Below are 57,671 nucleotides of genomic sequence, written 5' to 3' on the forward strand. Positions count from 1 at the left end.
CTTAAAAACTGCGGATAGTAAATAGCATCCATTTTAGCGTAAGCTTCTTTAATAAAAGTGGAGTGCTCAACCAGCACTTTCCCGGCAGTGTCGGTGGCGAGTGTGTAATAACCCACAGCTAGCTCGTTGGCTTTAAGTACTCCATACATTTGATCATACGTATTAATATAGGCTTGTTTTACTGAGCTTACCGACCAAGTTTGTTTTTGCCATGACCATGCACTTGAATCAACTGTGCCAATCCAATCTGGCGGATAAGGAAATTGAAAGTTAGCATTGATTTCACCTTTTCTGCCTATCGCACTTTTTGTCCAAGTGCCATCTCCCGACATAAATGCCTCAGGACTTGTCGCCATGCTGCCATAAAGGCCACCTTGAACTAGACGCGGTAAAAAACAGCCAGAGAATATTGACGCTGAAGCGATGTTATTTCTAACCTTCGACTGCTCACCGGCAATTGCGAGCATGACTAGTGCAGAGTCGCCCCCTTGAGAATGCCCTGCTAAGACGATCTTATTTAAGTCGACTTTCAGCGGATCACGGTCAAATTCAACTGAGGCCAAACTATCTATACTATCAAGCGCATTGAGCATGTCGATTGCATAAAATAAAGGGCTGATGTAACTGGCGTTATCCCAACGTTGCATGAATTCTATCCCTTGGGCCGCAATACCATTTACTGTGCCATGGCCACGCCAGCCTGGCGTAACGACTACGTAACCCTGCCTGGCTAGATTATCGATGTACTTGGCTTGACTGCCTTTTTGCTCAAGGAAGAAATTAAATGACGGTGCATTATCAATTCCGACCCAACCATGACTATAAATCAAAACAGGATAGCCGCTTGTAGGCGCAGGTTTTTGCGGAATATCGATACGTGCATAGTTGGTTAATCCGTCGCTTTGATAGCTGGACATGAAAGACGAATAGCCGCTACTATTGTTGTTTACGGCTATAAGTTTTACAAACTTACTGCCATATTGTCTTTTGCGCAAATGCGGTATGGATAAAACAGACAATTCTGGAATGTCTGGCGTTGTCCAATTCATGAGTGGTTTATTTTGATGGTTTAAATGGTCACTTGAACAAGCAATTGATGAGCTTGATAGTAAAACAACTAGCATCGTTTTCATAAACCACACAATCTTACTCATAGCTTGCTTGCCTCATTATTGCGATTGCTTAGCTTGCTCGAATTTGGTTTGCAATTGTTTAGCGCCCGCCAGCATAAAACTGTGATCTGAGCCTAATAAAAAAAGTGAGACCCGCTGTTTAAGCCAATGATCCAACTCGTCTAAATTAGCAATAAACATACCGGTAGCAAGCTCATATTTATTAGCAACTTCAACAATCTTAGCGACTGTTTTTAGGACATTAGGCGCGTTCGGATCGGTTTCTCCTAGCGCAACTGTTAAATCCATTCTGCCAATAAATAAACAGTCAACGCCCTTTACTTGGCAAATAGCCTCTAGTTGGTCAAGCGCATCTATATCTTCTATTTGCGCGATTACCGCAGTATTTTTGGCGTTATGCGCAAGGTTCTGTTGCATGTTATTAGTCGTGTAACCGGCCATCCTTGTAGACCCTGCATAACCTCTGCCGTTATGACCGTAGTAACATTGTTTAACAATATGTTCTAACTGCTGAGCGCTTTTTACATGCGGTATAACAATGCCATCGGCACCTAAGTCTAAGGTGTTTAAAATAGTTTCGTGATGATCATTTGGGATGCGCACTAATACATGCTGCCCATTGGCCTTTGCTGCCAAAATGCAGGTGTCTAAATCGCGCCTGTCAAAAGGGGCATGTTCTGCATCAAGGCACAATGTTGCAAAGCCCAGCTTTGATAGTACTTCGGTATTATGAAAGTGGGGCGTTTTTATAAATGTCCCCAATAATGGCTGTTTGGTAGCTAACGCTTGTTTAAACTCATGCATAGTATTTGTTTACCCACTGGTTAATTAAATGTGCAATGCATGTAGGTGCTTGTAAAAGCGCAAAATGGCCGCAATCTGGCAATATATGCAATTCAGATTGTCTGGCTATTCTGGCCATTACTTGTTGATGCTCGGGCGGACAAGATTGGTCGTTTTGCGCACCTACTATTAATAATGGTTTACTGAAATTTGTTAATATACTCAATGAATCAGGACGTTCAGCCAATACTTTCAACTGTGATTTAAGAGTGTCAGCGCCTAGCTGTGCAGCCATTTTTACAACTACTTCGCTTTCAGGACCGTTCGAATTGGAAAAGTAAAGGGGTAAATATTCTTGCTTGATAAGTGTTTCGATACCTTGGGTTTTAGCGATTTCTAAATGAGCATCGCGACCTGCTTTGCGCCCCGGCAAATCTGCGTGGCAATTGCTATTAAGAAGTACTATTCCAGCAAGTTGTTTAACATTCATGCGAATCAATTCCAACGCCACCATGCCTCCCATGGAAAATCCAATTGCAATAAATGAACGTTCTCCCACAGCGTGCATAACTTCAGCGGCCATGTCGTTTAAGTTATCGTGGTCATTAAACTCGATGGTTTTAGTTTCATAGGGTAATTTTTTTAGCAGTTGCGTAAAGACCTCACTGGTGCATAAAGTGCCAGGTATAAATACCATCAAAGGCTTACTTTTCATTCCTTGCCGGCCCTACCGTATTTCCCTCAATTAAAGCGCCAGACCATACACGAAGTTGCGGAGGGTTTTCAGGAGATGCTATTTGTTCAAGTAAAATATCAACCGCAGATTTAGTCATTTGCTCTACAGGCTGCTTAATCGTTGTGAGCTGGTAACTGTGCCAAAATACAGCATTTACGCCATCAAAACCGACTACCGATAAATCTTCTGGGACTCTTAAACCAAAGTTTTTCCTGGCTTCATCTATTACGCCTATTGCCATAGTGTCATTGCCGCAAATCACGGCGGTAGGTGGTGGATGTGATGCCATATACTCTGAAAATGCGTGACGTCCTGATTTATAGGTAAAATCGCCATATTGCACAGGTACATTTTTGTATCCTTTATTGGCAAGTGCTCTTATTGCCAGTTCACAGCGCTCTAGAGCAACATCAGATTCAGTAGGTCCAGAAATAACCAAGTAATTTTTGTGATCAAAGTTATCTAAAATATCAACTAATTCAAAAATACCTTGTTCATGGTTGCAACAAACAGAACTTGCCGAATGGCCAGCCACACGGCGGTTATAGAGTACAACTGGGATTTGATGTTTTTTAAATTTATTAATACTTTCATTGTCAAAATGGGCTGCGATTGCTATTACGCCATCCAATTGAAAAGTCCATATGTGCTCTAAAATATCATCTAAGCCTGCAGCGTCATCTAAGTTGAACAGTAGCACCCTTTCGTCTTTTTCAGATAAACGTTTGTTCAACAACGACAACACTTCCGGATAAATAAGGTTAACGCGGGAAGATAAAATTACCGCAACCATACCTGAACGCTTGGTAATAAGCATTCGGGCTATCGCATTAGGCTGATAACCGAGATCATTTGCCGTTGCTAAGACCTTTTCTCTGGTTTTTTTAGAAACACTTCGGCCCTTCTGAAATACTCTAGAAACGGCCGATTGAGAAACGCCAGCTATTTTAGCGACATCGTAGGATGTGACACGTTTAGTTTTTGTCAATATTATTTCTCGTATCGTCTGAGCCTTATGTCAGCTTGTTCCTTATGTCCAGCGAACCCTTCTAGCGCGCATAATCTTGAACAATAATTACCAACCACTACCGAGGCTTCTTCTGTAATATATTGGAAAGTGCATGTTTTGATGAACTTTCCAACCCATAGACCACCAGTATAGCGTGCTGCCTTTTTAGTTGGTAGTGTATGATTTGTTCCTATGCACTTATCGCCATAGGATACATTGGTTTCGGGTCCTAGAAACAAAGCACCAAAGTTTTGCATATTATCTTTGAAATAACCTACATTTTTGGTCATTACCTGAACATGTTCAGATGCAAGGTTGTTTGCAACGCTCAGCATTTCTTCGTAAGTATCGCACACAATTACCTCACCAAAGTCTCGCCAAGCTTGCCCGGCAACCTCACCAGTAGATAGTATTTTTAATTGCCGTTCAACTTCTTTCATCGTTTCTTTCGCGAGGGTTTCACTATTCGTTAGCAGTACTACCGGCGAAGTTGGACCATGCTCTGCTTGGCCTAATAAGTCTGCAGCACACAGCTCTCCATCTACACTGTCGTCAGCTATGATGAGTGTTTCAGTGGGCCCGGCAAATAAATCAATGCCAACACGCCCGAATAATTGACGCTTAGCTTCAGCGACAAAAGCATTACCTGGACCAACAATCATGTCGACAGGTGCAATTGTTTGGGTACCAATAGCCATTGCTGCAACTGCTTGTACTCCGCCAAAACAATAAATTTCATCAGCTCCAGCCATGTCCATAGCAACAACTATCGCTGCTGACGGTTTACCGTCAAAAGGAGGGGCACAGGCAATGACGCGTTTTACGCCCGCTACTTTTGCTGTTACTACACTCATATGCGCAGATGCAACCAGGGGATATTTGCCGCCGGGCACATAGCAACCAACCGACTCCATTGGAATATGTCTGTGTCCTAGGGTCACTCCTGGCAGCGTTTCTACTTCAACGTCTTTCATCGAGTCACGTTGGATTTGTGCAAAGTTTCTCACCTGCGTTTGAGCCCAGCGAATATCAGAAATAACTTGTTCATCAAGTTGAGCATAACAATCTGCTATTTCTTCTTTAGAAAGCCTAAATGACTTCGGAGTCCATTTATCGAACTTTTCTGAATACTCTCTTACCGCTTCGTCGCCATTATTTTCAATATTGCTAATAATATCTTCAACAATAGTCTGCACTTTTTTGTTCGACGCTACTTTCTCTTCTTGAGTAGGTCCTTTCTTTAAATACTTAATCATTTACGAGCTCCAAGGTATAATTTATAATGGATAAATCAAACAAATTCATTGCTATTAACATTATCTTACTTAATAATGACTTCGAATGCAAAATATACTTTAAGGTGAATTGATGTCTGGATTTAGCGCTGACTTATTAGTGGGGAAATCGATTTTAGTTACCGGCGCAGGAAAGGGCATAGGTCGAGCTTGCGCTATTTTGGCCGCTCAATGTGGGGCACGTGTAATTGCGGTTGCTAGAACGCGTGCAGACCTTGTTAGTCTGCGGCAATTAGCTGGTCAAAATATTGAAGTATGGGAAGAAGATGTTACTAACGAGTCATTTGTGCAACGCGTACGAGCATTGAAAGAATTACACGGTTTAATCAATAATGTAGGTACTAACCGCGTAGCGCCTATGCTTGAGCAAGCAGACCAAGACCTCGATGACGTGGTTGATATAAATATCAAGAGTATGTATCGAACAGCAAAAGCGGCCGCTGCTAAAATGACTGAGTCGGGTGGCGCCATTGTTAATATGTCGTCGCAAATGGGCTTTGTTGGCTCACCTAATCGCACACTATATTGTATGTCGAAGCATGCCGTTGAAGGGCTAAGCAAAGCGATGGCGGTTGAGTTGGCAGAAAAACACATTCGTGTGAATACCGTGGCACCCACATTTGTCCTCACTGAGCTGACTGAGCCCATGTTTAAAAATCCAGATTTTAAGAAATTTGTGTACGATATGATCCCGATGAAATCACTGGCCACCACAGATGATGTTGCGAATGCTTGTGTTTTTTTACTAAGCGACCTATCTGCAATGATTACTGGAACATGTATCAAAGTAGACGGTGGCTGGACCGCACGTTAGCCAATACTAAAAGGAAAAATAATGTCGTTACAAGAAAGAATGGTTCGTTATGATGACCTAAAGGCATGCATGACTGCCTTTATAGATACTCGTAGCCCAGGCTCAGATAAAAAAGAAAATTTTACGATAATCGGTCCTGGCGTGGCTGAAAACGCTGAACAACACGTTCATATTGGTATTCCCCATGGGTTTAACATTGGTGGGGCACGCCAACCTGCTGGATGCTTAAACTCGCAACATAGCCATCTAACCGAAGAAGTATTTCTTGTGCATACGGGCAGTTGGGACTTTATGTCTGGCGTAGAGGGAAAAGATGGACGCATTACATTGTTTGCTGGCGACGTCATTTCTATTCCAACAGGTATATTTAGAGGTTTTGAATGCCGTGAAGGTTTACTAAAAGGTGAGCATAAAGGCTTGGGATATCTGCATGCCGTATTAGGTAGCGATGACCCTGGGCGAGTGTTATGGGCTCCTGCAGTATTCGATTTAGCCAAAGTATATGGACTCGTATTGTTAGAAAATGGTTCTTTGATTGATACAAACAAAGGCGAAACAGTCCCCGATAATATTTCTCCCATGCCAGTCACATCGCAACAGCAGATTGCCGAACATCGCATAGTGAATAGTAAAGATTTGGTTGATATTGTTCTGCATAAAGAAGATTTCTTCTGGCAGGATGACACCTTATTGTCGCAATTTGACGGTGTTCAAGAAGCATCACTTGTTGGTCCTGCATCATCTAAAGAAGGGGTCAAGGCATCTAAACTCAGCTGGACCCATGGTTTTGTGATGCGCGCAGTAAAACTTAAATCTGACGCCATTATTGAAGCGCATACACGAGCAGAAGAAGAGGTTATTTTTGTACATAATGGCTGCTTGACTATAAAGATTGATGGTGAGGTTATTGTGCTAAACGAAGGCGATAACTTCAGTACACCAATGGGCTGTACTCGTTATTTTGAAAATAAAGGTAAAGACGATTGTATTGTTTACATAACGAGGCGAGGGGATGTGCCACAGGCTCCTACTTTTGTTTGAATATAGGATTGAAGTAACGCCGGCAGTTCTTAAGCTCTGCGAACATTTTTATGTTTTATAGAGCTTACTACTTCATGGGCGGTATGATGTAATCCGCCCATAGCGATTGCAGAAATTGCTAATGTGCACTTTGATATGGCTCTATGCGAGCTTTGACAGCAGCGCCGGATCGTTACTAAAGACTGCATCTACCCCCATTTCTTTAAGTTTAATGAAAGCTGTCTCAACATTAACGGTGTAACTCCACACTTTAATATTGTGTAAATGTGCGTGCTCTACAAACTCAAGGTTAATCAAGTTAGCATCTATTGCTGCTATATCTACTTGCATATCAACCGCATACTGAGCCATTGTCGCCGGTAAATGCCCGATTAAAGCGCCAAACTTTATATACTGTTTAAGTTCTGTCCCTTTAATTAATGCCTGTAGTTGCGCTAGCAGTGGGTGATTAAAAGAGGATAAAACAACATCACCCTCATACTGTGTAACATAATGCGCTATTTGTTTGAGCAAGATATTTGGATCGCATATGTGCTTAAGCTCTAGGTTTAGCATGCATGTGCCTTTTACTAATTCAAAAAGCTCGGTAAGGATGGGTATTTTATGTTTGTTCTCTAGGCGTATCTGTGAAATGTCTCGAAGTGACAAGTCGGCAATATCTGCAGGTGTTTGCGCGAGTCTATCTAGCTGAAAATCGTGGAAAATAACAAATTGATCTTCTATTTGATGCAAATCCACTTCTATACCATACACCTCTATTTCTAAGGCTTTCTCAAATGCTAACATGGTATTTTCATGGTAGTGAGCACTGATACCTCTATGAGCGATGATGTCCATGTTTTCTCCAGTAGTCTATGTTTAAAATATTGATTTGATATTTTGGATGATAATGGCCTTAAGGCACAATGAACTTGACGCTAAGACCTGTAATTAAATTAAAAGCAAGCTGGCACGAAAGCTGCGCCAAATCATTTTATAGCGATAACCATGAATAGACAAAAACTATCTGCTAGTAGTCATGCTAGACATTAATCTTGCGTTTACACAACAGGTATATTCTAGCACTAAAACATGGTTGGGTTTGTGAGGCTAATTCATGCATAATACCCGCTTTTATTCTTTGCCGAAGCGCAATGAAGACTGTCTTTTAATTGCTTTAAACAATTGTTAGTTAGGGCACCCAACTATGTAAATTATCATAGCAATTGCGGCTATAATTGTAAGCTTTTGCTTACAATTTACGAAAAGTTTCTCAAATCAATAAAAGCTCAGCCCAACGAAAGCATTGTATAAAAAACACATAAATCATTTTATAAAACAGTTATAGTGCTGCGTAAATAAGGACTCACATAAATTGGCGGTATCATTGTCTTCTACATTACTAAAAAACTTTATTCATGGCCGCTATGTCGACAACAGCGATAATGCGTGTTTTGATATTATTAATCCGGCCACCGGAAACGTAATCTACGCCGCACAAACGGCCTGTGAAGCACTCCTAGAAGAGGCGCTTAAAAGTGCGCAGGAAGGCTTTAATACGTGGTCTAAAACCCCGCCTATTGAGCGCGCTCGAATTTTGCAACGCGCTAGCGTCATGCTCAGAGAGCGCAACGACGAACTCGCCAAAATTGAAGTGCTAGATACAGGAAAGCCTTGGCAAGAAGCAGTAGAGGTTGACGTGCAAACCGGTGCCGATGCCATTGAATATTTTGCTAATTTATGTCCCTCGATGATGGGCGAACAACAAAGCGTCGGCAATGACTTTTTTTATACCCGACACGAGCCATTAGGCGTGTGCTTGGGCATAGGTGCCTGGAATTATCCTTTGCAAATCGCTTGCTGGAAAGCGGCTGCAGCTTTGGCCGCTGGTAACAGCATGATATTTAAACCGTCTGAAGAAACCCCACGTACTGCCAGCCTATTGGCCGAAATATTCATAAAAGCCGGCGTACCTCCGGGTGTGTTTAATGTGGTCCAAGGAGACGGCGCAGTTGGCAGTTATTTGGTTAAGCATCCAAAAATTGCCAAAGTATCCTTAACTGGCGAAGTCAGCACCGGTAAAAAAGTGATGGCCGCTGCGGCAGGCACGCTGAAAAATGTGACGATGGAGCTGGGTGGTAAATCGCCGTTAATTGTGTTTGAAGATGCCAATATTGACGAGGCTGTCACCGGCGCCATGCTGGCGAATTTTTATACCCAAGGTGAAGTGTGCACTCATGGCACTCGTGTGTTTGTGCACAAAAATTGCTATGAAGCGTTTATGACAAGTCTATTGGCGAGAACTCGCGACAATATTATTGTGGGGGACCCACTCAACCCAGCCACTAATATGGGTGCATTGATTAGTGAAAGTCACATGCAAAAAGTGCTGTCATATATTCAGTTAGGCAAAGATGAGGGCGCAACTCTCGCCTTTGGTGGTGAACGTGTGAAACCAGCGGGCTGTGAAAAGGGTTACTTTGTTGGACCCACCATTTTCACCGATTGCAGCGACGACATGAGCATTACCCGCGAAGAAATTTTTGGACCCGTCATGGCGGTGCTAAGCTTTGACTCTGAAGAAGACGTTATTCGGCGTGCCAACGATACCATTTACGGTCTTGCCGCAGGTATTTTCTGCAATGATATACGCCGCGCCCACCGCGTAATTGCGCAACTGCAAGCGGGTATTTGTTGGATCAATGCCTATGGCAACTCACCGGTGGAAATGCCGGTTGGGGGCTACAAACAGTCTGGCATTGGTCGTGAAAATGGGGTTGAAGCATTCAAATCATATACGCAGACCAAATCAGTTTACGTGGGTATGGAAAAGCTTGAGGGGCCATTTTAATGGCAACAACTGACACTTTTGACTATATCATTGTGGGTGCCGGGTCGGCTGGATGTGTGCTGGCGAATCGCTTGACCGAAGACCCTAATACCACGGTGTTGTTATTGGAAACTGGCGGCTCAGACCGCAGTATATTTATTCAAATGCCAACCGCGCTGTCTATTCCTATGAACAGCAAAAAATATGCGTGGCAATTTCACAGTCAACCAGAGCCTTTTTTAAATAACCGGGAAATGCACTGCCCGCGGGGAAAAGTCTTAGGCGGTTCTTCATCTATTAACGGTATGGTGTACGTGCGCGGGCATGCTCGCGACTTTGATGAATGGCAGGCCCATGGCGCAGATAACTGGGATTATCAGCATTGTTTACCGTACTTTAAAAAAGCCGAGGACTGGGCCTTTGACAGTGATGATTACCGCGGTAAAGGCGGATTGCTAGCAGTTAATAATGGTAACAACATGCAAAACCCTTTATACCAAGCTTTTGTTGATGCTGGAGTGGATGCTGGTTACCTTGCAACCGATGATTACAATGGTCATCAGCAAGAAGGCTTCGGTGCCATGCATATGACGGTGAAAAACGGGGTGCGCTGGTCAACGGCTAACGCCTATTTACGCCCAGCGATGCAGCGCGCTAATCTAACGGTTAGCACCGGGGTTCAAGTTAGTAAAGTCATGTTAAAAGACAAGCGAGCAGTAGGTGTTGAGTTCTTTAAAGGCAACAAAATAAGCCAAGCTTTAGCAAACAAAGAGGTTATATTGAGTGCGGGCCCAATTGGCTCTCCGCATATTTTACAATTATCGGGCATTGGTAATACTGATACACTCGTGGCTGCAGGCATTAGCCCGGAGCACGAACTGCCCGGCGTGGGAGAAAACCTTCAGGATCACCTAGAATTTTACTTCCAATACAAGTGCAAGCAGCCCATAACGCTAAACGGCAAGTTAGGGCCCTTCAGTAAACTCGCCATTGGAGTACGCTGGATATTATTTAAAACGGGCTTAGGCGCCACTAATCACTTTGAATCTTGTGGTTTTATTCGTTCGAAAAAAGGGCTTGAATGGCCAGACTTGCAATATCATTTTTTGCCTGCCGCCATGCGTTACGATGGAAAATCAGCTTTTGAGGGGCATGGTTTCCAGCTTCATATTGGCCACAATAAGCCCAAAAGCAGAGGTTCGATAAAAGTCCAAAATGCAGATCCGCATTGTCCTCCTCACATTCAATTTAATTATTTGCAACACCCCGACGACGTCGAAGCATTTCGCGCTTGCGTTAAGTTGTCGCGCGAAATAATCGCCCAACCCAGTATGGACCAGTATCGTGGAGACGAAATTCAACCCGGCGATAAAGTAATAAGCGATGCACAAATAGATGCCTTTGTGCGTGCAACCGTAGAAAGTGCTTATCACCCTTGCGGCACCTGCCGAATGGGCGCGGCCAACGACAACTTAGCGGTAGTGGATCCACAAATGCGTGTTAGGGGTTTACAAGGGCTTCGTGTTGTCGATTCGTCGGTATTTCCAACGGTACCTAACGGTAATCTCAATGCACCTACCATAATGGTTGCCGAACGTGCCGCTGATATTATTAAGCGACAAGTATTGCCTGCCAGTAATGCTACTGTTTATAGAGACCAGGAGTGGCAATCACGCCAGCGCAGCAGCCAAATGAAGCGGGGCCCGTCAGTATAACGGGCTCACTTATATGTGTTACCGATTAAGACTTTACCGAAACTGTTTACTTCGCTAAATTCACCAAGTAGCGCAATCGCCAGGCGGCAAAAGCACCGATAAAGCCCATCACGGCAATGCTGCCAAAATAAATACTATAACCGGCTTTACCGGGGTAAGCTTCAAATAAGTAGCCGCTGGCTAGTGGTAGGTAAATATCAGGCGAATATCCAACCAATGAAATAACGCCAATGGCCAAGCCCTTGATATTATTAGACACTTTACAACTTTCTAATGTTGACCAAAAGATCCCTCGAACCGCATATGTCAAAAAGCCGATAATTAATACAGTGCCTAATAACGCAACTGTGCCAACCCCAGCGGGCATAAACACTAAACCCCCAAGTGCTAATGAGGCTAAAATTAACAGACCCGCTAATACATGTTCTCGGTCAAAAAAATCACCAGCAAAGCCAGCAGCAGCAGCGCCAATAGGACGCATCCAAAGTTTAGCGACGGTAATAGAAGCAACAGTAACGGCGGTTAAACCATAAAAATTCTGCATATAAGCAGAAAAAGAATAAGTAGCCCAAAACAATTGATAACCCGTTAAAATACACAGTCCGCACAACCAAATTTTTTCTTGTTTAGCGATACTTTTTAAGTCGCTAATCCAATTGCGGGGTGCCTCGTCATTACTGGCCTCGTTGTTGAGTTCATGGTCATCTAACATAAAGTAGGAGATTGGCGCAAATAACAACATGGTTCCCACATACAGCCAAATGACTTTACGTAATGCTTCGGTGGTGTCTTGTCCAACATCGCTGGTATAATAAACGAAAATACCAACGGCAATTGAGGCTAAGGCAGCCTCAATTAAACCTCTGCCGCCATCCAAAATCCCAAAAAAACGCCCTTGCTCCTCTGGTTTAGCAAGTAAGGTGGTGGCTTTGATCAATGCCGACCAAAATGTTAAACCGGCGGCAATGCCCCAACCAGCAAAGATAAGCATTAAGGCATTGGCGCTGGGCATTGAGGCAAACCAAACACCCAAACCTCCTGCCAAAAATAAAGAAAAAGACATTAAAATACGAGGCGATACCCTATCTGCTAGCCAACCACTGGGTATATAGCTAATTAGGTAGATAAATCCCAGCATTGCGTAGTTTTGGCCAAGTTGTTTGGAGGTAATATCAAAAGCTTCTAAAATACTGACTTCAAAGTTTTGGCGTAAATAAATTAAAGGATAGATAATTCCTGCAACAATAACTAAAACAGCCAGTTTCAAATATCTTTTTTTGAGATCGTCTGATACGACTTTTGGCATTACATTTTCTGTTTGCGGCATATTTTTTTATAATTTTGATTTACTTATATACGCTATACTCTAACAGAAATACGATTGCTACATAGCAAATACCTTTCGACTCTGATATTGGCGACCTCAAAGGGATAGCCGAACATTCCACACTATTAGGCTTTATATATTGTAGTGAGACATAGCAAAGACTGATCACCAACGTGTTGGTCCCAAATAGCGTGTCAAACTGCCGTTTTATCTATATATTCGGTAATGTTTCAAATACTGTAGTATCCTATATACGGAAGATTTCCGTAAAATTAAAGAATGGACCTACACAAAAGGTAATTATGAGGCCACTGTTGTATCAGAATCATTCTTTATAACGATTTGTCGTTAAGGGGCTAGAGATATTGCTGTTGATAAAGGCCTTTCACGGAAACTCGGAACATTTATATGCCTAGCATTAGTGTAAATTGATTAATTCGAAGAAAATAATAAATGAGGGTACACATGTATCAAACAAACCGACCTGTTAAAACTGTATTAACCGTGGCAATCGCGCTTGCCTTAAGCAATGGCGTGGTACAAGCTCAGGAAACGAGCCAAAACGAAGAAAAAGCAGCTGAGAGCCAACGCCAACTAGAAACAATAATAGTAACGTCAACTCGCCGTTCAGAAAGCCAGCAATCTGTGCCGCTCGCTGTACAAGCAATTAGTGGTTCAAAACTTCAGCAACTCGGCATTGACAGCTTTGAAGATTACGTAGCAATGCTACCAGGTGTTAGCTCTGACGGGCAAGGCCCAGGTAAACAGGAAACATATATCCGTGGAGTATCCGCAGGTCGCGCTGATGTGAGACTCGCAGGCATTGGAGGGGAACCAAGTGTTGCCTTTTATCTTGACGAAACACCCATTACCACGCCTGGTCGTAATATTGATTTATTTGCAGTTGACCTACAACGAATTGAAGTGTTAAAAGGCCCTCAAGGTACATTATTTGGGGCCAGTTCCCAAGCAGGTACCGTGCGTCTTATCACCAACAAGCCAGATTTGAGCGACTTCAGAGCAGGTGGTGAAATAGGTATATCATCCACGAAGAGCGGTGGTATCAGCAATAAAACAGAGGGATTTGTCAATATTCCCATTGTTGAAGATACATTTGCGGTACGTATTGCCGGTTATAATTCTACTGATGCAGGCTTTATTGATAATCCCCTTGCCACGACTACTTTACCGCTAACAAACCCAGGATTAGGTGGCGATGTTCCCTCATCTCGCCAAGTAGTCAGTAATTCCACGCTTGCAAAAGATGATTATAATGAAGCGACACATCGTGGAATGAGACTAAGTGCATTTTGGGAAATAAATGACGACTGGGATGTATTGGTTCAGCACACAAGTCAACAACTTGATACAGAAGGCTCGTTTGAATATGACCCGTCAATTAGTAGCGACGACGACTTGAACGACACAACCTTTTCGCCAAGTGTAGGTGATGATGAGGTAAACCTCACCCAGTGGACCGTCAATGGCATGCTTAGCGGTCTTGAAGTGATCTATAACGGCTCATTCACAGATCGCACGTTCCAAGGTCAGACTGACTACACCGCTTACATAGAAGTCGGCCCTTTCGTGCCTTACTACATATGCACGTACCCAGGCTATGATGAATGCTTTAGTCCGGTGATGACCACAACTGAAAAGTTTGAGACCCAACGTACGGTTCACGAAATTCGTGTAGCAACCAGTGCTGAAAATCGTTTTAGAGCGATTGGTGGTGTGTTCTTTGATGACCAGAAACTCAACACTTTAACTGACTTCACCTATGCCGGTTCTATTGCAGCGGGTTTTTCACCGAACTTTCCAATACCAGGCGTTTTCACTAATACAGATGGCAGCGCTCGCCCTGCAGGCGTGACCTTCTTCAATGACTTCCAAACAGATCGTGAAGAGTTATCGATATTTGGTGAGTTAGCTTACGATGTTATAGATGATGTTACCCTTACCGTTGGGGCGCGTCGCTACGAAATTGATATAGGCTTGATGGGACAGTCGTCTAACGGTCAAAGAGCGTCTGGGCCCGAAGCAGCCAATGGCACAAATGTAGATGCAAGACTAGCGGGTTTGACTCCGGCAACCTTATCAGGCACCATTTTTAAAGGAAATGTACGTTGGCAAGTGAATGCTGATGCAATGTTCTATGGGACCTATTCTGAAGGCTTCAGAGGCGGCGGTTTCAACCGTGCAGCGGGGACTGGTGGCATTCCTGCTACCTTTGACACCGATGATGTTGTGAGTCTTGAATTTGGCTGGAAAACAAGTTGGTTAGATAATTCTTTGCGTTTTAACGGTGCTATATACAACGTTGACTTTAGTGATCTTCAGCAAGGCGTTCTCGATCTTTCTATCGCCAATACTTCATTCTTTGATAATGTTGGAACCGCCGAAATCAATGGTGCTGAATTTGAAATTGAGTGGGCCGCGAATGATTACCTAGATGTTTTTGGCTCATTTAGTTATATAGACTCTGAATTGACCGATATTCCCGATACGCTTGTGAATATTACACCTGTAGGGTCAAATTTGCCCTATGCACCAGAAAATGAAGGCCTTATTGGGGCACGTTTCTACCAAGAACTAGGCGATTTTTCGGTTGTCTACCAAGGTGTATTTAAGTGGACAGATTCACGCTTTAATAGCCTAGTGTCTGCTGATCGTGTCGAGTTGCCGTCTTATAATCAGCTTAACTTGTCAGCCACGTTTGGGAAAGAAGACTACAAAGCAACCTTCTTTATTGACAATGCCACCGATACCCTAGGGCAAGTTGCCGCGGGTTCGGCCGACAATGTGTTTAGGGTGTCGCCAACACGACCTCGCACTGTTGGTGTCAGATTGAGCTATGCTTATTAGTATTTTCAATGATTTTGAATCATTTTAAAGCATAAGCGGGTCGGCGATTAATAACGCCGACCCTTTTTATTTCTGGGCTTATCTATACAATAGTTACTGTATCCTGATATTTACCGAGACATTATTTTGCCAGACCAATTGAATAACGCCCTACCTGAACAGATTATTAAACAGTGTCAATTATTGATTAATAAAGGTCGCTTGAGCGAAGCGTCTAAAAATATTGATGATATGCTTACCAAAAACCCGGGACATATTGAAGGTATTTATTGTCTTTCCGTTTGCCAGCGTAAACAAGGTAAACATGCCCAAGCCATGGATAATCTTGCGCATATACTGTCAAAGATGCCCGAGCATGCTAGGGCGCATCAAGAGCAAGGTTTTATTCACAAGGCCTTGGGGGAAACCACTAAAGCCATAGTGGCGTTCGAAAAAGCGCTTGTCTTAAACCCGACATTATTCGGAAGTTGGCGCGTACTGGCCGATGAACCAAATTATTCAAAGCGCCAAGAAGCTAAGCAACATGTTGATTGGCTTGCCAGTTTGCCCCCGGCATTAGTGTCCGTATCGAGCCTCATATATCAAAAAAAATTACATCGTGCAGAAAAGCTCTGTCGTCACTTTCTCAAAGACAATCCCCATCAACCAGAAGCGATGCGCCTGCTAGCTGAGTTAGCCTCTAAGTTTCAAATTCTTGACGATGCTGAATTCTTATTAGCAAGCTGTCTGCAATTTGAGCCGACCTATAAAAGAGCCCGTTTGGACTATGTCCATGTTTTGCAAAAGCGGCAAAAATTTCATAAAGCATTAGAGCAAGCAAAAATTCTGCTAGATTCTGACCCTAATAACTCGAATTTAAAAATTAGCCTTGGAAATGCCCAGCAGGCAACGGGAGACTTTTCATCGGCTGTTGGCACCTTCGAAAGTGTACTGCATGACAATCAGGACAACTATTCAGTACTCCTGACGCTGGGCCATGCCTTAAAAACGATGGGACGTGTTGAAGACGCTATTAAAGCGTATCGCAAGAGCTATAGCATCAAACCCGATTTTGGAGATGCGTTTTGGAGTTTGGCAAATCTCAAAACGTATCGATTTTCTGCGGATGAACGCCTGCAAATGCGGGAGTATGAGGCAAGTTCAACAACCGCAATAAACGACAAAATCCACTTCTGCTTTGCCCTTGGCAAAGACCTCGAGGACAGCGAACACTTTGACGAAGCCTTCTCTTTTTACCATCGCGGCAACAAGCTGAAAAACGAGCAGGACCGATACGATAGTAAACCGATAGATATATCGCTTGATACCCAGAAAAATGATTTTGATGCGGCGTTTTTTGAACGTCATAAACAATCGGGTTGCTCCGCTCCCGACCCTATATTTATTGTAGGACTACCACGGGCGGGCTCTACACTTCTAGAGCAAATTTTGTCTTCACACTCACAGGTTGACGGAACCATGGAATTGGCCAATATCATCGGCTTGGCGCATCGCTTAAATGGTCGACAAGTAGCCCAAGATACTCCTCGTTATCCTGGCATTTTAAATAATATATCGGCCGACAATTTAACTAAAATGGGCGAGCTTTATATTGAAGAGACCCAGCATCATCGCCAAGGAGCCATATTTTTCATCGACAAGATGCCTAACAATTTCCGACATATTGCCCTTATACAGCTAATTCTGCCCAACGCCAAAATTATCGATGCAAGACGCAACGCTTTATCGTGTTGTTTTAGCGGTTTTAAACAGCTATTCGGCGAGGGTCAGCAGTTCTCTTATGATCTTGGTGATATTGGACATTATTATCGCAAATATGTTGAGATTATGGATCATTGGGACAAGGCATTACCGGGCAAAATTTTACGCGTGCAGTATGAAGATGTAGTAGCTGACTTGGAGACGCAAGTTAGGCGTATATTGGACTATTGCGGCCTTCCTTTTGAGCAGGCTTGTATTGATTTTCACAGCAACAAACGGGCGGTTCGCACACCAAGCTCAGAACAGGTTCGCCAACCCATTTATCAAAGTGGCCTTGAACAATGGCGCAATTATGAGTCACATCTAGAGCCGCTGAAAAAAGCACTGAGCGAGTCTGGGTAAGCCCGCTAGGACTCTATCATCAAGCATATCGACTAAGTTGGGGGGCAGCTTACAAGCCTTTGGCAAACTATGTCGCCGTGCTAGTGTTGTTAAAATTTCCGCGCATTTCCTCTTCCAAGCTCCAAAGCACTGTTAAGCAAATTTGTTCGGTTTAATATACATGTTGACGAAAATCATCAGGTTGACCTGAAAACAGTTCGATGCTTATTAAATCAAGCTGATAGGCTGATGTACCTACTATATCTTCGTACAAGCCATGTTTTAGGACCCCCGTAACTGTATAAGCAATGTTAATATCGGGTATTTTCATGTGGCTGTCTACTCGCACGTAAATCAACTGATTAGGCGGCGGTGGCGGATAGTGAATGCATGCACCAAAATAAGGTACTAAAAAGAAACTCGTTAGCTGTTGTTCACTGCCAAGTTCAAGCGGCACGATAAAGCCTGATATGGCACTTGGCTGCCCTAGCAATTCTTCTACCACATTTGTTGAAAACATGGCGTCGCGATATGCCTCATCGGTGCTAGCACCTATTGATAGTAAAATCTGTTCGGCTATGTTCATTGCACTTCGTTGTTGGTATTTTCTTATGATTTCTCGTTCTGTCAGTGGCATTAGTTGCTCCCAAGAAATGAGGCTTGCGTTTTTTTGCTTGTGTTTAACCAGTAACGATTCATCAGAAGTAAGGTACACGTAGTTAAGAGAAGGAAATATAGCAGATAGTTTATCGAAAAGGGGTACTCTGAAATGCCAAGTTAGCAAGACTACAAACCATATTAGGCAACATGCGATTATGAATTTGACCAGTTTTATAAGCATGCTGTTACCATACCGACAAAGACAATTGAACTCATTGATTATGCATTAACCTACGTATAAGTGATTGTTTAATCGTCATAAGGACTGATCCCTTCGAGTCGCAAACTATAGGCCGCCTTACCTAATAGATTGTTTGTTATTTCAATTTTGATCTGCCCCTCAAACCAAAATGCATCTTGTAAATTATTTAAGCGTACTTTTTTATCTGTTTTGACATGCAGTATTTGATTAGGTGGAGGCGGCGGAAAGTGCAGGCAGGCACCAAAATAAGGAACAATGAAGAACTCACTTATGTTCTGTTTTTCGTCAGACACCAAAGGGACAATAAAACCTGGAATACGTATGCGCTGATTATTAAAGTCTTCTATTATGCGCGTTGAACTTAGTGCTTGACGATATCTGGCTGAGCGTGGATCGTCGGTATCACCCGTAAGCATCATGTCTAATGAGTCAAGGCGTGATCCTTCCTCTATTTCATCAAAATAAGAGGGTGGATTTAATAAGGCCTCTAAATCATCACTGGGCATTAATGCAATCCATTCTATTTCAGCGTATTTTATTTCATCTTCTTTAGTTTCAACGCCGTGGAGTGTCTTTGACCATAATGAAGCAAAGATAAGCATAAGCATTGTTGCACGGACAAGATAAAAAACTTGAGTCATGTGGTTATTTCGAGTCTGTATAGCAATATGTTTAAACATGTTATAACATAACGTAAATTGAATGTGAAAAGATATCCGTCTGTTTATGGATTCAACAAGCGATATAAAAAGCAAGCAGCAAGTTGAACTTGCCATTAAATTAGAAAACATGAGTTACAAGTATGATAAAACTCGGATTAAACCCGATTTATTTGTTGCTGATTGGCAAGTTCAAGCTCGCCAGCATGTTTTTTTAAAAGGTGAGTCGGGCTCAGGTAAAACCACACTTCTGAATCTACTGGCGGGTGTATTAGTACCTAACAGCGGCGAAATCACCTTACTTGGAGAACCGTTCTCACAGTTAAGTCCACAAAAAATAGATGCCTTCAGAGCCAAGCATATTGGCGTTGTATACCAACAATTTAATCTTATTCCTTTTGTATCAGTGCTTAAAAATGTGCAGCTTGCTGCTCATTTTGGCGGTACTTGTGCCGACCAAGTGGAGCAAACACTTGCTGACTTGCTGCCTAAGCTAGCGTTGTCGACTGACTGCCTCAGGCAAGCGGCGGGTGAGTTAAGTGTAGGTCAGCAGCAGCGAGTAGCGATTGCCAGAGCATTGATTAATCATCCCGACATACTCTTAGTCGATGAGCCTACTTCTGCCCTAGATTCTGCTGCCCGCGACGCGTTTATGGAGGTGTTGCTGGCCTTATGCAATAAATTTAACACAACGCTATTGTTCGTAAGCCACGATCCGCAATTACAGGAATACTTCAAATCTAGAATAAATATTGCGGAATTAAATACCGCTCAAGGAGACGCTATATGATGTTTTCCTTTGCTTGGGACAGTATCAAAAATAGACGTAAATCGGTTTTCTTAACCTTTATTTCCTTGGTCATCAGTATCAGTGTACTGATGAGTGTTGAACACATTAGAGCGCAAGCGAAAGAGAGTTTTAATCGAACTGTTTCTGATGTCGACTTAATTGTGGGCGCCCCTAGTGGACAACTCAACCTTCTTTTATATTCTGTTTTTCGCATGGGCAGCCCAACCAGTAATATTAGTTGGCAAAGCTTTACAACCTTGAACGAACTTGAGCAAGTCAAATGGGCGATTCCGATTTCGCTGGGCGATTCACATCAAGGATATCGAGTGTTAGGAACCTCAGGCGCGTATTTTGAGCATTTTAAATATGGTAATCAGCAGCCGTTGACACTGTCTTCAGGGCAAGCATTTACCACTACCTTTGAAGCCGTTATTGGTGCTGAAGTGGCAAAGCGCCTAAATTATGTGGTAGGCAGTGAAATAATAATTGCACACGGCATTGGTGCAGTGAGCTTTAAAAACCATGACCAAAGTCCTTTTGTCGTAAGCGGCATTTTAGCAGCAACGGGCACACCGGTTGATAAGACCGTGCATGTCACCCTTGCAGGTATAGAGGCTATTCACTTGCCACCCGCGCAACTTAGGGCATTTATAAACCAACAGTCATCTACCCAGATGCCTGAGGCGCTAACGCCCTCGTCAATTTCTGCTGTGATGCTGGGCTTAGAATCCAAGATGAGTGTTTTTACACTGCAGCGCAGTATCAATAACTACCAAGGGGATCGTCTTATGGCGATTATGCCCGGCATTGCTTTAGCCGAACTGTGGCAGCTAATGAGTATGGTAGAAAATATCTTGATTATCATCAGTATTTTGATTTTAGTATCTTCGTTGATTGGACTAGCAGTAATGCTGCTGTCATCGATGCGAGAGCGGCGCAGAGAAATTGCTATTTTGAGAGTTATTGGCGCACGCCCTCGTGTTTTGTTTTCACTCATTATGACCGAGGCTTTATTGTTAGTGGGTGCGTCTATAGTCAGCGCCTTGGTTTTGCTCAATCTAGGTTTCTTCCTACTCGGTGGATGGTTGGCAGCAAGTTATGGCTTGTTCATAGATGCAAACATATACACGCTTAATTCACTTATACTGTCCATAGTGGTGTTAGCATGTGCGGGGCTAATTACCTTATTCCCCGCTATTGATGCATATAAAACTGCATTGCATAGCAGTTTGTCATCAACTGGATAGCCCCAAATGGTTTGCACATAGTGCTTGCATACCGGTGTATTGTTTAGGGGGTACAAAGTGAAGTACTTTTTTACCCTTCTTTAAAAAACTGAGTAAAACAATAATATAATCCCCTAAATGGCGGCATAATGTAAAAAATTGCATGCTCATGGATAGCAATGCGGTAAGTACAATTTAAAAGACAGAATTAAAATAAGTATGACCACGTTGTCTCTTGTTAGCGCTAGCGCAGTAACTGATAAAGCTGATTATTACAAGTCTGGGCAAGGTACTGTGCTCACATGGATGATTAGTATTGTTCGATATCGTGCATTAGACATGTTACGCCATAAAAAAATACGGCAGACCCATTCAGATGAAGAGTTTAATCCAATGATGAATGACGGAGATTCTTTAAGTAGTGCTACTGGTGAATTACCTCCCAATAAAATACATTCATGCATGGATGAATTAAACATTCAACAGCGCCAAGCTATCCACTTAGCCTATTTTAATGGTTTTACGCATTCGGAAGTAGTCTCGCATTTAGGTTCGCCTTTGGGCACGGTTTCAGTTTACTGGATATTTGAAAGGCTTTTCACATGAATTCCTATTGTCTGTTAAGCGGTTACACAGGATAGTAATGTGTCGGTTCATGAAAACTTTCGATTTTAATAAATAACGACAGCAAATGAGTAAAAATTATGTAGCGTGTTCTCGTTTCCATCGTCATGTAGTTTAGGTATGATTAAAATACTGAAAGGTCAAATATAATAGATATAATACCCCGCTTTTTCTTGATATGCTCGTGACACATAGCGCCAGTATTGTGTAAATTTCTTATGAGGTTTGTTAAGTCACGATTCGGCTGACCGTTATTCGCGTTACTAATATGGCAATACATAGCGCAATTAAATAGCGCAATCAAATAGCGTAATCAAATAGCGCAAAACACAGCGCAATACATCGCGTAGACAAAGACGCAATTATCAACGCAATTTATAACGAACCATATGACACAAACCCACACCACGAATATTTTAGCTAAACGCACACTCTTGCTTGCGGCCGCCGCTATAGGGTTTGCACAAACCGTATTGTTTGCAATTTTGGCGCCCCTTGGAAGAGAAGTGGGCTTGGTGGAAGTGCAAATTGGTGCGATTATTTCTTCTTCGTCTTTAACCTTATTTCTGGTAAGCCCTTTGTGGGGACGTGCAAGCGACGTTTGGGGCAGAAGAAAAATCCTCTTAATAGGGCTGTTTGGTTATTCTGCTGGCACCATAATGTTTGCTGGCGTTTTCCAAATGGCGCTTCTGGGCTACCTTATTCCTATTACCGCGCTGGTGCTTTTAATAGTGACTCGTGTTGCTAATGCAACGGTAATGGCGGCTGTATCGCCATCAGCGAGTGCCTACATGGCCGACATCACAACCGTAGAGGACCGTGTTAAAGGCATGGGTGCCATTGGGGCTGCAGGTAATATAGGAGCAATATTAGGCCCGGCGATTGGCGGATTGCTTGCCAGTATCAGTTTACTCGCGCCGCTATATTTTTCGGTGTTTATCACCTTAGTGGTGGCGGTTTTAACACTTTATACCTTGCCTGAATTGCCAAAAAAAACGGTGATAAAAAAACAACCAAGACTCAAATATACTGACCCAAGAATATTTCCGCTTATTGTGGCCGGGGTGCTTTTGTTTATGGGCTTTGCCATTGTGCAGCAAACTATTGCGTTTCGTTTTCAAGATGAACTGCAGCTAAGTGGTGTGCAAACGGCTAAAATTGTGGGGATTAGCTTGATGTTTTCAGCCGCAGCGGCTCTATTCGTGCAGTTATTAGTGATACCTCGCCTGTCGGTAAGACCATTTGTGCTGCTTAGAATATCAATGCCCATAATGATGATCGCTTTCGCCATTATGGCCTTGGGCCATACTCAGAATATGTACATATTGTCTATGTGTATTCTTGGTATTGGTATGGGCCTTGCTGGGCCTGGGTTTATGGCCGGCGCTTCCTTGGCTGTTTCATCGACAGAGCAGGGAGCAGTGGCAGGCATAGCTGGTTCCTGTCCGCCTTTAGGTTTCGCGATAGGCCCCTTACTAGGTACTTACCTATACTCAATTGATGGCGCGCTACCCTACTGGTTTGCTTTTGGAAGTTACTTCATATTATTTTTCTTTACGCTTAAATTTAAAGACAAAAGATAACTTCCAGCGTTTATCTTTGCCTACGTTATCAAAATAAGCAGTATAATCGTGACCGTCACTGTATAGGCACCCGCTGCGCGTAATTTTAGTATGTGAAATATCGTGAGCCATTATGCGTTGCAGGTGGGACTGCCGTATTAATGAAGATTAATATTCTTAGCAATTGGCGCTGCCGAGCTAAGGTAATGGAGAAAAATAAATGTTACGAATACTATTTTTTGGCAGCATACGAGAACAACTTCAGACATCTTCAATTGATGTAGAATACGCAGGCGAAGAAACCGTAAGCGATTTGATGGCTAAACTAATTAAAAAGGGAGAACGTTGGCTTATACTCGAAGAACAAGATGTTTTAGTCGCCGTGAATATGACCTTATGTGGCAAAGATGCCGTCATAAATAGTGGCGATGAGCTTGCCTTTTTTCCACCTGTAACAGGAGGTTAATGATGATTACCGTGCAGCAAGAAGATTTTGATCATGGCCGCGAATATGAGGCCCTGCGCGAGCTCGCCAATCGCGACGGCGCAATCGTCACATTCACCGGTCTGGTGAGGGATTTTAATAGCCAATGCTCAGTATCAAATGTTGTTATTGAGCACTATTCTGGCATGACCGAAAAGTATTTAATGCAAATTTGTAGCGACGCCAAAAAACGCTGGAACTTGGGTCAAGTGCGCATTATCCATCGAATTGGTACTATTGAAGCGTTTGAACAAATTGTGTTTGTGGGTGTGAGTTCTAAACATCGACAAAATGCATTTGAAGCCGCTCAGTTTATTATGGATACTTTAAAAACCACCGCGCCTTTTTGGAAACAAGAAACCACTGCTAAGGGAACGCAGTGGGTAAAGCGCAAAGACAGCGACGAAGCAGCGGCAGCGAAATGGTCCGGCGCTTAGCGTCGTTACTAACAAGAAATTTTACGCAAATACCCAAGCTATCAATGGTGCACTGGCGATAATATCTATTCGCTAATAATATGGTTGAATGGCTGTACCTGGACAGGTTCTCCCTTTAACACGTCTCCTGTGTCGCTTTCAAATACCGCGTAGCAGTTGCTTTTGCGAAAACACGACAGTACACCAGAGCTTTGTGAGCCACTAGGTTCAACGCTCACTATGCCAGCATCGTTAACGAAGTAGTGTGCTCGTTGATAATCGGTTCTCCCGGGACGCTTTTTAAAATCCCTTATGGCCACGCCTTGAAGTGTTACCGCAGTGAAACTCCGACTGCCCGCAAGATAAGCCAACGCAGGAGCCACTATTTTGTCAAAAGTTACGGCTGCCGAGACAGGATTGCCGGGTAAGCCAAAGAAAATACTGTTTGAAAGCCTGCCAAATGCCAATGGTTTACCCGGTTTAATAGCGAGTTTCCAAAAATCTATACTGCCGTATTGCGCTAAAACTTCACGCGTGTAATCGGCTTCCCCTACCGACACGCCGCCGGTGGTAATTACGCAGTCAGCATATTGGTTAGCATGTTCAAACGCTGCTTGGATTTTGACTTTATTGTCGGCAATAATACCTAAATCTATTACCCTGGCCCCTAGTCTAGACAGCATTGCAATGAGCATTGGGCGGTTCGAATCAAATATTCTATCGTTTCGCTGAGCTTGCCCTGCTGCAAGCAGTTCGTCGCCGGTGGTAAAAACAGCTACACATAGCTGCCTATAAACATCCACCTCGTTAATGCCTAACGATGCTAGTAGTCCAATATCTACCGGATTTATGCGTGTTCCCGCCTGCAGTACAGTCGCGCCTTGTTTTATATCGTAACCAGCACGGCGTATTGCATCATCTTTTGTTACCGAGTGAAAGGTAATTTGCTTGCCGTCTACGCGTGCATTTTCTTGCATTACAACGGTGTCGGCTCCCTTGGGGATTTCAGCACCGGTCATTATGCGAACACATTCGCCTGCCTTTAGCTGCCCTTCAAATTTAGCACCCGCGAAGCTTTTGCCTACTTGACGTAAGGTTTCACAGGCTATAAAACTGTCATACTTCAGGGCATAACCGTCCATAGCCGAATTATCATAAGCGGGTACGTTTATAGGAGACACTATATCGTGTGCAATTATGCGGTCTAAGCACGCGTTAAGATCACATAGAACCACTTCACTGATAGGCGAAATGGCTTTTTGCATTAATTGTTTGGCGTAATGTATTGGCATTAAACCTGATGTATCACCGGTAGAATTCATTTTGTACACTCCATTACTGTAATGTACATTATACATTACCTTGGAAGCCTGTTGCATAGTCTAATAATGTGTTTTATTCTCTGCGTCTTATTTATATAGCACACCTATTGCACACCTATAGCAAGCTTATTGCGCCGCATATTACACGCTAGCATTTTACGTTAAGGAACAGATTTGCGTCATCTTTCAGACTATTTTAAAGGTATGGCAATGGGTGCAGCCGACGTTGTTCCCGGCGTTTCGGGCGGCACGATTGCCTTCATAACCGGCATACTTAATCCTCTTTTAGATGGTATTCGCGCAATTAAGCCTTCTTTGTTTGGCGTGATTAGGCGAGAAGGTTTTAAAGCCGCTTTTATGCATATAAACGGCCGGTTTTTATGCACCGTTCTTGCGGGGATTTTAACCAGTATTTTTACGTTTGCTAAGCTTATTTCTTGGCTGTTGACCAACCATCCTATCCCGCTGTGGTCATTCTTTTTCGGTCTCATCTTATTCTCAGTCATTCACATGCTAAAGCAGGTAAGCGCCTATAACTTGTCAAGAGTAGTGCTGTTTATCGCCGGCGTTATCTTTGCATGGTTCATCACCGTGCTAAACCCTGTTGAATTAGAAGTGAGTTATTTGAACTTCTTTATCGCTGGCTGCATAGCTATTTGCGCAATGATTCTGCCGGGTATTTCGGGTAGCTTTATTCTGCTGTTGTTAGGGCTTTACCCTGCGGTACTAGCTGCGGTAAAAGGGTTTGATGTATTGATGCTGGCTTGTTTTGCCATGGGCTGTGTTGTAGGGCTGTTGAGTTTTAGTCACGTGCTGTCGGCATTACTGCGTCGTTTTCACGATGAAACGCTGCTGTTTCTGACTGGCTTAATGCTGGGTACTTTGGGTATAATATGGCCTTGGAAAGAAGTACTGAGCTGGCGTGAGAACTCTCAAGGGGAGACGGTTCCTTTCGCCATGCAAAATCTTTCACCCATGCAGTTTGAGCAAGTAACAGGCCAGCCTTCTGAAATAGTGCCTGCGATTATGTGCCTGCTGGTTGGCATTGGACTAGTGTGGAGCTTGGAGAAGTTCGGCCAAAAGTCTCGGACTTAATAAACAAAAAATACGCGTAAGAGATGGGTTAATTTTGTAAAGGCTGTTGGAGCATAAAGGTGCCTTGTAGAAAGTCTTGTTAGACCTTAAATAATTGAGATACAGTATTAAAATAACATTCACAATTATGAAAAGGCCTTGCCATGACAGCATCATCTACCCTGCTTGACAGACTCTATTTTGGTGAAAGTCCACGCTGGCGAAAAGGCTAGGCTTTCACAATAAATCATGGCTGTTACAGGGCCAGTAGCTAAGCATTCATGAACTCAATCAATATTCACAGCGTAAAAGCGAAAACGAATATAAAATAAAGGTAAAATATGAAAGCTATTATTTTTGGAGGCATAGGGACGATAGCAAACACTTCTTATCTTCAACGAAAATCGTTTAATGCCGCATTTGAAAAACTGTCTATCAACTGGCATTGGGGTGAATTAGAGTATAAAGAATTGCTAGTACAATCTGGTGGTCAAGATCGTATCGAGCAATACAACAAAGTGCATAAGGGTTTGCCTAAAGATGTGACGTCAGTTGACATACACGCTTTAAAAACAAGCCTGTTTCATGAATTTATGAACAGTACTACGTTGCCTCTTCGCCCCGGCGTTCGATGGGTAATAGAGCAAGCAAAGCTAAACAATATGAAAATTGCTTTTGCCACGACCACCAGCGCCGAGAATATACGCAATTTGTTGAACAGCGCTGAATTAGATCCCGCTACATTTGACCTTATTTGTAATTCTACAGTGGTTGACAGGTATAAGCCTGATCCTGAGGTTTATGAATATTGTTTGAATACCCTGAAGCTGTTGGCCAGCAACTGTATGGCAATTGAAGACGCTAGTGCAGGCCTCGATGCGGCGGTAGCTGCCGGTATCAATTGTGTTGCTTTTCCAAACGAGTACACTGCCAGACATGACTACAGCAAAGCGATAGAAAAAGTGGAAAACTTAGAAAGAGCCGTGCACTTAAGGTCTTTTTTCACTACTTAAGAGCTGAGTTAGTGAATCAATAACAATACTCAATTAAATAGGTCAATACTTCAAGCTAAGATCAAGACGGCAGAGCCGCCATGTTGTCACGTTTATCCTTTTACAAAACCATCCCAAGCCTTCATATATTTTACGAAGGGCTCACTTAAGCCTTCTTTCGTTAAATAAGCTTCGCTTACCGGCAGCTTTATAGGTTCAAAAAGAGGGTTGTCCATAACAAGTTTAGGAAAGTCGTGATGTAAAATGGCTGAGCGGCCAATAGTCACAAAATCAACACCCGCGTCTAAAACAGCCTGCACGTCTTTGCCGGTGTTAATTTGGCCTGCGACCGTTAATTTTACATCCTTATAATCAATTTCAGTAAAGTGATTCAGCAGATCCTTATGCTGATGTTCTTTTTCTGCGGCTTGCTTAAAGGTATCCCACAGTGATAGGTCTAGAAAATCGATGTCGTGTTCATTTATGAGCAGCTTGCACACGGTTTTGACTTCGCTTAACTGCATGCCAAATCGTTCTGGTGATAAACGCACACCCAGCAAAAACTGACTCCCGCAGCTTGCGCGAATGCCGTGTACAATTTCAAAGAGTAGCCGTGCACGATTTCGCAAGCAGCCGCCGTACTCGTCGTCACGCGTATTTATTTCAGCGCTTAAAAACTGCGTTAAAATATAGCCGTGAGCGCCATGTACTTCCACGCCATCGTAGCCACTTTGCTGTGCGCGCTGGGCTGCGATAATGAAATCATCGCGTAGCTGATGCACTTCAGCTAATGACAGGGCGCGAGCATTATATTTTTCAATAGATGACGGGCACACAGGCTGTTGCTTAGTTGACGCTTCATTTGCACGCATACCGGCATGATGAAGCTGAATAATGGCCAAACTGTTATTGGCTTTAATGCTCATGGTTAAACGCCGATGACCTGCAATGTGTGCATCACTATATATACCTAACTGTCCCTCAAAGCCCTTGCCCACAAACTGCACGTGCGAGGCACAGGTCATGGTTAAGCCAAAGCCACCTTGTGCACGCATAGTTAACCAGCGGTACTCTTCCTGGGAAAGCGTTCCGTCGTCATTGCTTTGGGTGTTTGTTAGCGGCGCTAACATAAACCTATTAGACATAATAAGGCCGTTTTTGAAGGTCAGTGGAGCTGAAGATTGAGACATATAGTTCTTTTTTTGTTTAACACGTAGCGTGTTTATTAATAAGTTTCAATGTTAACGCTTAAGGCTGTAAATCACAAAGATAATAGTTTACTTTTAAAGCCCTGTTGTTAACCGAAGCGCAAATACGACGCATGTCGCATAATCGTAAATTGTTAATACTAAGCTAATTTAAAAAACTAAACTGCTAAAACTGAAAGATTATTAATTGTGGCTTAGAATTTGCGCTTTCAACCGACTATCCCAGTGGCGATAACAACATTTCTTATGAGCACTCTCGACAAAAGCCATATCAAGACATTTTGACAGTAAGTCAAGAGCATGAAAAAAGCGATGCAAAATCCTCAGACTCAATTACCTAATAGAAGAGGTATGCAAGCCCACCTGCACTGAGAGTATGAACGAAGCAAGCGCGCTAAGCAGCCGTTTATATTGCCGATAAACACTTATATGAAACTAAGAAAGCGGCAAAAACCAAGTCGTTCCCTGTGTCTATCAGCAACATATTGCTTATCAAAATAGGCTATCACAAAACAGAAGAGGGTTTGATTGCTTTTTTCTTTCATTTAGCCATCTAAACGTCTATACTTCTATTTATCAATATTTACCTACGGACGTATCGTGGCCAAACCGCAACAATTTCCTTCTAGCTTACTTGAGCAACAGCTAGCAAAACGTATTTTACTGCTAGACGGTGCTATGGGAACCATGATCCAGGCATATGATTTTTCAGAAGAAGACTACAGAGGCGAGCGTTTTGCCAACTGGTCATGCGATGTCAAAGGCAACAACGACCTGTTGGTGCTAAGTCAGCCTCACATTATTAGCACAATCCACCGCGAATATTTGGCAGCAGGCGCGGATATTTTAGAAACCAATACCTTTAACGCCACCCGTATTGCCATGGCTGACTACGAGATGGAAAATTTAAGCCGTGAAATTAATGTTCAAGCGGCCAAAATAGCGCGCAAAGTCGCAGATGAATACACCGCGTTAAACCCCGACAAGCCACGTTTTGTTGCCGGCGTATTGGGTCCAACGAATAGAACCTGCTCAATTTCACCCGATGTAAACGACCCTGCTTTTAGAAACGTGACCTTTGACGAGCTAAAAGACGCTTACATTGAATCTATCTTAGCGCTGCTTGAGGGCGGCGCCGACATTATAATGATAGAAACTATTTTCGACACGCTAAACGCTAAAGCCGCAGTATTTGCTGTTGAACAAGTGTTTTCAGACTTAGGCAAACGCTACCCCGTGATGATTTCAGGCACCATTACCGACGCCTCAGGCAGAACTCTTTCAGGCCAAACCACCGAAGCCTTTTATAATTCACTGGCACATGCGAAGCCTATTTCATTTGGCCTTAACTGCGCGCTTGGGCCTAAAGAGCTGCGTCAATACGTTGAAGAGCTAAGCCGCATAAGCAGCTGCGCGGTGTCGGCTCACCCTAATGCTGGCCTGCCTAACGCGTTTGGCGGATACGATCTTGACGCCCAAGAAATGAATGAACATATTAAAGAGTGGGCGCAGTCTGGACTGCTAAACATTGTAGGCGGCTGTTGCGGTACCACACCAGAGCATATTCGCGTGATGGCTGAGGTACTCGCCAATATTCCCCCACGGATAATCAAAGACATCAAAGTAGCCTGTCGTTTATCAGGACTGGAAGCCTTAACTATAGACGCTAAGAGTTTATTTGTTAACGTAGGTGAGCGTACAAACGTGACAGGTTCAGCTTTGTTCAAAAAGCTCATTGTTGAAGAATTGTATGACGACGCCCTGTCGGTGGCTTTACAGCAGGTAGAAAACGGCGCGCAAATTATCGATATCAACATGGATGAAGGCATGTTGGACTCAAAAACCGCCATGCAGCGCTTTTTGAACATGATAGCGGGTGAGCCTGATATTGCCAAAGTCCCCATTATGATTGATTCGTCCAAATGGGACATATTGGAGGCGGGCCTAAAGTGTGTGCAGGGTAAAGGTATTGTCAACTCCATCAGCCTAAAAGAAGGCGAAGACAACTTCCGTGAGCAAGCCGAGCTTATTCGCCGCTATGGCGCTGCGGTGATCGTTATGGCGTTTGACGAAGTGGGTCAAGCCGATACCCGGGTGCGCAAATTTCAAATTTGCCAGCGCGCCTATAATATTCTCGTAGATGAACTTAACTTTCCGCCCCAGGATATTATATTCGACCCGAATATTTTTGCCGTGGCCACCGGCATTGAAGAACACAACAATTACGCGGTCGATTTTATTGAAGCGGTTGCCGATATTAAAAAGAACTTACCCCACGCCATGATCTCCGGCGGCGTGTCAAACGTGTCGTTTTCGTTTCGCGGTAACAACGCCGTGCGCGAGGCCATTCACGCCGTATTTCTGTACTACGCTATTAAAAACGGCATGGACATGGGCATTGTTAACGCCGGCCAGCTAGCTATATTAAAAGATGTGCCCGCCGATTTACGAAAAGCAGTAGAGCACGTGGTGCAAAATAGCGATGACGGCGCAACCGAAAGACTGCTAGACGTAGCGGCAAAATACAGCAGCACCGGCGGCGCAAAAAGCAGCGTTTTAGACTTAAGCTGGCGTGAATTAAGCACCCATAAACGTCTAGAGCATGCTTTAGTAAAAGGCATTAACGCCTTCATTATTGAAGACACCGAAGCTGCCAGACTCGAAGCCAAGATCCCCCTTCACGTTATTGAAGGCCCTTTAATGGACGGTATGAACATAGTGGGCGACCTATTTGGTGAAGGCCAGATGTTCTTGCCTCAGGTAGTTAAATCGGCGCGGGTAATGAAGCAGGCCGTGGCCCATTTGCAGCCATTTATTGAAGAGGGAAAAACCGAAATTACCGACAATGGCAAAGTGCTAATGGCCACTGTTAAAGGTGACGTACACGACATTGGTAAGAATATTGTAGGCGTGGTGCTGCAGTGCAATAACTTCGCCATTACCGATTTAGGCGTAATGGTTGCGTGTGAAAAAATACTCACTACCGCTCGCGAGCTTAAAGTAGACGTAATTGGTCTTTCGGGCTTAATCACGCCGTCTTTAGATGAAATGGTGCACATTGCCAAAGAAATGCAGCGTCAAGGCTTCACCATTCCCTTGTTAATTGGCGGCGCGACGACTTCAAAAGCGCATACCGCAGTAAAAATTCAGCCGCATTATAAGCATGGAGTGGTATATGTGCCCAACGCATCGCGCTCGGTGTCGGTGGTGCAAACCTTGCTAAATAGTGGCAAAGCTGAATTTTTAGCTAACATAGACAAAGAGTACGAAAAAGTGCGCGCCCGCCATTATGCGAAGGGTCCTCGTTCTACCCTAGTGAGTTTAGAAAAAGCACGCGCTAATGCCGTGCCGCTTAGCTTCGATAAATACGTGCCGGTAAAACCACAGAAACTTGGCGTGACTGTGCTTAACGATGTACCTTTAGACATTGTGCGTGAATATATAGACTGGACGCCGTTTTTCATGACTTGGCAGCTAAGCGGAAAGTATCCACGCATACTAGAACATGAGCTTATAGGCGAAGTTGCCACCGATTTGTTTAACGATGCCAACAAGATGCTAGACGAGATCATTGGCAATAAAAGCATTTGTGGGAAAGCTGTATTTGGTTTGTTCCCCGCCAATAGAGTGGGGGATGACATTGAAGTGTACCTTGATGAAAGCCGCACCAAAGTGAATAAAAAGCTGTGCCAGTTACGCCAGCAAAGTAAAAAACCCACGGGCCAGTTCAACCGTTGTTTAAGTGACTATATAGCGCATAAAAATGACGGTATCGAAGATTATATAGGCGCGTTTGCGGTATCTGCTGGCTTTGGTGGGGATGCACTCGTTGCCCAATATGACAAAGAAAACGATACCTACAACAGTATTTTATGTAAAGCGGTGACGGATCGTTTAGCCGAAGCGCTAGCAGAATACTTACATCAGCAAATTCGCATGGTGTATTGGGGTCACACTAAAGATGAAAAGCTTGATAACACCGCCCTCATTCGCGAATCTTACCAAGGTATTCGCCCCGCGCCTGGCTACCCGGCCTGTCCTGAACACACTGAAAAAGGCGTGCTGTGGGAACTACTAGACGTTGAAAATAACATTGGCATGACGCTCACTAGTAGCTTCGCCATGTGGCCCGGCGCAGCGGTAAGCGGCTGGTATTTCGCCCACCCTGAATCTAAATATTTTGCAGTGGCAAAGCTTACGCAAGATCAGGTGCACGACTATGCCAAGCGCAAAAACATGCATGTAAAAGAAGCTGAGCGTTGGCTGGCGGCGAATTTAGACTATGAGCCTGAGCAGGCTGAAACCGTCGTTCAGGCTGAACTGGCTGTTGTATAAGCTTTGATGAGACAACTAAGGCTTAAGCCGTTTTCAAACACACACGATAATTTTCATAATTTAACACAGAGAAAGTAGCCATGAAAGTAATAGAACACATAGACAAAGCGACCAACCCGCTGTTCAGTTTTGAAATTGTACCGCCGCCGCGCGGCAGCTCTATTCAAGATATTGTTGATGTGGTTGACATGCTAGCACCCTATAACCCGCCATGGATTGACGTTACCTCACATCCCTCAGGTGCATTTTACAACGAACAGGAAGACGGCTCAGTTACCCGCCGTATTTATAAGAAGCGCCCTGGTACTATTGGCATCTGCGGCGTTATTCAAAACCGCTTTAAAATTGATACCGTTACGCATCTTCTATGCAGAGGCTTTAGCAAAGAAGAAACCGAAGACGCGCTAATAGAGCTTAACTTTTTAGGCATTCACAATGTATTTGCGTTAAAGGGTGACGGGCCTAACTACAATAAAAAGATATCCGCCGGACGCACCACTAACCAATATGCCAGTGATCTGGTAAGTCAAATAGAGGATTTAAAGCAAGGGCGGTTTTTAGATAATATTAACGCTTGTTCACCACTTGACTTCAGCGTTGGCGTGGCCGGCTATCCTGAAAAGCATTTTGAAGCGCCCAATCTTAACAATGATATAGTGCACTTGAAAAACAAGATAAAAGCAGGCGCGGACTATATCACCACGCAAATGTTCTATGAAAACCAGCATTTTTTCAACTTTGTCGAAAAATGCCGTGCGGTGGACATTACTGTGCCTATTATTCCGGGTTTAAAAATAATTAGAACGGTTAAGCAACTGCAGTCAGTGCCGCGCCACTTTTACGTCAACTTTCCTGATGATTTTGTGAATGAGGTACTTGAAAACCCTGAGCATGTGGTTGAACTTGGGATTGCGCACGCGGTAAAGCAAACGCAAGAGTTACTGGATGCTGGACTGCCTGGGGTACACTTTTATGTGATGAATGATGCTAAGTCAGTGGCGAAGGTGATTGAGAAAGTGGGGTGGGGTAGGGTAGGCGCTTTTTAACCATGAAATTGGCGTTGCGTTCGAAAGTTCTATTCGTGAATACCATTAAGTTTATACTGCTATTTCAGAATATTTGTCGGTTTGTGGTGCCAATAAATCTGACCTCTTGGCCCCACGAAAAATGGCGGCTGGAAACAAGATAGTTTGTTAGTATTTATTCGTTACGACGGCACAAAAAGGAATAAAGGAGAACACATGCACTTGCATCATTATTACGCTAAGCAGTTAGCTGATTTATGCAGTCCAGTTAAGCCATCCCCCATGCTGGGTCCTCGCGTCGTACTAATAAATACTGCATTAGCGTCTGATATGGGAATAGACATAAATGCGCTACACTCAGACAATTTGATTAACCAGCTGTTTGACCCTCAGCACCCGATGGCATTTAACAGCGTCGCGCAAAAATACGGAGGGCATCAATTTGGTCAATGGAATCCGCAGTTAGGGGACGGCAGAGGCTTGCTGCTCGGTGAAATAAAAACACCGCGCGGCAAATTGTTGGACCTGCATCTAAAAGGCGCAGGCCTCACGCCTTATAGTCGACATGCCGACGGCAGAGCTGTTTTGCGCTCAACCATTCGTGAGTATTTAGCCAGTGAGGCACTTAACGCCTTGTCTATTCCGAGTTCCAGAGCATTGTGCTTAATTGCGACACAAGAGCGTGTTAAGCGCGATGGACTTGAGCTAGGCGCTATGATGATCCGCACTTGTAGCAGTCACATACGCTTTGGTCACTTTGAATATTTTCATCGTCATGGCGAAAAAAATCAGCTTGATAGACTCTTCGCGTTCTGTTTTGAACATCACTTTAGCGCATGTTTGAACGCCAACAATCCGCACCTAGCGATGTTAACTGAAATAATCGCTAGCACTGCCAACCTAGTGGCTAAATGGCAGGCCTATGGTTTCAATCATGGCGTCATGAATACCGACAACATGTCGATACACAGCATTACTTTTGACTATGGGCCGTACGCATTTTTAGACGACTTTATTCCCAACTATATTTGTAATCGCTCTGACCACAGTGGGCGCTATGCATTTGATCAGCAGCCGGTCATTGCGCTTTGGAACCTAAACGCTCTTGCTCATGCATTTTCTAAACATGTCGAGGTTGATGCTTTAAAAAACGCGCTTTCACAATTTGAACCAGTTTTTATTGCCTCATACCAAGGACTTATGCATCAACGCTTTGGCTTTTTTGTGGAGCAAACTGCTCAAACCCAAGCCTGTATCGATGAATTTATGCAAATATTGAAAGACGAGTTTGCAGACTTACACGTTTCATTTAGACAATTAAGTGAGCAACTAGCGCACATTATGCAAAGCGATGGCTCACTTTTTGCCAACGGTTTTAAACAAGTGCCGCGTCTACTGCAGTGGTGTAAGCAGTATCAAGGCACAATGAAGCATCAATTAGAGATCGCTAAACAGCATGAAGCGATTTATTTGAGTGAGATTAGTGATATTCAAAACCGCATGGTGAACATTAATCCGCTCACCGTGCTGCGCACTCATCATTTACAAAGCGCTATTGCAGCGGCAGAAAACGACGATTTTTCGGTGTGTGAATCTTTACTTGCCGCAGTAACGCACCCATTTGAGAAGCGCAGCGAGTGGTCTGTATTTGCCCAGCCGCCAAGCAAAAAGCAAAAGGGCATCGCGCTATCGTGCAGCAGCTAAACATGATGCAAGTAAACCTTAATGCGCGTCTTTATAAGCGCAAGCAGCATAATGCTTTCGACAATCACAACAGGGGTGGCAGAGCGCCATCCCTACTACAATATATCTGAATGCTTAGAAAAAGCCCATTGGATTGATATCGTAACTAACCAATAAGTTTTTCGTCTGCTGATAATGGTCTAGCATCATCTTGTGGTTTTCGCGGCCAATACCGGATTTTTTGTAGCCACCAAATGCAGCATGTGCCGGATATAAATGATAGCAGTTTGTCCATACGCGACCCGCTTGGATTTTACGGCCAACTCTATAAGAGCGATTCATGTCACGTGTCCATAAGCCGGCGCCTAAACCAAACTGACTATCGTTAGCAATTGCCAATGCTTCTTCTTCGGTTTTAAACGTAGTAACTGCTATAACCGGTCCAAAAATCTCTTCTTGGAAAACACGCATTGAGTTTTCGCCCTTAAGGATCGTAGGCTGAATGTAATACCCTGAGTCTAGGTCATCATTGATTAAGTGCTTTTCACCTCCAATAACCACTTCGGCTCCCTCTTTTTTACCAATATCAATGTATGACAAAACTTTTTCATATTGTTGACTAGATGCCTGTGCGCCAACCATGGTTTCAATATCAAGTGGATTACCACGCACAATCGCTTTAGTTTTGGCTATCACGCGTTCCATAAACGCATCATAAATGCTTTCTTGAACGAGGGCGCGTGACGGACAGGTACACACTTCACCTTGGTTAAAATACCCTAGAACAAAGCCTTCAGCACATTTATCAATAAAGGCATCTTCTTGACTCATAATGTCTTCAAAGAAAATATTCGGTGATTTACCGCCAAGCTCAACCGTTGAGGGGATTAAGTTTTCTGCTGCACATTTTAGAATATGCTCACCGACAGGGGTTGATCCTGTAAAGGCAATTTTGGCAATACGTGTAGAGGTTGCTAGTGCTTCACCGGCTTCTTTGCCAAAGCCATTAACGACGTTAAGCACACCTGGCGGCAACAAATCTTCGATTAGCTCAAGCATTATCAAAATGCTGACTGGCGTTTGCTCAGCGGGCTTCAATACCACACAGTTACCTGCAGCCAGTGCCGGCGCTAATTTCCAAGCCGCCATTAATAATGGGAAGTTCCAAGGAATAATTTGACCCACTACTCCCAGTGGCTCCTGAAAGTGATAAGCAACGGTAAGCGCATCTATTTCAGACATGGAGCCTTCTTGCGCACGGATACAGCCCGCAAAATAACGAAAGTGATCAACGAACAATGGTACGTCGGCATTTAAGGTTTCGCGCACGGCTTTACCATTATCCCAAGTTTCTGCAACGGCAAGCATTTCAAGATTGGCTTCAACCCGATCGGCAATCTTCAGCAGCATATTTGAACGCTCGGTCACTGATGTTCTGCCCCAGCTGTCGCAAGCAGCATGGGCGGCATCTAGTGCTAATTCTATGTCATGTGCGGTCGAGCGGGGAATTTCGCAAATATCACTGCCATTAACGGGCGATGTGTTGGTGAAATACTGGCCTTTAACAGGGGCGACCCATTTTCCGCCAATAAAATTAGCATACTTGGCTTTAAACGTTAATAAAGAGCCTTCACTCCCTGGATTTGCATATATCATAATTACCACGCTTGTATGATTGAGTATAAGTCTGTAATAGTGTGTAAGCTAACAATAAGTGTTTATTTGAATACATCTTTTGGCGCTAGGTTTGAATGAACCTGTGCCTTTGGTAGGGGTTGAATTCGGATAAGCAGCACAAGGCACAATAAAGCAAATATACCCGCTATTGCAAATCCAACTTGCATCGCCGTAGGCAAAGTAATCAAATAGACCAAGCCAACAAGGCTTATATTTTTCGCTGCTTCTAATAAGGTACAGTAGGCTTTTCCGTCTAAGAATGCGCCTAGGCTGTAACTACTAAATACAATAAAACTAATTATAGTAAGCTGTTCCCAAAATACCAAAGCGTCGCCAGACAGCAATACAATTAAGCCAAGACCGACAATTATCGTGTACTGTAATATTGCGTAAAGTTTGGCCCTTAAACTTAGTGCAAAGTCATACTTTTTGAATTTGCTAAGATCTGTTTTTGCTAAGGGGTATTTGGCGTCTACATCGGCCGGTCTCCAGCCTGTTTTACGAAACCAGATGCTAATTTTATCTTGCCAGCGCTGCGCTCTGTAAGCGTCTCGGGTAAGCTGGGTATATACTTGCATATTTACCCACAGGGGGTTGAAGCTCTGTAGCGCTTTTCTAACGCCATAAATGGGCTTTTCATCATCAAGCTCTGCTTGGAAAGTGTTAAAAATGCGATCCCAAATAATGAAAACGCCGCCGTAGTTACGATCTAAGTAAATCTCATTTTGAGCGTGATGTACTCGATGGTTACTGGGCGTTACAAAGTAATTTTCGTACCAGCCGAGCTTGGGGATGTGGCGCGTATGCACCCAAAATTGGTAGATTAAGTTTAGTGAGCCCACACTTATTAATATTACCGGGTCTACACCAATGACGGCTAAGGGTAAATAAAATACCCAGCTTAAAATACTGCCGCTGGTTTGGCGCAGGGCCGTGGTTAAATTATATTCTTCGCTAGAATGGTGAACAACATGGGCAGCCCACAGCACATTAACTTCATGGCCTAAACGATGATTCCAATAATACAAAAAGTCGTAAGCGATAAATGCGAATACCCACACCCACCAATGATTTGGGAGCGTAAATACTTGAATATACTCAAACACCATGAGGTAAAGCGTGAAGGGAATAAATGCTTTAAGCAGGCCCGTCATTTGACTTAAAACACCAGAGCTTAAGCTATTGATCGCGTCGTTAACGCGGTAATAATCTGTTTTTAGCCATTTTTCAGCGACTAACTCAATGGTGATGAGTAAGAAGAAAATAGGAATAGCATATAGTATAAAATTCATGGGTTTCGCAAACTACTTACTTATTTACGTGAAATTAACCTTAGATTAACAAACATAATCCGTTTGGTCTAAGTATTAAATTAGCTAAATATTATTATCTTCGCCCGCTGCATCTAATCTTGGTAAATAGTTAAGCACACATAGTCGGCTTAAGGTAGCCAAACAAAGGCCAAATAAAAGATCAAACAAAAGACTAGACTATGAAGGCTTAGTAATGTCTTAAGCTGAAATGTAACATGGTCCAATGAAACGCAGCTATAATACTTCGTCTCCTTGCTCCAGCCCAAGAAAAATATCGAGAGGCAGTAGCGTGTTGCCTTGATGAAAATAGTGGTCTATTCTTTAACGGTCGAAAATTAATAGAAGTTTAAGGTATTGCAAGCTTATGTCGAAAATGAAGCGTAGTTTCTGGCTGATAATTACAGGATCTTTACTGGGTGTATTAGCTGGCTGTACGCACAGTGACCCAACGTTGGCCGCCACACCAAAAAGCACCTTTGAAACGAAAGCCGCACCGCCCTTATTGCTTATTTCAATTGACGGCCTTCGCCATGACTATTTAGAAAAAACCGAACTGCCAAACCTTACACGGCTAGCCAATGGCGGTTTACGTGCTGACTCTTTACAGCACGTTTTCCCCACCAAAACCTTCGTAACACACTATTCATTGGTCACAGGCCTTCACGCCGATGGCACCGGTGTAGTGTCTAACAACATGTGGGATCCTGAGCGTAAAACACGATTTTCGCTGCGCAACGCAGACGCCGTAAGCGATGGTCGTTGGTATGACGGCGAGCCAATTTGGAACACGCTGGAAAAGACAGGCAAGCAGGCGGCTACCTATTTTTGGCCCGGTTCTGAGGCTGACATAGGCGGTATGCGGCCAACAATTTGGATGCCTTATGACGGTGATGCTTCGTATAATGAAAGAGTTGAGCAGGTATTGGCATGGCTCGATTTACCCGGTGAAGAACGACCAGAGTTTATTACCCTCTATTTTTCTGCGGTTGACAGTGCGGGCCATGAACACGGTCCCGATCATCCCGAAGTAATTTCTGCTTTAAAGGAAGTAGACACAGCGCTGGGCCTGCTAATTGAAGGCATCGAACAGCGCAGCTTGCTCAATAGCATGCATATACTAATAACGTCTGACCATGGCATGGAGACCGTTAATAAGAACCGTTACGTGCTGCTAGACGAATTAATTGACGTGCGTAAAATTAATATTTCTGATTGGAGTCCGGTGGCACAAATTTGGGCTACCGACGATGGTCTAACGGTAGATGAAATTTATACGGCGTTAAACAACGCGCATCCCAATCTGCAGGTTTATAAAAAAGCTGATGTGCCAGCACGCTACCACTTTAATAAGCATAAACGCATTGCTGATGTTATTGCAGAAGTCGATCTTGGCTGGATGATGTCGAGTAAAGCTCGATTCGACCTGATGAAGCCTGATTCATTGGGCGGTATGCACGGCTGGGACCCTGCATGGCACAGCATGCAAGGTATTTTTATCGCCCACGGGCCAGCCTTTGCGCCTGGGGCTCGCATGCCGGCGGTTCGCAGTATTGACCTGTATTCCTTAATGAGCGAACTAATGGACCTTGTGCCTGCCGTTAATGACGGTAGCCTTAGCGCGTTTGCGCCCGTTATTTATAATGCAGAACCCGCGGCAATTCGCAGCAGCAACTGGCGCTGTGACAATACCCGCCTAGTGCTGCGCGAAGGCCAAAGCCTTGCTAGTCTTGAGCACAATGGGCGAGTGTTTTCGCTACCCCTTACGCCGAGTGCTTCAGGTGTGCGCTATGAAGACACCAGCGTACTTTTTTGGTCTAAAGGCGACGAAACTCAAGTAGAAATTGACGGTGAAATACTCAGCAACTGCCATAATGTAAGTTAGTTAGGGCAAGGGTAAGTTACCTGCGCTTACTCTAAACGCGCCTTTATATTTAATATCGAATTTATTCATCTGACGAAAGGAATCTTTGCTTTTAAAACGTTTCTTTTAATAAATTCAGCATATCATCTACCGACAGTTTGGTAAGCGCTTCATTGCCCGACAGCAACTTATCCGCTAGGTCACGCTTGTGCTGGTGCAGTGCCACAATTTTTTCCTCAATCGTATTTTGAGTGATGAGCCTGTAAATAGTAACAGGACGTTTTTGCCCCATGCGGTGAGCCCTATCTGAAGCTTGGTCTTCTACCGCCGGGTTCCACCACGGATCCATATGGATAACATAGTCCGCAGCGGTTAAATTTAAACCTGAACCGCCCGCTTTTAAACTGATTAAAAACACATCACCTTCGCCATTTTGAAAAGCGTTTACATGCTTTTGCCGGTCTTTTTGTGGGGTAGAACCGTCTAAATACTGGTAGCTCAATCCTTTAGATTCAATATGCTGCTTTATCAGTTTTAAGTGCCCTACAAATTGGCTAAATATAAGCGCCTTGTGATTATTAAGTTTAAGCTCTGTGAGTAGTTCATCAAGTGCAGCTAGTTTTGCGCTGGGTATGTCGGTTTCAGCCATAACTAGTTTGGGATTACAGCAGGCCTGGCGAAGTTTGACTAACTCGGCCAGCATTCTTATTCGTTGTTCGCCGGGCTTGCTTGTTTGGCCACCTTGGCTAATATTGTCTATGGCATTCAGGCGCAGCGCTTCGTAAAAAGCCTGCTCTTTATCACTCATTTTAACGGGAATGTTAATTTCGGTGCGAGAAGGCAATTCTGTCAGTACCTGATTTTTCATACGGCGCAGCATAAATGGCTGAATAAGCGCCTTTAAACCTTGGCTAGCCTTGCGTGCTTCAAGCGGTTTTTCTTTTGCGTTTTCAATTGGCAGTGAAAACCGCGTGCCAAAGCGCTTAACATTGCCCAGTAAGCCGGGGTTGATAAAGCGAAAGAGGCTCCATAACTCGGTTAAATCATTCTCAATGGGCGTGCCGGTGGTAATCATTTTGAAGTCGCCTTTTAAGGCATATGCGGCTTTTGTGCGTTTGGCTAAGGGATTCTTAATGGCTTGGGCTTCATCAGCTATTATGGTGTGCCACTGCACTTCTTTGAGTATGTCACTTTCTCGCTGCAGCAGTCCGTAGCTTATTATCACGCAGTCAAATGGGCCAAGCTGGCTGAGTAATTCTTCACGTTGAAGCGTGGTGTTTGAATCAGCAAATAATCGGATATTTAAGGTGGGCGTAAACTTACACACCTCTTGCTGCCAGTTAAAGCAAACAGAGGTGGGCGCAATCACTAAACTTGGCCCTTTGTTGGCGCGCGCTAGCAGAACCGCCAGCGCTTGAAGAGTTTTTCCTAAGCCCATGTCGTCGGCTAGACACGCACCTGCACCCCAATGCGCCAAGCGCGAGGCCCAGTCAAAGCCAACTAGCTGATAGTCGCGCAGCTGCGCTTGAAAAGTAGACGGGATTTTGGGCTTAATGGTGTTAGCTTCATGCATTTTTTTGCTTTGCTGATCCCATGCGTGAATGGTTTTCATGCGCATGCCGGCGGTTGCTTCCTCCATCTGCAGGCTGGCTAAAGGGTGAAATTTCCCGTTATCGGTAAGCTGGTTAATCTGTTCAAGCTTTTGGCGTAAATCGCTCGACAATGCAAGTACCTGCTGCGAATCAAGTTCAATAAAGCGCCCGTTACTGGTTTTTACCAGTTCAAGCAGTTTACGCAGGTCAATAACCATCTCATTGCTTACCTGCAGATCGCCGCTTATATCAAACCATTCGCTTTTTTTAGCCATTGAAAGCTGCAGATGAGAGCTGTCTAGCTTTTTTGAGAGGCTTATTTTTTTGCCTTTTGGCCAGCGCAACTGCAGCTCAAAGGTCTTGCCTAGGCTGGCCGCTTCTAATTCTTCTAAAGCACCTAGCGAGCTTTGTAGGTCATCTAGTAATAAAACGTTATCGGGCATATTTAAGAAGGCGGGGCAGGCCTGATCAAGCGCGTCCATTAGGCTTTCTTCGCGCAGCAGGTCGCGCTGGGTAGCAATGCGTTTGCCGTTTAATTCGGTGCTTAAGCTGGCACTGCCTGTCGCAGGTTTGAACGCCGGCCCGTCTTCGCCAAAGGGCATGACCACACAGGTAAACGCAAGGCCGCTTTGATTGGGTTGAATATTAACCACTAAATGTGGATCGCATGGGTGGGTTTCTAAGCCGGTGTCAAGCTCGCTAATATCTGATTGAATATTCAAAAATGGCGCAATAGCCGAAATACCGTCAAGTGCTTTTTGTTTAGCACTCATGGGTATAAGCAAGCCGCCTTCACCAATGATGTTTGCCACCTTAATGTGGTCGTTTGAAAACACCGTTAGTTGATATTGCGTGTCTGTAATTTGCTTAAAGTTATACGCAGGCTTGCCTTGGTAATTTTCATAGTCATCGATATCGTGCGACAAATCGGCAATGCTTAAGCAAAGCTGGTCGCCCTGCTGGCTAACCAAAAGCTCGGGTTCTTTTTGAATAATTTCAATGGGCAGGCTTAAATCGTCACTGGCATATAGGTTGTCTATACCCACCGCGGCCTTTAGCGCATATAAGCCTTGTAGTGAATATTCGGTTTTTGAATAATAGCCCCAGCCCTGATGTACGCTTATGGCTCTGCAAATTACTTTGTCGCTGTCGCTGAAGTAGTCAAATAAATCGACTTCTTTTTTCAAACGCTTTAATGAAATTATGCGGCCCTTACTCCAGCCATTTTTATTCAATTTCTGTTCGCGCGCCTGCAGGCCATTGCCGTAGCCTTTGGTCAGTTCCCAGATTAGGCGTACCGGTTTAGCTGGCGCCTCCTTTACTCTTGTCGAGCTGTTTTCTGCTTTTGGATTAAGCGCAATTAATGCATCTAAGGCTAAATCCCACTTTGATTTACTTTCAATGAGCGTTGTGAAGTCTACTAATCGCCCTATGCCAACAACTTTACTGTCGCTAAAACGTGCCCAAAGCTGCTCGCATATGTGCGCAAATAAAGGGTAATTAAGCTGCTCAAAATTATGCTTATACTGCAGTGCCATTTTTTTATGCTGAGCGTCTTTACTTTGATTACACCAAACCTGCGCGAGTAAATGATTAAGATAGCTAAGCTGATGAGAAAAGTAATCAGCGCTTTGCTCGATACACGCATATTTAATCGGTAGGTCGTATTCCCGCCCATTCATTAAGCACGCTATAGGTTTACCGATGCTCATGCCTAGGTGAGAGAAATCGCTGTTGACATTGCGATCGTTTTCCTCAAAATCAATTTGCGAAAGCGCCTTTGAAAAAAGGCTCGGATCGGTTCTATTTGCCTGCGTCATTAACGCTAGTTTGTAAAAATAACCAAGCAGTTCGTTCAGATATGGGTTTTTTCGTTTAGCCAGTTTGTTTTTAGCCGCTATTGCCTTTTCAAAATAATCCAGTGCCTGCTGGTTCTCTCCCTTCAAAAAGCAGTAAGCACCCTGTAGCTGAAAGCCATAGCTGCTTGCATCATCAAGGAGCGCAATGCGCTCAAAGTCTGCAAAGCGTAGTTGATACAAATATTGCTCGGCTAATAAATGATGGCAATCGGCGTTAAATGAGTCGCTAGTTTTATCAGGATGAGTGGCGCAAACCTGCTCTAATAACGATACAGGGTAGTCAAGGCGCTGGCCTTGTATTTGAAAGGTTCTGATAAGTGTGGCAAAGCTTTGATACTGCATTGTTTTAGGCAGTTGCAAAAAGCTGTCTAGCACAAAGGGCACAAACAACAGCTCTACTAGAATGAGATTGGTAGCGTGATCAATCTGCTGCGGGTTTTTATTAAACGCTAGGGCCGCGTTAAGCGCGTCGTTTTGTTTTAGAAAAAAAAGGTCGCGAATGTAGCGCTGTTCATTAGCTGTTTGATTGTGATGAATGTGGGCGTTTATCACTGGCGTAACATGCTCGCCCGCGTGTAAAACCTCTAACATTTTATCCGCTCCATTTAATTCAAGTAAACAGGGGAGTCTGTCAATTTCACTCATTAAGCGGTTGGTGAGTGTTCTATTTAGCTGTAAGCCCTCGTAGTCAGCGATTAATAGGCCAGTTTCACTCAAGCGGTCTTTGTCTGCTGCGGTTAGAATATAGTCTTTTTTTGACCCGGGTAAAAAGCCGGTATACACCAAGAAATCGGTGAGCTGGCGAAGCTTTGAAATACCAATATGCTTGTATATCACAGACAAAATGATCAAGAGACTCTGGTCTCGTTGATTCTGCTTTAAAAATATTTGGTACAAAGCCTCAATTTCTTGGCTAAGGTCTGGCTTTATTAAAGCAGCAAGCTTCATATAAGGGTTCTTTGTTCGTATTTTTTTCAATGAGCCGAAATTACCAAATATTGTGTGTGTTAACAATCATTGTGGCTCTTAATTAAAAAGATCTACATCTAAGATGCCCTTATTCTTGTTCCCTCGCTTTCTTTGAAAACACCTTTTCGACAAACACATAAAACATGGGAATAAAAAATATAGCGATGAAGGTGGCTGCAAACATGCCGCCCATTACCGTTATTCCTATCGCATTTTGGGATGCCGCGCCCGCTCCGCTTGAAATAGCCAGCGGTGTTACGCCTAAAATAAAGGCCATCGAGGTCATTAGAATAGGCCTAAAGCGCTGTTTAGCCGCAATAGATACTGACTCAATCAGCGGCGCACCTTGTTCGTAACGTTCTTTAGCAAACTCCACTATTAAAATAGAGTTTTTGGCAGCAAGCCCCACCGTAGTTAAAAACGCGACTTGTAAATATACGTCGTTGGGCAGCTTGAATACAAAAGCGGCTAGCACCGCGCCTAATATACCTAATGGCACCACCAATATTACCGCAAAGGGCACTGACCAGCTTTCATACAAAGCCGCTAGGCATAAAAATATGATTAAAATTGAAATAGCATAAAGCATAGGCGCTTGTGCACCTGCCTCTTTTTCTTCATAAGACAGCCCTGACCACTCTACCGCAAACCCGCCCTGCAGCTGACTAATGATGCTTTCGATTTCTGCAATCGCTTCCCCAGAAGAAACGCCTGGGGCTGGGTTACCCTGTATGTTTATGGAAGCAATACCATTAAAACGCTCAAGCTTGGGCGAGCCGAAAGACCACTGTGTGCTAGAAAAGGCGTTAAAGGCAACCATGTCGCCTTGCTTATTGCGCACATACCACTTGTCGAGGTCATCTGGGTTCATTCTATGCTGGGCATCGGCCTGCATGTAAACGCGTTTAATGCGCCCGTTATCTACAAAATCGTTTACGTAGCTAGAGCCCCATGCAATTTGCAATGCGCTATTAATCTCGCTTAAGGATACCCCGAGCGCTGAGGCTTTTTCGCTGTCTATATTTATTTTAAACTGCGGTACATCTGACAGTCCATTAGGACGCACACCTACAAGCTTTGGACTTTGTGCGGCCAATTCCAGCACTTGGTTACGCGCATTCATAAGAGCTTCATGGCCTAATCCCGATCTGTCGAGCAACTGCATGTCAAAGCCATTGGCGTTGCCTAACTCTCTTATTGGCGGGGGTAATATTGGAAACGCTTGGGCGTCTTGTATTTGTGAAAACGCACCATAGGCTTGGTCTCTTATGGCAAACGCGCTGGATGAATCGTCGCGTTCACTCCAGTCTTTTAACTGTACAAAACCTACTGCGGTATTTTGGGCTTGGCCTGCAAAACTAAAGCCTACCACGGAGAACATCCCCTCGGTGGCGTCGCTGTGGGTATCTAAAAAGAAGTCTTCTGCCTGCTCAACCGACCCTAGGGTGCGCTGCACGGTAGAACCAGGTGGCGTGGTGAGCAGCATTAACAGGCTGCCTTGGTCTTCGTTGGGCAAAAAAGCGTTGGGCAAACGCATAAATATAATGACCATTACCGCTACCAGCACACCGTAAATAGCCATATAGCGTTTAACTCTTTGACTGATATGAGTAGCGGCTTTTTGATAGCCGTCGCGGCCTTTATTGAAATTACGATTAAACCAGCCAAAGAAGCCTTTGGTCTTGTCTTTTTCAGGGTCGTGCTTTTGTAGCAAGGTGGCGCACAAGGTAGGTGAAAGTATAATCGCCACTAATACTGAAAACACCATGGCCGACACAATCGTAATAGAAAACTGCCGATAAATAGCGCCTGCCGATCCGCTGAAAAATGCCATAGGGATAAATACGGTAGACAACACCACGGTTATTCCCACTAAAGCACTGGTAATTTGTTTCATCGATTTTATGGTCGCATCTTTGGGAGATAAACCTTCCTCTTCCATGATCCGCTCGACGTTTTCAACTACCACTATGGCATCGTCTACCAATAAGCCTATGGCCAGCACCATGGCAAACATAGTGAGTACGTTTATGCTAAAACCAAAAGCGAATAGCACCGCGAATGTGCCTAATAATACCACCGGCACCGCGATGGTTGGAATAAGCGTGGCGCGCCAGTTTTGCAAAAACAGCAGCATGACTAAAAACACTAGCACCACGGCTTCTATTAAAGTTTGCACGACCGACTTAATCGACAGCTCTATAAAGGGTGAGGAGTCTAGCGGGTAAACCACTTCTACACCGTCGGGAAGAGTGCTTCGCAGCTCATCTACTCGCGCTTTTACACGTTTTATTGTGTCTAGCGCGTTGGCCCCTGAGGCTAAACTCACCGCCATGCCTGAAGCAGGATTACGTTTATATCTTACCAGTACGTCGTACGATTCAGCGCCTAGCTCTACTCGCGCCACGTCACGCACACGCACCTGCGAACCGTCTGTATTCACTCGTAGCACGATGCTTTCAAAATCTTGCACCGTTTTTAAGCGCGACTGGGCCTGAATAGTGGCGTTAATTTGCTGACCTTGCACCGCCGGCATCCCGCCAAGCTGACCTGCCGAGACATCAGTATTTTGCACTTTAACCGCGTTTTGTACATCTACCGGGGTAAGATTAAAGCTGTATAATTTTGCAGGTTCAAGCCATATGCGCATAGAGCGCTGTGCGCCAAATACCCTGACGTTACCCACGCCGTCTACCCGTGAGACGGAGTCTTTGAACTGAGATACTAGCAAATCACTTATATCATATTGGGTCACGTCTTCGTTGGTGGAGTACAAACCCACCACAAGTGCAAAGGCATCGTTTGATTTATTGACGCTAATACCTTGCTGCTGAACCTCTTGGGGCAGCAAAGAAATTATGCCCTGCACTTTGTTTTGTGTTTGCACCTGCGCAATGTCTATGTCGGTTCCTGGCGCAAATGTGAGGGTAATTGACATTGAGTTGTTGGCGCTGCTAGCCGAAAAGTAGCGTAAATTATCAATACCCGTTAAGCTTTGCTCTACCACCTGCGTGACCGAGTTTTGCACGGTCTCGGCCGAAGCACCCGGATAAAACGCGTTAATACTGACCGTAGGAGGCGCTACCTGCGGGTACTGCTCAATAGGCAAAGCGGTAATTGCTAAGATACCTGCAAGCATGGTAATGATTGCTAAAACCCATGCAAACACCGGACGTTGGATAAAAAAGTTAGCCATACAATATACTTCCTATTACTGATTAACGAGACGCGTTAGACGATTGCGCATTTATCCACGGCACTGTGTTCACCACCGCGCCGGGTTTTACTTTTTGATAACCCACCACAATAAGGGTTTGCCCTGCTTCAACGCCGTCATTTACCACGTAATTGCTATCAATAGTGCGAAGCGGCTCAATTTTGCGCATCTCAACAACTTGTTTATCATTCACAATATATACCGTGATGGAGCCGTCGGGCTGGCGAATAGTTGCGCGCTGGGGTACTAAAATGCCGTCAACTGTGCCGGTACTAATGCGGCCTTTAACAAACAGGCCCGGTAATAAAATACTGTCAGGATTTGGCACTATAGCGCGCAGCGTAATTGATCCGGTGCTTTCATCTACCATTACTTCTGAAAATTTCACTTCGCCTACATGTTTGTAAATACTACCTTTGGTTTCATCAACCACCACCGTTACTGGCAAAGAGGAATGTTTGCGCATTTCTTCGCGTAACTCTAATACTGCTCGGCCCGACTCCTGCATGTCAAGATACACCGGGTTTAGCTGGGTAATGGTGGCTAAAGGTTGGCTTTGGTTGGTGGTAACAAGGGCGCCCTCAGTTACGTAAGAGCGGCTAATTTGACCGTCGATAGGGGCATACACCTTGGTGTAGTCTACGTTTACTTTGGCAACGGCTATGTCGGCTTGGGCAACGCTAATAGCCGCTTGCGCTTGGGCAGTTTGCGCAATAACATCGTCGTATTCTTGCTGGCTAACGGCGTTACGCGATACTAAGTCTTTATACCGAGCTGACTTTGCTTTTATTGCTTTTAAATTCGCCTTTACGCTTTCTAAGTCAGCAAGAGCGCTGTTAAGACGCGCGGCAAAGCGAGCATCATCAATTTGATACAGCTGCTGTCCTTGTTTTACTTGCGCGCCTTCTTCAAACAGCCTTTTGGTAACAACGCCGTCTACTTGGGGACGAACCTGAGACTGCCTAAAGGGCGTTACTCTGCCTGGTAGCGTCATGCTAAATTCTACCGATTGGCTTGATAAAGTCATGACCGACACGGTGGCTGCTGGTACAGTGGAATTTGGCGTGGTGTTTGATGAGTCCTTACAAGCAGACACGGCAAGTAAAGTGGATAACAGTAAAAGACAAAAGCGTGTTAGTTTCATTCGTGCGGTACCCGTTAGGTAAAATTAAGCTAGACAAATACTGTTGCAAAGTATAGATTAAATATACATTCATGTATGTATGTTGTCAATCTAAGATTGTCGTTATGTCAGGTTTTTATAGTACTTTGGTTAAATAACGCCGCTTTTAAAAAGCTAACACAAACGGTTAATATTGAATCGAGGTTCAGCATGAACACGATGGAACCTGCAAAAAGCATCGCTTAATCCTAAAATATTTTATTCAATGAAGTATGGTGAAATCCAATAATGAGACGTACAAAAGCAGATTCAGAAATCACAAAACAAGCTATTTTAGACGCCGCAATTGAGGTGTTTGATGAATATGGCGTGGCCAAATCTTCGCTTGAAAAAATAGCCCAGCGTGCCAGTGTAACGCGCGGAGCCGTTTACTGGCATTTTGAGAACAAGCAGCAAATATTTGATGCGCTGCACGAGTGCCTGCATGCGCCTTTTATTCAAGCGATTCTTGAAGGGCTTACTCACGCTAGTAACGACCCCATTGGACAGCTTCAACACTTATGTGTTTCTTTGTTGGTCGATCTTCAGCGTGATGAGAAAAAAAGAAAGTTAGTGACTCTGTTTTTAATTAAATGTGACTATTCTGGCGAATTTGCTCACTCGCGGGAGCGCTACAATGAAGCTAAAAAACAAAAGGTAGCAGCTCTATCTCAATACTTTGAACGGGCAATTGAAAAAGGACAGCTTTCTTCAAGCGCCGATCCTAAAATGCTGACACTGGCGATAAGCGCTTTTCTACGCGGCATTGTTGAAGAGTATTTGGAAGCGCCCCACACTTATCCTATTGAAGAAAGAGCGCCCGCGCTAATGGCAATATTTTTTGGCAATGCTTATTTGCGGACGCCTTGTACATAAAACGAGCATTTCAGCAATGCCCGACAGCCGTTTTGCCTTTATTGTTTGCCAGCGCCTTGGGCCAATTCTTTTAGAAGCTCTCGGCGACTTGGTCGTTAATATTTTGGAAGTCAGTTATCAGCCTGAGCGTGAAGGCAACTATCATTTATAATCTACTAGTTTCAGAAAAACTTACAAAAAAGCACTAAAATTAACACTGCATTTTCAGCCAACACCCTAACTTTTTTAAGTTAGGGTGTTGGCTGCTTCTAGATTGTTTGTATACAAAATAAAAATCAGTTCTCGTATGATCCGAGTTTTCAATTAGCTTAGCTTTTGGTCACTTACCAAATCAGCGCACAGCCTGAGTGTCTGGGCCTTAAACAACACTTCAGCTATTCATTTGAATTCACTTTACACGCGTCATTATCAGAAAAAGCATCGGTAATGGCTAAATATAAATCAGCATGTCTTTTGATAATGGCTACTTGAAGTGTTTCAGACGCCAAGTGAACTTGTTCTAAATCGACTTTAGCTTCAAGTAAATCCTCAGACAGCTTGCCTATAGCATTTTCAAGCGTATAGGTAAGCTCGTGTACTTTTGTCATATCAGCAACGCTTATTTCGTCCTTTTGTATAATTTGCGCTAGTAGCTCGTTGTATCTAGAAATGTTGCACAAAGCAATAGCCATTGTGGGCGCTTTTAGACCAGGGAAATGATCATATTGGCGGTCATCTGATGCAAAACTTGCTGCACTAAGTGTTAAGCAAAATGCCGCGAAAATATTGACGATTGTTTTCATTTTATTTCCTTTAAAAATTATCAAATATGTGTTGTTAGGCTCTAAACGTTTTTAGTGCTCATAAAGTCAGATAGATGGTATTTAAACATTGGCCTACGAGGCTAATGTTTAATCTCTTTTTCAATTAGCCATAGTTGTTGGTTTGCTTGAGTTAAGCCCCAAATAACAGCAGCTTCACTGTTAAACCCATGTTCTACATAGTTTAGTTTTGACGATAAAATTAACACCAATTTACGCAAGCAATTAAGTCCTTCAAGAGTGTGATAGAGGCGTCATACTTGTAGTCTACATGCTTTGCTGCTGATATTAATGCCGTCGTAAATTTTCCTTAAATTATTATCTGCAAGATCTTAAGCAAAGCACCGCTCATGCAAGCGCTAATGGAACCTTGATCGACTTGAAGCGCTTCTACTCACAACTTTAGCAATAAACTTAATACCAAAATAACCAAGCACTACGATACTGAGCATGGCTAAATCAAACAAAAGATAGCATAAAAAAGATTCAAGCCATACTGGTTGGTAGGGTGATACATTCATCATAGCCTTCCTTTTTTCAATATAAGGTGGTTCGCTTGTGGCTCATTTTTTTATGCTCCAGACTTGGTCTAGGGGGGCTGGTTTCATTTTTTTTGCTGAGCCAGAGTTAGGCGCCGCCTGTTGTTTTTTGGGAGGTAAAAAATAGGCAGCTAGTGTATTAATATTAGTCACAATTTGTTTGTACTGCTTAGTACCAACTAACTCAAAAATTATAGGCGTGAGCCGTTTTATCATCCTCAAGCAATGCCTGCGCCACTGTTGAGATAAAAGCGGATCGCACATGGTCTCTTCAAGCGTATTTATTATTCTAAAATATGTTTTCTTAGCTTCAGCAGCTGTTTTGCACGTTTTTGCTGCTTGCATACCTAAGTTTACGTAGCAGTTAATAACACCAATTTGTTGATGAGCGCACTGCGTTCTTACTGCACGCTCGTAGCAATCGAGTTGATAGAGATACATGTTTACACCCTAATCTTAATGATAATAGTTATCATTAAGATTAGGGTGTATTTACTCTTTCGTCAAGCACATATTTTTAACATTTAACATTTAACACAAAACAATTTAAGTGAGTCATTAGCTGTCTGCATGCGAGGGGTTTGACTTTTTGCTTCGTCAGCCAAATAAGCCGTAATGAATTCAGTTTAATTTGACGCTCCTCTAAGTGCCTTAAGGCGCGAAGCACCACCTCACTTGCTGAACCATAGGGACCTGTTACAATCTCACTTTTAATAAAGACATCTCAATGTTTGCCAAGACTTTGTGCCTATGTCGATGTATTACTAAATGTTTCGCTTGTTCACCTTTAAAGCCCTCCTGCTGTAAGCTTTAATGGATTAAGCAGTTCAAGTAGTTCCTGGCGCGAAAGATCGGTCATCTCTTGGGCTACATCAACCACAGGGCGATTCTCTTTATAGGCTTTTTTGGCAATTTCGGCTGCTTTAGCATAGCCAATTATGGGATTAAGCGCGGTCACTAAAATAGGGTTTCTATCGAGCGCTTCATTTAAATTATCTCGGTTCACGCTAAAGTCTAAAATAGCTTTGTCGGCTAGCATTAGCAGGCTATTGCTCATTAGCGAAATGCTCGACAGTAAATTATGCGCAATCATTGGCAGCATCACGTTCAGCTCAAAATTACCTGACTGTCCACCGATCGTTATTGCTGTATCGTTTCCGATTACCTGAGCACAGGCCATAGCGGACGCTTCTGGCACAACGGGGTTAACCTTACCCGGCATAATAGAGGAGCCAGGCTGTAGCACCGGCAGTGCTATTTCACCTAAACCGGCAAGTGGGCCCGAATTCATCCACCTAAGATCGTTGGATATTTTCATCAACGCAACGGCAATGGCTTTTAATACACCCGACACATTTACCGCGATGTCTTGCGAGCCTATTGCCGCAAAATAGTTTGGATTGGGTCTAAACAAAATGCCGGTTTGCTGACTTAAATTGTCACATAAGCGCTGAGCAAATTGCGGATGCGTATTAATACCGGTGCCAACCGCCGTGCCGCCAATCGCTAGCTGAAATAAGCTTGGCTGCAGTTGTTTAAGCATAGTGATTTGCTGTTTAAGCTGGGCTGACCAACCGCTGAGCATTTGTTCCATGGTAATAGGCATGGCGTCCATTAAATGCGTTCTGCCAGTTTTACATATACCTTCTAAAGAATTGGCTTTGCATTTTATGGTTTCTACCGTGTGTTCAAGCGCTGGCAGCAGTTGATGATGAATGGCTATGGCGGCGCTTACATGAATACAGCTAGGAATAACATCGTTGCTGCTCTGCCCAAAATTAACGTGATCGTTGGGATTTACCTTGCACGACAAGTTCTCATTTTGGTTAGCAAGCTGGCTTAATACTTCATTTGCATTCATATTGGTGCTGGTGCCAGATCCAGTTTGAAATACATCAACCGGAAAATGCTGCATTAAATCTGGCATTGCTAAGAGTTTGTTAGCGGCGCTGCTAATGGCGTCACCAATATCTTTGGGTATCAACTCTAAGTTTGCGTTGGTAAAAGCCGCACTTTGCTTAATGCGCAGTAAGGCGCGAATAAAGTGTTCAGGAAGCGTTAAATTGCTGACCGTAAAATTATTGATAGCACGCTGGGTTTGGGCCCCATATAGCGCGTTAATAGGGACTTCAAGTGGCCCCATGCTGTCTGATTCAATCCGCGTTTTATTACTGTGGTCTTCTGCATTATTTGTCGACTCATTGTTGGCGCTCATATCTTGATAATCCTATTACTTATACTAAGGGGTTTTAAGGAAATGCGGTGTATACTCAATTTTTGCCTTGTTGTGGGTGCCTTTGCATCCTAAACAACCTTAGTAGTTGGCGTCAATTGCTGAATGTTCTGTGCCTTATCCCCTGCTGAATCATCGCTTTGTATCTCAGGTGTACTGTCTGTTCTGGCGTGTTTAGTCAATATAACCATAGCATGACGTAGGCCATGATCTTTTGAGATTGGCTGACTAAAGGGAATAAAGCCCACATGCACGCTTTTATCTGCATTCGTTTCTTGGGCCGGGCAGGCGTAATGAAAACCGTGAGAAAAGCACGTTAGCATGGTCACACTGTCTTTGCTTATTGGCCGCTTTAGCTGCTTTGCAACAATCAGGGCGAGGGCATCGCCGTGATCTTCATGCATATGTTCAATAGCACCGGGCGCGCTGCTGGCTAAATCAAACATATGGCTTTGCCATTCGTCTTGACTAAACCAGTAAATTTCCCCAAAGCCGCCTATGTAGCGCACTCGCTGGGTGCTAATTATGTAAAAGCGAAAGTCGTGCGCTTCTACATAGGCTTTTGCTTGAGGAAAAACAGCCATATACTGCGCCTGTAATTCAGCGTTTACCGCGTCAACTTCGCTGGTACCTAAAATAGTAATACGCGCACTTGCTTGACTGTCGCTTTGCTGGTTATCATACACACACAAACTCACTTTATTGTGCTGCTTCATGTTACGCGAATGCTGAGCAATGTCTGAGGCATACACGATTAAATCGCCGCTTTGTGTCATTAAAAAAGGCATCACTGAGCCAAAAGGATAGCCTTGCATAGACAAACTATGGGTTGATAACACACCCGTATGCTGAGTGCGCATTAGCAAGGCGGCTTGGTGAATATGATAGCTTTTCTGACGCATGTTTTTATTCCTTTGGTTAGCGGGTTAAACAATAGACTCTCCCGGCGTGTTTATCAAATTTGCGTGAACTCTTATACGTGGTACATTTTATTTTCGTGTAAGGAATTCGCTTTATGTACAATTATCTGCCCGCTAGTATCAAAGCAATCATCTATATGTACTTTGGTAAATAGCTCGCTGCTGGCTCCTGTTGCTAGTACTTCGCCTAACCTAATATAGACTAAGTTAGTGGCTAAATTAGCCACGGCATTAATGTCATGATCTATAATAATAATGCAGCCACCCGCGCGCTGAAACGTTTTTAAGTGACCGTACAGCAGGCGTGTTTGTTTAATATCAAGCGCACTGGCGGGTTCATCTAGCAGCAAGCATTTATTATGCATGTTGCTGGTTTCATAGAGCTGTAGGTAAGCCCTTACAAATTCTATAAGTTGAAGTTCACCGCCAGAAAGCTGGGTTACATCGCGCATAAGTAGGTGCGTTATGTGAAACTGATCACTAAATTTTAGTACTAAATTTTGCGATTGTTCATCGGTTTCGTAGTATTGAAGTCGCGCAAGCTGTAAATATTCATACACCAACATACTAAAAAATCCCGCTTTTGCTTGGGCTATGTAGGCGCGTTTTTTACTGAGATCTTTAAGGAGGTATTCATCTAAAGGTCGACCATCAAATTTTATCATGCCTTTATTCAAGGGATACTCACCCAGCAAGCTCTTAAATAAAGTGGATTTACCCGCACCATTGGCGCCTAAAATAGCGGTAATGCTGTTACTCTCAAACACCAGGCTAACATCGTTTAGCAGGGTTTTTTGACCTGCCACTACAGTGACTGCAGATAAATTAAACATAGTTGAACTTCCTTTTTTCACGCACAATTAAGTAGAGAAAAAACGGCACACCCACCATAGAGGTTATAAGGCCAATCGGTATCTCGGCAGGAATAATAAGGGTGCGCGCGAGGGTGTCTGCTAAGGCCACTAATATCGCGCCAAACAATATGCTGGTGGGCAGCAATATGCGCAAATGTGCGCCAAATAACATTCGGCATATGTGCGGCACCACCAAGCCTACAAAGCCTACAATGCCTGTAAAACTTACGCAAACAGCCACAATAGCTGCCACTACCCACAGACTGGTAAGCTTAACCTTGCGTGTATTCACACCCTGATATTTAGCTTGTTTCTCGCTGCAGCTCATTAGCATAAGTGGGTGCCTAATTTGCCAAAAGTAATACGCGCCCAGCACCACAGGAACAGTGGTAATACTTAGGCTAGTATAGTTAATGCCTGCATAGCTACCCATACTCCAAAAGGTTATTTGGCGCAGTGTGGCGTCATCTACTACGTATTGAATAAGGCCTAGCAGCGTCATTGCGCCTGCGTTAATTGCAACGCCTGCAAGTATTAATACCAGTGTATTCATGCCTTGTGCTGAATCGGCAATCTTTAGCAGTAGTATAAGCGAAAGAGTTGCGCCCACGAATGCGCTTAGCGGCACAAAATAGGTCATTGCTAAAGGAGGAAGCTGCACTACGCTCAACAGCGCTAGTGCAGCTCCTGCGCAAAGTGCTGCGCTTGATGATACGCCAATAAGTCCCGGGTCGGCCAATGGGTTTCGGCATATGGCTTGTAAAACTGCGCCACAAATAGCCAAGCCGGCGCCTGTTAGCATAGTCATTAAAATACGCGGAAGTCGAATGTCCCATAAAATAGTGTGCTGCAAAGGGCTGGCAGACCCGCTGCCTATCCACTGCCATATATTCACTTTAACCGCACCTGCGTTTAAAGCGATAAACGCCACGGCGAGTAAAACAGCGCAAAGCATCATTATGGTTGGCACATAGCCTTTTTGTTGAATGGCAATTTGCTTTTTGACTAGCATTGAACTTGCGGTACGCGCTTTCATCAGCTTCTTTCACTTGTTTGCAGGTGCGTGGTAGTTATCATAGGTGTTTGCTTCTTTGCGCTTTTATGGTTCAACGATACTAGTGAACTGTGCTACTGCCTCAGGCAAACGCGGCGTAAGGCCTAAAAAGAGTAGGGCGTCTACAATGTGTAAATTACAGCCTTGCATAGACGCCCACTGCGCAAGCGCGGGCTGCTGACACATTTCTTGCGCGCTTAATCCGCCGGTGCGGTGGGCGGCAATAAGGACTTGAGTAGGCGCAATAGCCAAGAATGACTCAATAGACACGGGCTTAAAACCTTCAATATTGTCATAAGGATTACGCAGTCCGACAATGTCCATAATAAGATTAGGTACGGTATTGCGCCCTGCTGCCATAATGCCACGCTCACTTGCCGACATTAAAAACACGGCGCGCTGCTGATGGTGCGCGCTGAGCTTTTTAATTGTGCTTAATTGATTATTAACAGTGAGCACCAGCCTTTCAGCCTCTTCGCTTGCATTGGTATGCTCACCTATTTCGCGAATTTGCTTAATTAAACCTGTTACCGTGCGCGCTTGTTCAAACACATGCACCTTCACGCCAGCATTACGCAATTGCGCCAACACTTGTTCAGGACCCACGCCAAGGGCTGCATATAGATGAGTGGGGCGCATTGCTAAGACGCCTTCAACACTTAACTGGCGGTAGTAACCTATTTTCGGAAGTGTGGACACACTTTGCGGATACATGCTGCTAGTATCGACGGCCACAATTTGCGGTTTCATGCCCAGCGCATATAAAATTTCAGTTACGCTGCCTCCGGCACTCACTATGCGCATATCCTTGCTAAGGGGCGTTTGAGACTGTGCTATTGGGCTTGCTATCGTAAACAAACTAAGCATTAACAAT

At 43.9% G+C, this 57,671-nt stretch carries 45 protein-coding genes (2 of these 45 cut by a window edge); 21 read left to right on the forward strand and 24 right to left on the reverse strand.

The annotated features are described in order from the left end of the window. The 5 genes in view from BAE46_RS06575 to hisD are tightly spaced (at most 15 nt apart) and all read right to left on the reverse strand, a layout consistent with a single transcriptional unit that may run on beyond the window. Positions 1-1,154 carry the 5' portion of an alpha/beta hydrolase family protein gene (locus tag BAE46_RS06575; protein ID WP_070112056.1) on the reverse strand. The gene continues 229 nt to the left of window position 1, outside the view, so 1,154 of the gene's 1,383 nt are visible here — the first part of the coding sequence; the start codon lies at positions 1,152-1,154; the stop codon falls past the left edge of the window. A 15-nt stretch (positions 1,155-1,169) separates the two neighbouring features. Continuing rightward, on the reverse strand, positions 1,170-1,937 hold the full coding sequence (locus tag BAE46_RS06580; protein WP_006005658.1) for an HpcH/HpaI aldolase family protein: 768 nt from the start codon (positions 1,935-1,937) through the stop codon (positions 1,170-1,172). Further along, entirely contained in the window at positions 1,930-2,631 is a 702-nt protein-coding gene (locus BAE46_RS06585; RefSeq protein ID WP_006005656.1) for an alpha/beta fold hydrolase, read from the reverse strand. The genes BAE46_RS06580 and BAE46_RS06585 overlap by 8 nt, the downstream gene beginning before the upstream one ends. Then, positions 2,621-3,640, reverse strand: coding sequence for a LacI family DNA-binding transcriptional regulator (locus tag BAE46_RS06590; RefSeq protein ID WP_040520729.1), 1,020 nt, complete (start codon positions 3,638-3,640; stop codon positions 2,621-2,623). Before BAE46_RS06590 ends, BAE46_RS06585 begins: the two co-directional genes overlap by 11 nt. 2 nt (positions 3,641-3,642) lie before the next feature. Further along, the gene (hisD, locus tag BAE46_RS06595; protein ID WP_006005652.1) at positions 3,643-4,917 is read right to left on the reverse strand and encodes a histidinol dehydrogenase; all 1,275 of its coding nucleotides are present in this window, start codon (positions 4,915-4,917) and stop codon (positions 3,643-3,645) included. 112 nt (positions 4,918-5,029) lie between these two features. Between hisD and BAE46_RS06600 the strand changes: the two genes are divergently transcribed. Then, on the forward strand, positions 5,030-5,770 hold the full coding sequence (locus tag BAE46_RS06600) for an SDR family NAD(P)-dependent oxidoreductase (RefSeq protein WP_006005650.1): 741 nt from the start codon (positions 5,030-5,032) through the stop codon (positions 5,768-5,770). 21 nt (positions 5,771-5,791) lie between these two features. Then, entirely contained in the window at positions 5,792-6,811 is a 1,020-nt protein-coding gene (locus tag BAE46_RS06605; protein WP_040520727.1) for a cupin domain-containing protein, read from the forward strand. A 141-nt stretch (positions 6,812-6,952) separates the two neighbouring features. Here BAE46_RS06605 and BAE46_RS06610 read toward each other — a convergent pair whose 3' ends face one another. Beyond that, the gene (locus BAE46_RS06610) at positions 6,953-7,648 is read right to left on the reverse strand and encodes a glycerophosphodiester phosphodiesterase (RefSeq protein WP_070112058.1); all 696 of its coding nucleotides are present in this window, start codon (positions 7,646-7,648) and stop codon (positions 6,953-6,955) included. Between the two features lie 529 nt (positions 7,649-8,177). On the opposite strand from BAE46_RS06610, the gene betB reads away from it, so the two are divergent. Further along, a complete protein-coding gene (gene betB / locus BAE46_RS06615) occupies positions 8,178-9,641 on the forward strand; it encodes a betaine-aldehyde dehydrogenase (protein WP_070112240.1) in 1,464 nt (487 codons plus the stop codon). Further along, on the forward strand, positions 9,641-11,335 hold the full coding sequence (gene betA, locus BAE46_RS06620) for a choline dehydrogenase (protein ID WP_006005642.1): 1,695 nt from the start codon (positions 9,641-9,643) through the stop codon (positions 11,333-11,335). The genes betB and betA overlap by 1 nt, the downstream gene beginning before the upstream one ends. 46 nt (positions 11,336-11,381) lie before the next feature. On the opposite strand, the gene BAE46_RS06625 is transcribed toward betA, so the two are convergent. Continuing rightward, a complete protein-coding gene (locus BAE46_RS06625) occupies positions 11,382-12,641 on the reverse strand; it encodes an MFS transporter (protein WP_040520763.1) in 1,260 nt (419 codons plus the stop codon). 486 nt (positions 12,642-13,127) lie between these two features. Here BAE46_RS06625 and BAE46_RS06630 point away from each other — a divergent pair, with 486 nt between their 5' ends. Then, positions 13,128-15,527: a TonB-dependent receptor gene (locus BAE46_RS06630; RefSeq protein WP_070112060.1), complete on the forward strand. Its 2,400-nt coding sequence runs from the start codon at positions 13,128-13,130 to the stop codon at positions 15,525-15,527. Positions 15,528-15,653: 126 nt separating this feature from the next. Then, positions 15,654-17,630, forward strand: a complete 1,977-nt coding sequence (locus tag BAE46_RS06635; protein ID WP_083256818.1) for a tetratricopeptide repeat-containing sulfotransferase family protein — start codon at positions 15,654-15,656, stop codon at positions 17,628-17,630. Positions 17,631-17,781: 151 nt separating this feature from the next. Here the strand turns inward: BAE46_RS06635 and BAE46_RS06640 are convergent, their stop codons facing one another. Together BAE46_RS06640 and BAE46_RS06645 are read right to left on the reverse strand one after the other, a co-directional pair. Beyond that, a complete protein-coding gene (locus BAE46_RS06640; protein ID WP_244884990.1) occupies positions 17,782-18,246 on the reverse strand; it encodes a DUF3299 domain-containing protein in 465 nt (154 codons plus the stop codon). 272 nt (positions 18,247-18,518) lie between these two features. After that, on the reverse strand, positions 18,519-19,112 hold the full coding sequence (locus BAE46_RS06645) for a DUF3299 domain-containing protein (protein WP_070112244.1): 594 nt from the start codon (positions 19,110-19,112) through the stop codon (positions 18,519-18,521). 85 nt (positions 19,113-19,197) lie between these two features. Between BAE46_RS06645 and BAE46_RS06650 the strand changes: the two genes are divergently transcribed. The 6 genes from BAE46_RS06650 to moaE all read left to right on the forward strand — a co-directional run bounded on the left by BAE46_RS06650 (position 19,198) and on the right by moaE (position 24,253). Further along, a complete protein-coding gene (locus tag BAE46_RS06650; RefSeq protein ID WP_070112064.1) occupies positions 19,198-19,920 on the forward strand; it encodes an ABC transporter ATP-binding protein in 723 nt (240 codons plus the stop codon). Then, positions 19,917-21,167 carry an ABC transporter permease gene (locus tag BAE46_RS06655; protein ID WP_070112065.1) on the forward strand — a complete coding sequence of 417 codons (1,251 nt, stop codon included), beginning with the start codon at positions 19,917-19,919 and terminating at the stop codon, positions 21,165-21,167. Before BAE46_RS06650 ends, BAE46_RS06655 begins: the two co-directional genes overlap by 4 nt. Before the next feature lie 198 nt (positions 21,168-21,365). Beyond that, entirely contained in the window at positions 21,366-21,752 is a 387-nt protein-coding gene (locus BAE46_RS06660) for a sigma factor-like helix-turn-helix DNA-binding protein (RefSeq protein WP_070112067.1), read from the forward strand. 407 nt (positions 21,753-22,159) lie between these two features. Next, on the forward strand, positions 22,160-23,353 hold the full coding sequence (locus BAE46_RS06665) for an MFS transporter (RefSeq protein ID WP_070112069.1): 1,194 nt from the start codon (positions 22,160-22,162) through the stop codon (positions 23,351-23,353). Positions 23,354-23,552: 199 nt separating this feature from the next. Beyond that, positions 23,553-23,798, forward strand: coding sequence for a molybdopterin converting factor subunit 1 (gene moaD, locus BAE46_RS06670; RefSeq protein WP_070112071.1), 246 nt, complete (start codon positions 23,553-23,555; stop codon positions 23,796-23,798). A 2-nt stretch (positions 23,799-23,800) separates the two neighbouring features. Next, positions 23,801-24,253, forward strand: coding sequence for a molybdopterin synthase catalytic subunit MoaE (gene moaE / locus BAE46_RS06675; RefSeq protein ID WP_070112073.1), 453 nt, complete (start codon positions 23,801-23,803; stop codon positions 24,251-24,253). 65 nt (positions 24,254-24,318) lie between these two features. Here the strand turns inward: moaE and moeA are convergent, their stop codons facing one another. Beyond that, the gene (moeA, locus tag BAE46_RS06680; protein WP_070112075.1) at positions 24,319-25,554 is read right to left on the reverse strand and encodes a molybdopterin molybdotransferase MoeA; all 1,236 of its coding nucleotides are present in this window, start codon (positions 25,552-25,554) and stop codon (positions 24,319-24,321) included. A gap of 174 nt (positions 25,555-25,728) precedes the next feature. Between moeA and BAE46_RS06685 the strand changes: the two genes are divergently transcribed. Both BAE46_RS06685 and BAE46_RS06690 read left to right on the forward strand, forming a co-directional pair. Next, positions 25,729-26,649, forward strand: coding sequence for a polyprenyl-phosphate transporter (locus BAE46_RS06685; RefSeq protein ID WP_070112077.1), 921 nt, complete (start codon positions 25,729-25,731; stop codon positions 26,647-26,649). Between the two features lie 320 nt (positions 26,650-26,969). After that, positions 26,970-27,641, forward strand: a complete 672-nt coding sequence (locus BAE46_RS06690; protein ID WP_006005614.1) for an HAD family hydrolase — start codon at positions 26,970-26,972, stop codon at positions 27,639-27,641. Between the two features lie 92 nt (positions 27,642-27,733). Here BAE46_RS06690 and BAE46_RS06695 read toward each other — a convergent pair whose 3' ends face one another. Then, positions 27,734-28,810: an NADH:flavin oxidoreductase gene (locus BAE46_RS06695; RefSeq protein WP_006005612.1), complete on the reverse strand. Its 1,077-nt coding sequence runs from the start codon at positions 28,808-28,810 to the stop codon at positions 27,734-27,736. A 618-nt stretch (positions 28,811-29,428) separates the two neighbouring features. On the opposite strand from BAE46_RS06695, the gene metH reads away from it, so the two are divergent. The 3 genes from metH (at position 29,429) to BAE46_RS06710 (ending at position 35,892) form a co-directional block, all read left to right on the forward strand. Then, positions 29,429-33,163, forward strand: coding sequence for a methionine synthase (gene metH, locus BAE46_RS06700; protein ID WP_070112080.1), 3,735 nt, complete (start codon positions 29,429-29,431; stop codon positions 33,161-33,163). A gap of 80 nt (positions 33,164-33,243) precedes the next feature. Further along, positions 33,244-34,209: a methylenetetrahydrofolate reductase gene (locus BAE46_RS06705; RefSeq protein ID WP_006005608.1), complete on the forward strand. Its 966-nt coding sequence runs from the start codon at positions 33,244-33,246 to the stop codon at positions 34,207-34,209. A gap of 195 nt (positions 34,210-34,404) precedes the next feature. Next, the gene (locus BAE46_RS06710; protein ID WP_070112081.1) at positions 34,405-35,892 is read left to right on the forward strand and encodes a protein adenylyltransferase SelO; all 1,488 of its coding nucleotides are present in this window, start codon (positions 34,405-34,407) and stop codon (positions 35,890-35,892) included. Between the two features lie 114 nt (positions 35,893-36,006). On the opposite strand, the gene exaC is transcribed toward BAE46_RS06710, so the two are convergent. Together exaC and BAE46_RS06720 are read right to left on the reverse strand one after the other, a co-directional pair. Beyond that, positions 36,007-37,527, reverse strand: coding sequence for an acetaldehyde dehydrogenase ExaC (exaC, locus tag BAE46_RS06715; protein WP_006005604.1), 1,521 nt, complete (start codon positions 37,525-37,527; stop codon positions 36,007-36,009). Positions 37,528-37,589: 62 nt separating this feature from the next. After that, positions 37,590-38,840 carry a sterol desaturase family protein gene (locus tag BAE46_RS06720; RefSeq protein ID WP_006005602.1) on the reverse strand — a complete coding sequence of 417 codons (1,251 nt, stop codon included), beginning with the start codon at positions 38,838-38,840 and terminating at the stop codon, positions 37,590-37,592. A 385-nt stretch (positions 38,841-39,225) separates the two neighbouring features. Between BAE46_RS06720 and BAE46_RS06725 the strand changes: the two genes are divergently transcribed. Further along, positions 39,226-40,743 carry an alkaline phosphatase family protein gene (locus tag BAE46_RS06725; protein WP_006005600.1) on the forward strand — a complete coding sequence of 506 codons (1,518 nt, stop codon included), beginning with the start codon at positions 39,226-39,228 and terminating at the stop codon, positions 40,741-40,743. Between the two features lie 91 nt (positions 40,744-40,834). Here BAE46_RS06725 and BAE46_RS06730 read toward each other — a convergent pair whose 3' ends face one another. From BAE46_RS06730 to BAE46_RS06740, 3 genes are all read right to left on the reverse strand, one after another. After that, entirely contained in the window at positions 40,835-45,121 is a 4,287-nt protein-coding gene (locus BAE46_RS06730; RefSeq protein WP_070112083.1) for a DEAD/DEAH box helicase, read from the reverse strand. A gap of 109 nt (positions 45,122-45,230) precedes the next feature. After that, complete coding sequence (locus BAE46_RS06735; RefSeq protein ID WP_070112085.1) at positions 45,231-48,338, reverse strand: efflux RND transporter permease subunit; 3,108 nt, start codon at positions 48,336-48,338, stop codon at positions 45,231-45,233. Positions 48,339-48,360: 22 nt separating this feature from the next. Further along, positions 48,361-49,353, reverse strand: coding sequence for an efflux RND transporter periplasmic adaptor subunit (locus BAE46_RS06740; RefSeq protein WP_006005594.1), 993 nt, complete (start codon positions 49,351-49,353; stop codon positions 48,361-48,363). On the opposite strand from BAE46_RS06740, the gene BAE46_RS15000 reads away from it, so the two are divergent. The 3 genes from BAE46_RS15000 (at position 49,352) to BAE46_RS15095 (ending at position 50,548) form a co-directional block, all read left to right on the forward strand. Continuing rightward, positions 49,352-49,525, forward strand: a complete 174-nt coding sequence (locus BAE46_RS15000; RefSeq protein ID WP_006005592.1) for a hypothetical protein — start codon at positions 49,352-49,354, stop codon at positions 49,523-49,525. The genes BAE46_RS06740 and BAE46_RS15000 overlap by 2 nt on opposite strands. Positions 49,526-49,770: 245 nt before the next feature. Beyond that, positions 49,771-50,397: a TetR family transcriptional regulator gene (locus BAE46_RS06745; protein WP_006005590.1), complete on the forward strand. Its 627-nt coding sequence runs from the start codon at positions 49,771-49,773 to the stop codon at positions 50,395-50,397. 16 nt (positions 50,398-50,413) lie between these two features. After that, complete coding sequence (locus BAE46_RS15095) at positions 50,414-50,548, forward strand: hypothetical protein (RefSeq protein WP_006005589.1); 135 nt, start codon at positions 50,414-50,416, stop codon at positions 50,546-50,548. A 223-nt stretch (positions 50,549-50,771) separates the two neighbouring features. Here BAE46_RS15095 and BAE46_RS06750 read toward each other — a convergent pair whose 3' ends face one another. The 8 genes from BAE46_RS06750 to BAE46_RS06780 all read right to left on the reverse strand — a co-directional run. After that, entirely contained in the window at positions 50,772-51,179 is a 408-nt protein-coding gene (locus BAE46_RS06750) for a DUF6746 family protein (RefSeq protein WP_006005587.1), read from the reverse strand. 581 nt (positions 51,180-51,760) lie between these two features. Further along, entirely contained in the window at positions 51,761-52,177 is a 417-nt protein-coding gene (locus BAE46_RS06755; protein WP_070112087.1) for a hypothetical protein, read from the reverse strand. Positions 52,178-52,253: 76 nt separating this feature from the next. Next, the gene (locus BAE46_RS14320) at positions 52,254-52,451 is read right to left on the reverse strand and encodes a type II toxin-antitoxin system ParD family antitoxin (RefSeq protein WP_083256819.1); all 198 of its coding nucleotides are present in this window, start codon (positions 52,449-52,451) and stop codon (positions 52,254-52,256) included. 72 nt (positions 52,452-52,523) lie between these two features. Further along, on the reverse strand, positions 52,524-53,951 hold the full coding sequence (locus BAE46_RS06760) for a class II fumarate hydratase (protein WP_006005578.1): 1,428 nt from the start codon (positions 53,949-53,951) through the stop codon (positions 52,524-52,526). Between the two features lie 89 nt (positions 53,952-54,040). Further along, positions 54,041-54,871, reverse strand: a complete 831-nt coding sequence (locus BAE46_RS06765) for a HugZ family pyridoxamine 5'-phosphate oxidase (RefSeq protein WP_006005577.1) — start codon at positions 54,869-54,871, stop codon at positions 54,041-54,043. Positions 54,872-54,942: 71 nt separating this feature from the next. After that, positions 54,943-55,722 carry an ABC transporter ATP-binding protein gene (locus BAE46_RS06770; protein WP_070112089.1) on the reverse strand — a complete coding sequence of 260 codons (780 nt, stop codon included), beginning with the start codon at positions 55,720-55,722 and terminating at the stop codon, positions 54,943-54,945. After that, entirely contained in the window at positions 55,715-56,779 is a 1,065-nt protein-coding gene (locus tag BAE46_RS06775) for a FecCD family ABC transporter permease (protein WP_070112091.1), read from the reverse strand. Before BAE46_RS06775 ends, BAE46_RS06770 begins: the two co-directional genes overlap by 8 nt. A 63-nt stretch (positions 56,780-56,842) precedes the next feature. Then, a protein-coding gene (locus tag BAE46_RS06780) for a heme/hemin ABC transporter substrate-binding protein (protein ID WP_070112093.1) crosses the window boundary here: on the reverse strand, positions 56,843-57,671 show its 3' portion. It continues 44 nt past the right edge of the window; only the last 829 of its 873 coding nucleotides appear in the window; the start codon falls outside the window, past its right edge; it ends in the stop codon at positions 56,843-56,845.

Origin of the sequence: Glaciecola punicea (assembly GCF_001756615.1) — a bacterium.
In the GTDB taxonomy this organism is placed as follows: domain Bacteria; phylum Pseudomonadota; class Gammaproteobacteria; order Enterobacterales; family Alteromonadaceae; genus Glaciecola; species Glaciecola punicea.

Excerpts from the sequence above, each read along its gene's own strand:
- moaE (WP_070112073.1), top strand. The coding sequence starts at position 23,801 with ATGATTACCGTGCAGCAAGAAGATTTTGATCATGGCCGCGAATATGAG.
- BAE46_RS06720 (WP_006005602.1), bottom strand. The coding sequence starts at position 38,840 with ATGAATTTTATACTATATGCTATTCCTATTTTCTTCTTACTCATCACC.
- BAE46_RS06775 (WP_070112091.1), bottom strand. The coding sequence starts at position 56,779 with ATGAAAGCGCGTACCGCAAGTTCAATGCTAGTCAAAAAGCAAATTGCC.
- BAE46_RS06760 (WP_006005578.1), bottom strand. The coding sequence starts at position 53,951 with ATGAGCGCCAACAATGAGTCGACAAATAATGCAGAAGACCACAGTAAT.
- hisD (WP_006005652.1), bottom strand. The coding sequence starts at position 4,917 with ATGATTAAGTATTTAAAGAAAGGACCTACTCAAGAAGAGAAAGTAGCG.
- BAE46_RS06765 (WP_006005577.1), bottom strand. The coding sequence starts at position 54,871 with ATGCGTCAGAAAAGCTATCATATTCACCAAGCCGCCTTGCTAATGCGC.
- BAE46_RS15095 (WP_006005589.1), top strand. The coding sequence starts at position 50,414 with ATGCCCGACAGCCGTTTTGCCTTTATTGTTTGCCAGCGCCTTGGGCCA.
- BAE46_RS06665 (WP_070112069.1), top strand. The coding sequence starts at position 22,160 with ATGACACAAACCCACACCACGAATATTTTAGCTAAACGCACACTCTTG.
- BAE46_RS06745 (WP_006005590.1), top strand. The coding sequence starts at position 49,771 with ATGAGACGTACAAAAGCAGATTCAGAAATCACAAAACAAGCTATTTTA.
- BAE46_RS06740 (WP_006005594.1), bottom strand. The coding sequence starts at position 49,353 with ATGACGCTACCAGGCAGAGTAACGCCCTTTAGGCAGTCTCAGGTTCGT.
- BAE46_RS06725 (WP_006005600.1), top strand. The coding sequence starts at position 39,226 with ATGTCGAAAATGAAGCGTAGTTTCTGGCTGATAATTACAGGATCTTTA.
- BAE46_RS06645 (WP_070112244.1), bottom strand. The coding sequence starts at position 19,112 with ATGACTCAAGTTTTTTATCTTGTCCGTGCAACAATGCTTATGCTTATC.
- BAE46_RS06770 (WP_070112089.1), bottom strand. The coding sequence starts at position 55,722 with ATGTTTAATTTATCTGCAGTCACTGTAGTGGCAGGTCAAAAAACCCTG.
- BAE46_RS06660 (WP_070112067.1), top strand. The coding sequence starts at position 21,366 with ATGACCACGTTGTCTCTTGTTAGCGCTAGCGCAGTAACTGATAAAGCT.
- moeA (WP_070112075.1), bottom strand. The coding sequence starts at position 25,554 with ATGAATTCTACCGGTGATACATCAGGTTTAATGCCAATACATTACGCC.
- BAE46_RS15000 (WP_006005592.1), top strand. The coding sequence starts at position 49,352 with ATGCTAAATTCTACCGATTGGCTTGATAAAGTCATGACCGACACGGTG.
- BAE46_RS06705 (WP_006005608.1), top strand. The coding sequence starts at position 33,244 with ATGAAAGTAATAGAACACATAGACAAAGCGACCAACCCGCTGTTCAGT.
- BAE46_RS06610 (WP_070112058.1), bottom strand. The coding sequence starts at position 7,648 with ATGGACATCATCGCTCATAGAGGTATCAGTGCTCACTACCATGAAAAT.
- BAE46_RS06630 (WP_070112060.1), top strand. The coding sequence starts at position 13,128 with ATGTATCAAACAAACCGACCTGTTAAAACTGTATTAACCGTGGCAATC.
- BAE46_RS06605 (WP_040520727.1), top strand. The coding sequence starts at position 5,792 with ATGTCGTTACAAGAAAGAATGGTTCGTTATGATGACCTAAAGGCATGC.
- BAE46_RS06580 (WP_006005658.1), bottom strand. The coding sequence starts at position 1,937 with ATGCATGAGTTTAAACAAGCGTTAGCTACCAAACAGCCATTATTGGGG.
- exaC (WP_006005604.1), bottom strand. The coding sequence starts at position 37,527 with ATGATATATGCAAATCCAGGGAGTGAAGGCTCTTTATTAACGTTTAAA.
- BAE46_RS06690 (WP_006005614.1), top strand. The coding sequence starts at position 26,970 with ATGAAAGCTATTATTTTTGGAGGCATAGGGACGATAGCAAACACTTCT.
- BAE46_RS06585 (WP_006005656.1), bottom strand. The coding sequence starts at position 2,631 with ATGAAAAGTAAGCCTTTGATGGTATTTATACCTGGCACTTTATGCACC.
- BAE46_RS06710 (WP_070112081.1), top strand. The coding sequence starts at position 34,405 with ATGCACTTGCATCATTATTACGCTAAGCAGTTAGCTGATTTATGCAGT.
- BAE46_RS06735 (WP_070112085.1), bottom strand. The coding sequence starts at position 48,338 with ATGGCTAACTTTTTTATCCAACGTCCGGTGTTTGCATGGGTTTTAGCA.
- BAE46_RS06600 (WP_006005650.1), top strand. The coding sequence starts at position 5,030 with ATGTCTGGATTTAGCGCTGACTTATTAGTGGGGAAATCGATTTTAGTT.
- BAE46_RS06655 (WP_070112065.1), top strand. The coding sequence starts at position 19,917 with ATGATGTTTTCCTTTGCTTGGGACAGTATCAAAAATAGACGTAAATCG.
- BAE46_RS06755 (WP_070112087.1), bottom strand. The coding sequence starts at position 52,177 with ATGTATCTCTATCAACTCGATTGCTACGAGCGTGCAGTAAGAACGCAG.
- BAE46_RS06650 (WP_070112064.1), top strand. The coding sequence starts at position 19,198 with ATGGATTCAACAAGCGATATAAAAAGCAAGCAGCAAGTTGAACTTGCC.
- betA (WP_006005642.1), top strand. The coding sequence starts at position 9,641 with ATGGCAACAACTGACACTTTTGACTATATCATTGTGGGTGCCGGGTCG.
- BAE46_RS06640 (WP_244884990.1), bottom strand. The coding sequence starts at position 18,246 with ATGCCACTGACAGAACGAGAAATCATAAGAAAATACCAACAACGAAGT.
- BAE46_RS06750 (WP_006005587.1), bottom strand. The coding sequence starts at position 51,179 with ATGAAAACAATCGTCAATATTTTCGCGGCATTTTGCTTAACACTTAGT.
- BAE46_RS06625 (WP_040520763.1), bottom strand. The coding sequence starts at position 12,641 with ATGCCAAAAGTCGTATCAGACGATCTCAAAAAAAGATATTTGAAACTG.
- BAE46_RS06730 (WP_070112083.1), bottom strand. The coding sequence starts at position 45,121 with ATGAAGCTTGCTGCTTTAATAAAGCCAGACCTTAGCCAAGAAATTGAG.
- BAE46_RS06695 (WP_006005612.1), bottom strand. The coding sequence starts at position 28,810 with ATGTCTCAATCTTCAGCTCCACTGACCTTCAAAAACGGCCTTATTATG.
- moaD (WP_070112071.1), top strand. The coding sequence starts at position 23,553 with ATGTTACGAATACTATTTTTTGGCAGCATACGAGAACAACTTCAGACA.